The following is a 46,531-nucleotide window of genomic DNA, read 5'->3' as shown; positions in this document are numbered from 1 at the left end:
GCAGCATCTTAAGTAATGCGGCTCTGCGTTCAGGTGAATAGTACGGCACGACCAGTCTCTTTCCGCCCCCGATATGCTTTTTTTGGAAAAACCGGAGAGGCGACAACTATCCTGACACCGGGGGCTACTGCCATATTCAGCCTCAAACGCCCTGACGCGAAACGTCAGGCACAAAAAATAGATCTTCGGCAACTGCAGTCACCGTCCAGATATTCGGGGGTCGTCATCCAAGGCGTGTTACGGAACACTCCAGCTGTCCCGGAAATGCAAAATGCGATGCTGTTGATGCATCAAAGAGAAACCCGACGCGAGCATCGGCAGACAAACCAACACGTCGCAAACAGGGTGCCTGCACGCAAGGTTGATCGATTCAGCAAAGGTATCTGGAAGGGATGCTATAAACTTTAGGAAAACTTGTACAACTTTTTATTTTTGTATAATCATTGAACTTTTAGAAGCGCGTGATGACGCATTGCCATCACGCAATATGGCACATCGCTACTGGCGCAAAACGATGCTGAAAATGTCGACTACCGCTCCCATGACAGCACCAACAGCGGTAACCAGAACGCCGACGACCTGATCCCAAGCATCGACGAACTGTGCTGGCGTCACTAAGGCCGCACCGCCGGCGTGACCTAAGCAGTACTCGAAGCCAACCCCGAGCAGCCAAGACGTTTTTCACCCGCAAGGTAGAGCGGACATGAATTACCAACATCATCAGGCCAAGCCATGAACAACCCCGACCGACTGTTGATTTTCATCGACAATGGCAAGGTTCGTTACATCGCCGCGCAGACGCTCTCTTTCGAATACAGTTTCGATCTGCAAGTCATCTTCATCGACTTCGCCGGTCATCCCGACAGCGTCATGTTGCACTTGTTTGGTTGGTTGAGCGTCCACCAATCCGAGTTGCTGGAGAACCTCAGCAAAGCCGCGGATGGCATTCAGTTCAAGGCAGACATTCTCGAGCCTGACTTTGCCCCTGATCGAGCGCGTAGTGTTGGGCAAAGACGATTGGGGCAACACCACTATCCGTTATTCAGGGGAACTCCAACGAACTGCCAAATTCCTCATCCGAACTGAATACCTGGCGCTCAGGGCACCGGTAGCGAATGGGGGCTACCGAAATGACCAACCAACGCTGGAGGATTGGGCAGCAGGATTGCTTGGACAGCTTGAACCGGCATCACGCAACAAACTGGCCCGCAATCTCGGTCAAACGTTGCGACGCAGCCAGCGGCAACGAATCATTCAAATACGCGCGGCGGAAAAAGCATAAGCTGCGCGGAAAGGATTGCGCCGAGCGCATGACGACAGAGGTGCGTTATGAACAGCGTGAGGTGCTGGGCTTTACAGATGCCAACCTTGATTTAATCAAAAATGGATTGCTCAGACACCTCATGCAGACTTCCTTTACAAACGTGTAATTACTGGTTCTTTCCGAGCAAGAAAGTATTTAACCTGCAGCCCGGCATCAACATCAATATTTACCCCTAGCGCATAGTCCCCGCTAGAAGTTGTAAAATAATCCGTCACACTACCTGTATAAACCGCGCCCTCATATTCAACTTTGACACGTTGCCCCGTTGATAAACGCTCATCTTCAATCGATAACGATCGCAGAGAACCCTTAGTCTCTTCTCTTGAGATTAAATAGTTGAATTCATTTACGCTAATTATTTTTTCCATAAACTTTTACCTCCAAGATAATTAACATGATCAAGCCGCTAAATAATCACTGAAAGCATGGAGAGTGGCACCTGTCAAACCTGACAGTAGGCAATACTTATTCGGCATCAAAATGCTGCTATGAATAACCAAATTTTTATTGTGTAACGGTTGGTTCTACAAACCGACAAGACTGAAATTCCCCACACATGGCGCCACCATTGGCGCGGATAGTAAGCAGGCTAATCGGCTTTTAGCCGCCGCCACCGGATCAGTCGATTGGCCTCTCTAGGCCGTTTTTAATCTGTGAACGATTCGCCCTCTCGCCATTCTCGGGGCAGTCACCAAGCGGCACCAAGCGGCACCAAGGCACAACAATGAGAGGCCAAAAATAGGCGTCCAGTCCCATATCGTTCCCATATCGCCCTTTTCCAGACGCCAAAAACCACAAACCCCCGACTTTCTCTAGGAAAATCAGGGGTTTGTGTTTACTGAATGTGGCGGTGAAGGAGAGATTCGAACTCTCGATACAGTTTCCTGTATACACACTTTCCAGGCGTGCTCCTTAAGCCACTCGGACACTTCACCGTATCTCTTCAAACATGTTCTGTCTGTCGAGGCGCGCTAATGTAGTCGAAAGCTTTTCCGATGGCAAACTTTTTTTCAGAATTTTCATGCGGTTAAGAGAAGAAGTCGTTTCCACGCTCCGACAGGCCATGGCAAACCGGCCAATCTTCGGTGGGCGCGGCCTTTCTATATAGAAGGCGAAGCGCCAGCCATGTGGCGCGCTACGCTGGGCAAGCCGGGAAACGGTGACTGGCGGGTCAGTCACGGCGCTTTACCTGGCTTGCGTCGGTGAGTAACGTCTGCCCATCTTTCTTACAAGGAATAGCGTCATGAGTGAGTTGATTTCCTACCACCTCGAAGACGGTATCGCGACCCTGACCTTGAGCAACGGCAAGGTCAATGCCATTTCCCCGGACGTGATTGCGGCGTTCAATGCGGCGCTGGATCAGGCTGTGACTGATCGTGCCATCGTGATCATTACCGGTCAGCCGGGCATTCTGTCGGGTGGTTATGACCTGAAGGTGATGACCGCTGGCCCTAAAGAAGCCGTGTCGCTGGTGACCGCAGGTTCGACGTTGGCTCGCCGTCTGCTCTCTCACCCGTTCCCGGTGATCGTCGCTTGCCCGGGTCATGCCGTGGCCAAGGGTGCCTTCATTCTGTTGTCCGCCGACTACCGCATCGGCGTCGATGGCCCATTCAGCATTGGTCTGAACGAAGTGCAGATCGGCATGACCATGCACCACGCCGGTATCGAACTGGCGCGTGATCGACTGCGTCGTTCGGCATTCCACCGTTCGGTGATCAACGGTGAGATGTTTGATCCGAAAAGCGCTGTGGATGCCGGTTTCCTCGACAAGGTGGTTTGCGCCGAGGAGTTGCAAGGTGCCGCACTCGCTGCCGCGCGTCAGTTGAAGAAGATCAACATGACTGCGCACAAAAACACCAAGCTGAAGGTGCGTAAGGCTCTGCTGGAAACCCTGGATAACGCCATCATCCAGGATCAGGAGCATCTGGGTTAATCACCCGGTTCCAGCATTGAAGAAAAGCCCGGCCGTCGTGTCGGGCTTTTTCCTGCAAGCTCCGTTGAAAGCGCCACGGCTGCTCTAGGACGCGTCTGACAAACAAATCCGAAACATGCGCTTAAACATCGCCTATCTCCTGCCTCTATAGCGGCAATTGCCGAAAACAGTGCACATCCGTACACTGCGCCACCTTTTGTGCCGGTGGGGCCTTAAAATGCTGTTCATGTTTCGTATGTTATTGATGAGCCTGCACTTTATTTTAGCCGGCGTGCTGGGGGTGATCCTCGGGTTGTGCCGCCCATTCAATCCGGACAACAGCCGTTTATGCGCCCGCCTCTACGCCTTGCCGGCGATGTGCATTTTGCGTCTGCGAGTGAAGTCCGACGTCAGCGGCTTGATGAGCAAGCCTGACAGTTGCGTGATCATCGCCAATCATCAATCCAACTATGATTTGTTCGTGTTCGGCAATGTCGTGCCGCGCCGCACCGTCTGCATCGGCAAGAAGAGCCTGAAGTGGGTGCCGCTGTTCGGGCAATTGTTCTGGCTGGCCGGCAACGTTTTGATTGACCGTGGCAATGCGCACAAAGCGCGCCAGTCAATGCTCACCACCACGCATACCTTGCAGAACGAAGACACGTCGATCTGGGTGTTCCCGGAGGGCACGCGTAACCTCGGTGAAGAACTGTTGCCGTTCAAGAAAGGCGCGTTCCAGATGGCGATTGCCGCGGGCGTACCGATCGTTCCAGTGTGTGTCAGCAGCTACATCAGGCACATGCGTTTGAATCGCTGGCGCAGCGGGAAAGTTCTCATACGCTCGTTGCCGGCAATTCCTACCGCTGGACTGACCATGGACGACATGCCCATGCTCATCAGCCAGTGCCGCGAGCAAATGCGCGAATGCATCGAATCGATGGATCGGCAACTGCAAGCCGCCTGACCAAATAAACCCGCCCCGTGCGGGTTTTCTTTTATGCGGTGAACTGTGCTGATTTCACTGACTCTCAAGCAGCGACACGGCTAAGCTGAAGCCGTGCAATCCCTGTCATCTGCCAAGAAGAAGTGAACCACCACCATGGGTCGAGTTGTTGCTGCTGCGGTGTACAGCGCGGGTAAGAAAGTCACCAGTATTTCCCTTGATGAAGGCGCCGCCTGGGCCGCCAAAACCGGCCACTTTGTCTGGATCGGCCTCGAAGAGCCGAACGCAAAGGAATTGTCCAACCTGCAACGCCAGTTCAACCTGCACGAACTGGCCATCGAAGATGCCCTGGAAAAACACAGCCGGCCAAAACTGGAAACCTTTGGCGACGCATTGTTTATCGTTACGTACTCGCCAATCCGCGAACACGGGATTTTGCAATTCATCGAAACCCACATCTTCGCCGGCAAGGGCTACATCATTACCGCGCGCAACGGCCACTCGGCGTCGTACGCCCATGTCCGTCAACGGTGTGAAGCACGCCCACTGTTGCTGGAGCATGGAGAAGACTTCGTCCTCTATGCGCTACTCGACTTTGTGATCGAGAACTACCAGCCCGTAGGCGAGGCGATCCATGCCGAAATTGATGAACTTGAGCGCAATGTGCTGTGCAGTGCGCTGAACGAACACGACATTCAAAGGCTTCATGGATTGCGCCGCGACGTAGTGCGCCTGCGCCGGTACGCGGCGCCGATGGTGGAAATCGGCGAAGAACTGCAACGACTGAGCTTTCCGTTTATCGACAAGAACATGCGCCCGTACTTCCGCGATGTGCAAATCCATGTCACAAGACAGATGGAAGACCTGACTACACTGGCGGAAATCGCCAGCCAGACCATCGAAGTCGGTGTATTGCTTGAAGCGTCAAGACAAAGCGTGGTGCAGCGCAAATTTGCGGCGTGGGCCGCGATTCTGGCGTTCCCGACGGCAGTGGCGGGGATCTACGGGATGAATTTTCAGAACATGCCCGAGTTGAGCTGGCACTACGGTTACTTCGGTGTTCTGGGGTTTATTACGGTGGGATGTGTGAGTTTGTGGGCAAGTTTCAAGAAATCAGGCTGGTTGTAGTGCTGTGGTAAGGGAATGCTCCCTTACCACAGATGCCGCGTCAGATTTTAAACAGCTTTAGCTTCTGGCTTGTGCGCCACAAAGCGCATCATCCACTCCGCGACCGTAGCGCCATGATGCTCCTGCTCAAGGCTGGCCACGCCTTTGCTGTAAATCTGCGTACCCAACGCGTCCTGACGCAGTTCGAGCAGCGCACGCGAATAATCGTGAATGAATTCCGGATGGCCCTGGAAGCACAGCACCTGATCATTGATGTGGTACGCCGCAAACGGGCAGAAGTCGCTGGAAGCGATGACCGTGGCGTTTTCCGGTAGCGCCGTCACCTGATCCTGGTGGCTGATCAGCAGTGTGAGTTCCTCACGCACCGGGTTCATCCACGGCGCCCTGGCCGCGAGTTTGTAGTTGTGGGTACCAACGCCCCACCCCTGAGCCGCGCGTTCGCTCTTGCCACCCAGCAGCAGTGCCAGCAGTTGGTGGCCAAAGCACACACCGAGCAGTTTGTCGCCACGTTCGTAGCGGCTCAGCAGGTATTGCTTGAGGGTTTGAATCCACGGGTCGGTACCGAAGGAATCAGCCTTGCTGCCGGTGACCAGGTACGCATCGAACGTCAGGTCGTCGCTCGGGTATTCGCCCTGCATCACGTTGTAGACGGCGAACTCGGCGGCGATCGGTTGCTGCGAGAACAGGCGCTGAAACATCTGCCCGTAACCCTGATATTGATCGACCAGTTCCGGACGCAGGATGTCGGTTTCCAGAATGCAGATGCGTAGCGACATAAAAAATACCTGACACATGATGGGAATAATGAACACCCAGAGCCTGCCCTGAATCACCCAGACAAGGCAAGCCCCGCAGCCTTCTCCCCATCACTTAAAACAGCTCGCCTTTCGCAGCCTTCTCCAACAACAACGCCGGTGGTGCAAAACGCTCGCCATATTGCTCCGCCAGATACTGCGCACGGGCAACGAAGTCTTTCACCCCGTATTGATTGATGAATTGCAACGCACCACCGGTCCACGCCGCAAAACCAATGCCAAAGATCGAACCAATATTGGCGTCCGCCGTCGAGGTCAGCACACCCTCCTCCACACAGCGCACGGTTTCGATGGCCTGCACGAACAACAGACGGTCACGTACATCCTTCGGCGAGATCTGCCCATCAGCCTTCTCGAAACGGGTCTTGAGTTGCGGCCACAAATGCTTCTGTCCACCGGCCGGATAATCATAAAAACCGCCGCCAGCCGCTTTGCCGGGGCGCTTGTATTCGTTGAGCAGCAAATCAATCACGGCGAAGGCCGGGTGCTCAATCAGCGGTTTCCCTTCAGCTTGCAGGTCTTGGGCCGTTTGTTGGCGGATATGGCTCATCAGGCTGAGGGAAACTTCGTCAGATATCGCCAGAGGCCCGACCGGCATACCGGCCTTGCGCGCTTCAGTCTCGATCATCGCTGCGCTTACGCCTTCACCGAGCATGGCGATGCCTTCATTGGTGAAGGTGCCGAACACGCGCGACGTGAAGAAGCCGCGACTGTCGTTGACCACAATCGGCGTTTTCTTGATTTGCAGTACGAAATCAAAACCACGGGCGAGGGTTTCGTCGCTGGTCTGCGCGCCTCTGATGATTTCCACCAGCGGCATTTTCTCCACAGGGCTGAAGAAGTGCAGGCCGATGAATTTGCTCTGATCGGGGACGGCACTCGCCAGACCGGTGATCGGCAAGGTTGAAGTATTGGAAGCGATCACGGCATCAGCGCCAACAACCTTCTGAGCTGCCGAAGACACCTGCGCTTTGAGTTCGCGATCCTCGAATACCGCTTCGATGATCAGATCACAACCCGCCAGGTCGACATCGGTTTCAGTGGCATGAATCCGCGTCAGCACCGCTTCGCGCTGTTCAGCACTCATTTGCCCGCGGGCGACTTTTTTGTCCAGCAGCGCCGCCGAATGCGCTTTGCCCTTCTCGGCCGCGGTCAGGTTGATGTCCTTGAGCACCACGTCAATGCCCGCCGAGGCGCTGACAAAAGCGATCCCGGCGCCCATCATCCCCGCACCGAGTACGCCGACTTTCTGCGTTTTATACGGCGCAAGCCCCTGCGGCCGCGACCCACCGGCATTGATCTCATTGAGCTGAAACCAGAACGTGCCGATCAGGTTTTTCGAAATCTGCCCCGTGGTCAGCTCGGTGAAATAGCGGGTTTCGATCAGATGCGCGGTATCGAAATCCACCTGAGCGCCTTCAACCGCCGCACACAGAATCTTTTCCGGCGCTGGCAGCGTGCCTTGGGTTTTCGTCCGCAGTATTGACGGCGCAATTGCCAGCATCTGCGCCACTTTCGGGTTCGACGGCGTACCGCCGGGAATCTGGTACCCCTTGACGTCCCAGCGCTGTACCACCTCCGGATTGGCGACAATCCAGGCGCGTGCCTTGGCCAGCAGTTCATCGCGATTCGCCGCCAGCTCATCAATCAAACCGGCTTGCAACGCTTGCTGCGGACGCACTTTTTTACCCTCCAGCAGATAAGGCAGCGCCTTCTCGATACCAAGCATTCGCACCATGCGCACGACCCCGCCGCCACCCGGCAGCAGGCCGAGGGTGACTTCCGGCAAACCGAGTTGCACCGACGCGTCATCCAAAGCGACGCGATGATGACAAGCCAGGCAGATTTCCCAGCCGCCACCGAGCGCCGCACCGTTGATCGCCGCAACCACCGGTTTGCCCAAAGTTTCCAGAGTGCGCAATTGCCCCTTGAGGGTCAGCACCATGTCGTAGAACGCTTTGGCTTCTGGCTTACCGACCTTGATCAGCTCATTGAGGTCGCCACCTGCAAAGAAGGTTTTCTTCGCCGAGGTGATGATGACGCCGGCAATGCGGTCTTTTTCAGTGACAAGCCGGGCGACGCAAGCGGCCATAGCCTCGCGATAGAGGGCGTTCATGGTGTTGGCGCTCTGGCCCGGCATGTCGATGGTCAGCACGACGATCCCGTCCTGGCCTTTTTCGTAACGAATGGCTTCGCTCATAACAAGTTCCTTGAATTCGGGGCTCAGAGTCGTTCGATGATGGTGGCAATGCCCATGCCGCCGCCGACGCACAGCGTCGCCAGGCCATAGCGCAGGCGTCGGGCTTCCAGTTCATCGAGCAAGGTGCCGAGGATCGCGCAACCGGTGGCGCCCAGTGGGTGGCCCATGGCGATGGAGCCGCCGTTGACGTTGACCTTGTCCGGATCGACGGCCATGTCCTTGATGAATTTCAGAACCACCGACGCAAACGCTTCGTTGACCTCGAACAGATCGATTTCCTCTACACGCAATCGCGCTTTGGCCAACGCCTTGCGGGTGGCCGGCGCGGGGCCGGTGAGCATGATGGTCGGATCAGTGCTGGTAACCGCCGTGGCGACAATTCGCGCCCGAGGCTGCAGGCCCAGCGCCCGGCCCTTGGCTTCGGAGCCGATCAGCATCAGCGCCGCGCCGTCGACAATGCCGGAACTGTTGCCGGGTGTGTGTACATGGTTGATCCGCTCGACATGGCTGTAGACCCGCAGCGCCGTGGCGTCGAAGCCCATCAGGCCCATCATTTCGAAACTCGGCTTGAGTTTGCCCAGCCCTTCGAGAGTCGATTCGGCACGAATGAACTCATCGTGATCAAGCAGGATGATGCCGTTCTGATCCTGAACGGGCACCAGCGACTTATTGAACGAACCATCAGCTCTGGCCCGCGCCGCTTTCTGTTGCGAGTGCAACGCGTAGGCATCGACGTCCTGGCGACTGAAGCCTTCGAGGGTGGCGATCAGATCGGCACCAACGCCCTGCGGCGTGAAGTGGCTGTGCAGGTTGGTCTGCGGATCCAGCGCCCAGGCACCGCCATCGCTGCCCATCGGCACACGCGACATCGATTCAACGCCCCCGACCACCACCAGGTCTTCAAAACCCGAGCGCACTTTCATGGCGCCGAGATTCACCGCTTCCAGCCCCGAAGCGCAGAAGCGGTTGATCTGCACGCCCGCCACGCTCACGTCCCAATCGGCCACCTGCACGGCCGTTTTAGCAATGTCAGCGCCTTGATCACCCATCGGCGTGACGCAGCCGAGTACGACATCATCGACCTGGCGGGTGTCCAGCGAGGTTCGCTCTTGCAAAGCACTCAGCAGGCCGGCCACCAGATTCACCGGTTTGACGCTGTGCAGTGCGCCATCGGCCTTGCCTTTGCCGCGGGGCGTGCGTAACGCATCGAAAATCAAAGCTTGGGTCATGACGTCCTCGAACCTGTGCGGTGAGTGATTTCTTGTGCCTTCACTCTTGACCCGAGCGCCTACGGATTCAATGACCCCAGCGCTCAATACGCTTGACGCACACGCTCAGACGGACGGTCATCAGCCGCCGGGTGAACCGGTTCAGGTCGGCGAGTTGTCTAGCAAGCGGGCGGCAAAGAAGCTGGCAATAAGCCTCATGCCTTTTTAATCGCTACCGACATGAACTACATATGAAATGGGTCTAAGCCAAGCGTGACGCGAGCCCTAATGTAAGACAAGTACGTCATGGTCGTCGGGTTTTGCCGGGGCAGGCGTGCTTCAACAGGATGTGCAGCGCTTGCCGTCATGGATATGCAGGCAAGCATCAGGAAATAACAATAAAGGCGGTCAAGCCATGTTCAAACAACCGAAAGTTCGTCAAGCAGGACTCATTCTTTTCGCCACGACGCTGTTGTTGATTTTGCCGAACCTGACCAGGGTCATCGGCTGAACTCAAGCGTCAGGCGCGGCTTGTCGCCACTAAACATGTGACTGGCCCGCTACCCGGGCCGGCGTGTTTGTGCCAACCTTTGCGCACTCCCACAACAATGATGACGATCATTTGAAAGCGCTTATTGTGTTCTTGGCATTGCTGTTGAGCATGCCTTTGGCTGCGGCACAACTGGATCTGCGGCTTGGCCAAATCAGCCGCACCTGGCAGACCGAGGAGTTGCTCAAACATCCTCAAGTACAAACCCTCACGATCAAAAATGATGTGTCCTACAAGAAGGACATGACCTATCGCGCCGTGCCCATGGCTAGTTTGCTCACGGGGATCAAACCCGACGATCACTTGCAAGCAGTGGCACTCGATGGGTTTGCCGCCGAACTGGCTGCTGCGCCCTTGCTCGGCACCAAAGGCGCGCGCGCATGGCTGGCGATCGAAGATCCGGCCCAACCATGGCCACCTCTGTCCGAGGGCAAGCACAGCGCCGGGCCGTTCTATCTGGTGTGGACCGATCCACAAGCGGGAAATATCAGCCCGGAGCAATGGCCGTTCGAAGTGGCAAGCATCAAGCGCATGGCGCCGGTGGCCGAACGCTTCCCTGCCCTGCTGCCTGACCCTGCGCTGAAAGCCGATGATCCGGTGAATCAGGGTTTTGCGCTGTTTCAGAAAAATTGTCTGGCGTGCCACCGATTGAATGGTGCGGGAGATGCGCAGTTCGGGCCGGATCTGAATATTCCGTTTAACCCGACCGAGTATTTCGGCGCGGACTTCCTCAAACGCTACATTCGTGACCCGCAAAGTTTGCGTCAGTGGCCGCAGGCGAAGATGCCGGGGTTTTCAGTTGAGGTGTTGCCCGACCAGGATTTGCAAATGCTGATCGGGTATCTGCAGCACATGGCTGGGCGCAAGGTTAAGCCCTGAGCCTTGTGTTGTCGGTACTGATCTCTTCGCGAGCAAGCCTGCTCCCGCAGGATCAATGCTGATTCAAAATCAGCGCAGCTGGGTTGCCAGCATTTGCGGCATCCCCAATCCTATTGCTGTTGCACGGAGATGACCGGCACCGGCGTCGGCGATACAAACACCTTCGCGTGCATCTGCTCACACCCACCACCACGGCGCATCCCGCGCACCGGGCAGGCATCCAGATAATCCAGACCCACCGCCAGTTTCAGGTGTCGCTCAGGTCGAGCCAGTTGATTGGTCACGTCAAAGCTGTACCAGGCGTCATCCAGCCACGCCTCAGCCCAGGCATGGCTGGCCAGGTGCTCACAATCCTCGCTATACAGATAACCCGACACATACCGCGACGGGATTCCCAGGCTACGCGCGCAGGCCAGGAACGCGTGGGCGTGATCCTGACAAACGCCTGAGCGGCCAGCGAACGCCTCGGCGGCGCTGGTATCCACTTCAGTGGAACCCGGCGTGTACGTCATGTGCTGGTTCAAGCCATGCATCAAATCGATCAACGCCGTGCGGTCGCGACGTTGCTTGCAGTTTTTTTCGGCGAACGCACGCAGCGCCTCGTCGGCCTCGGTCAGTCGAGTAAAACGCAGAAACGGTAACGCGGACTGGCTCTCGTGCTCTGCCTCGCGCAACTCATCGATATCCACCTGACCACGGGCGCCGATGATGATCGCTTCGTGCGGCTCGTCCATGGTCAGTACATGCAGGATGTTGCCGAACGGATCGAGTTGCGCACGCACCGGGCGCGGCAGGTCGAGTTGCCAGCTCAATACGTGCTGACGCTCGCTGTCATGGGGTGTCAGCCGCAGGTACTGGATGCTCGCCCGCACCTGATCTTCGTAGTGATAGGTGGTCTCGTGGCTAATGGAAAGTCTCATGCAGCCTCCAGGTAGGAACTGTGAATGGCGTTACCCAACTGGCGCACCAGCGGGATGAATTCGGTCAGCCAGGCGTGCAGGCCTTCCTCGAGGATTTCGTTGATGCCGGTGTAACGCAGGCGTGCGTCCATTTCTGCGGCCAGGCGTTGTGCCGGCCGACCGTTGGCCCCGGGCAACTGCGCGAGAATCTGATCGATCTCTTCGGTGCAGGCACGCAGTGAACGCGGCACATCTGCGCGCAACAGCAGCAACTCGGCAACATGTCGCGCCCCCGGCGCATCGCGATAGATTTCGGTGTAGGCCTCAAACGACGACAAAGCCCTGAGCAAAGCACTCCACTGATAGTAGGCGTGAGCAGTGCCGTCACTGACCGCTTCGGCCTGATCACCCGCCATTTCGTAGCGGGCATCGAGCAGGCGCAAGGTGTTGTCCGCGCGCTCGATAAAGGTCCCCAAGCGAATGAAGCGAAACGCATCGTTGCGCATGATCGTGCCGTAGGACGCCCCACGGAACAGGTGTGAACGCTCCTTGATCCATTCGCAGAAACGGCTCATGCCATAGCGGCTCAGCCCCTGTTCGGCGATCCCGCGAATCTCCAGCCAAGTGGCGTTGATGTTTTCCCACATGTCAGCCGTTATTCGTCCACGTACCGCGTGAGCGCTGGCCCGCGCCGCGCCCAGACAGCTGTAGATGCTCGCCGGATTGGCGGCATCGAGGGCGAAAAAGTGCAGCAATCGTTCGGCATGCAGCGCGCCGTGACGCTCCAGATAATCGTCGAGTGTGCCGGTGATCAACAGCGGCATGGCCAGTTCGTGCAGACCATCGCCGCGGCCGTCTTGCGGCATCAGCGACAGCGAATAACTGATATCGAGCATCCGTGCGAGGTTTTCCGCTCGCTCCAGGTAACGCGACATCCAATACAGATCCGAGGCAGTTCTACTTAACATGGCAAACTTCCTTCAATCCTCGACCACCCAGGTGTCCTTGGTTCCGCCGCCCTGGGAGGAATTCACCACCAGAGAGCCTTCGCGCAGGGCGACACGGGTCAAACCGCCTGGCACAACCCGCGTTTCGCGACCGGACAGGACAAACGGGCGCAGGTCGATGTGGCGTGGCGCAATACCGTTTTCGACAAAGGTCGGACAGGTCGACAGCGACAATGTCGGTTGCGCGATGTACGCGTGGGGCTTGGCTTTGATCCGCTCGCGGAATGCATCGATTTCCGCCGTCGTCGCTGCCGGCCCCACCAGCATCCCGTAACCGCCCGAACCTTGGGTTTCCTTGACCACCAGATCCGCAAGATTGGCCAGCACATGGGAAAGTTCAGACGGATTGCGGCATTGCCAGGTCGGCACGTTCTTCAGGATCGGTTCTTCATCGAGGTAGAAACGAATCATGTCGGTCACGAACGGATACACCGACTTGTCGTCGGCCACACCGGTGCCAATGGCGTTGGCCAGCACTACGTTGCCGGAACGATAGGACGACAGCAGCCCCGGCACACCCAGCATCGAATCCGGATTGAACGCCAGCGGATCAAGGAACGCGTCGTCGAGACGGCGGTAGATCACGTCGACCGCTTTTGGCCCATCGGTGGTGCGCATGAAGACTTTGTCGTCGCGCACGAACAGATCGGCGCCCTCCACCAGCTCCACGCCCATTTCCCGGGCCAGAAAAGCATGCTCGAAGAATGCACTGTTGAAGCGCCCCGGCGTCAACACCACCACACTCGGGTCATCAATCGGGCTTGAGCTTTTCAGGGTGTCGAGCAACAGGTTCGGGTAGTGGTCGATCGGCGCGATGCGCTGCGCGGCGAACAGCTCCGGGAACAATCGCATCATCATCTTTCGGTCTTCGAGCATGTAGCTCACGCCGCTCGGTGTGCGCAGGTTGTCTTCGAGCACGTAATAGGTGCCGTCGCCGTCGCGCACCAGATCGACACCAGAGATGTGCGAATAAATATCGCGGTGCAGATCCAGCCCTTGCATCGCCAACTGATATTGCTCGTTGGCCAGCACCTGCTCGGCGGGAATGATCCCGGCCTTGATGATGCGCTGCTCGTGGTAAAGGTCGGCGAGGAACATGTTCAACGCCTTGACCCGCTGGATGCAGCCGCGCTCGACGATCCGCCATTCGCTGGCGGGGATGCTGCGCGGAATGGTATCGAAAGGAATCAGGCGCTCTGTGCCTTGCTCGTCCCCGTAGAGCGTGAAGGTAATCCCGGCACGATGGAACAGCAGATCGGCCTCGCGTCGCCGTTGGGCCAGCAGCTCGTCAGGCGTGTCGGCCAACCACCGGGCAAACTCCCGGTAATGCGGACGAATCTGGCCGCCGGCATCGTACATTTCATCAAAATAAGTGCGGATCATGCCGTACTCCTTGTCACCCGGACATACAGGCCTTCGCAAGGCCCGTGCCATCGGCATAAACGCTTTGATTTCAATCAGTTGGATATTCACGCCGCAGGTGCCGCACCATTCCTGTGCAACAAATGCCCCAACCTGATTGCCCCCGCCTCATTGCGACGCAGTGTTGTCGTCTATCACCAGCATAGTCAGAGTTGATTTCACTGCTCGGCATGAGCGGCGGATAATCCGCGCATCCGCTGAAAGAGCTGCCACGCGCAGGTCTTCAGCTCAATTGATCCGGCCTGCCAGTGCAGCCCTTAAAGCCTTGGCCCTGAACGGTTTCATCGATTTATCGGTCTTCCCTTTTCGCCACCCTCTCCGGTGGCTTTTTTTTGCGTGCGTGAAACGTTTTGAAAGCAAAAGAGATCCATAAATGAAAACGGCCAACCCGAAGGTCAGCCGTTGCTCAACAAAAAACACCAGAGATCAGTTCAAACGGTAGCGGTTGCGTACCTCCTGCTTGACGCCCCAGCCCTCGATGATGCCACCCAACGGTTCGACCACGGCGGAGAAGCCCTGCTCGAAATCGCCAATATCGTCATAAGTCGCGTACATCACTTTGCTTAATTCCAGAGACCAGGCGCCGTCGTCGCGCGCACTGACCTGGGCATTGATGGATTCACCGCGAAACTTGCCTGCCGCCCTGCGCGCCCGCTCCTCGTCCGGGAAAATGGCGTAGAACTCGATGGGATGGAATCGGGAAAAATCGAAACCGCCTTCTTTCATGCGGCGCAGCACGTTGCTGCTGATGTCTTCTTGATAGGCTGTGCTCATGAATCGTCCCCCTCGGATGATGGATAGACTTTCCGTATTCCCGCCCCGGGCCTTGGGCCTAAGTACTTCGGCAAACTGGTTGCACGCGGGAAACAAGCATGTAGCTGACAAGACCAGACCTTAGCGATCCGTTCGCTGATCTCGCTTGCAGAGTAGCCCCAAGATAGAGCTGCTGCCAAGGCCTGGCGTGATAATGATGGAAGAATTTCAGATGGGGGTGATGCTGCGGATTTCGATGCTGTTCTGGGTTTTCAGACTTTTGACACCCGCATCGGCGGTGCGGCCTTCCAGATCGTTCAAATCCAGTGCGGCGGCAACAGGCAGGAGCCGTTGCTTGATCAGTCGAGCGGCCTCATCGTCGCTGGGACATTCGGCGCGCTCGAAGACCTCAACAACAGTTTCACCATGATCGTCCACGAAAGTGATTTTCCACTTTTGCATCGGTGCCTCCTCGATCAAACCCGCAAATGGGCTTACCTCTATCTCGACTTTTGGCCGGATTGATCGTTCAAAAGGATTGCATCGGGCGAACATGAAAAAAAAGACACCCAATGCGCAAGCAGGCTTTTGTGGCAAGGGGATTTATTCCCGATCGACTTAGAAGCAGTCGTAGATCACGGGTTTTCTGTCAGACCGCACCCACCGGTTCAAGGGACGCTTCGCGCGCCCATCGGCTTAACACAACCTCACAGGTTTTGCGTTGTTCGCGAGAATGGCTCAGATCCGCACATTCCCCCGTGGCCCGGCAATCGCCCAGATGATCAGGCCCAGCACCGGCAGAAGGACGATCAGCAGCACCCAGAGGACTTTCATCCCGGTCTCGGCGCCGCTTTTCAGTACGTTGATGATGGCCCAGATATCGAGGGCAAGAATGATCAGACCGATCAGACCGTTAAACGTCGAACCCATGGTGTCGCTCCAGAATAGTGGCATGCACTTTTAGGATAGACGGTCGCGCGAAGGGTTCCCTTTTATTGCCCTCAGACGTGAACAGCGACCTTCAAGGCCTCCAGCGATGGCGCAGCGGCGATGCCAACTTCGGCGCACAACGCCAGCACCCGTGGCACGTCGTTGCCGTAGACCAGTACGACTTGCAGCTCGTCGTCGAGCAACTGACTGAAGTTCATCAGCGTGTAACCGCCGTTTTCCTTGTTCAGGCTGCTCATCTGCACCTGAATGCGATTGAGCGCAGTCAATGCTTCGGTTTTGGCCAATTGCTTGGGCTTGAGGTTGAAATCGACCCCTGGACCGAACGAGGCAACGATCTGCGCGAACAGATCGACGTAGGTGTCGGCCTGAAACAGTACGGTTTCCGGCAGGCTGCCGACCACCACCCACTCGCCCAACGTGATCGGAAAAGTGTCGTCGTAGTTGATGTCCGGGTTGGCCGTCAGAAAAGCGCCGGCATCGGCGTAGGCCTGTGCGGCTTCGTCGGCCACTTTCAGGATCTCGTCCTCGCCCATGCAGCCGGAGCTGATTTTGCTGATGAGTTCGACGAGTGCGGCTTTCATGAGGGCAGATCCTGTGGCGAAGGTGAATTTCGAGGGCGCGAAGGATAGCGCATTCTCTCCCTCACCACAGTTCAACAGAGCTGATTTCAGCTCAACAGTTTTTCCAGCTGCGCGGTGGTGTCGACCGCACCCATGGTGCGAGCCGCGTCCAGTGCTGTCACGCCGTTGGCGTCCTTGGCATGCGGATCGGCACCTTTGCTGATCAGGTAATCGACGATTTCAACGCGGTTGAACATTGCCGCCATCATCAACGCGGTACGACCGTCGAACGACGAACCTTCGATCTCGGCGCCCGCTTCCACCAGTGTCTTGACCACGGCCAGATCACCTTTGAACGCTGCGCCGGCAATCGGGCTCTGGCCGTTGCCATTGCGCATCTCCGGGTCAGCCTTGTGTTTAAGCAGCACCTGTACCGCCTCCACATGGCCGTAGTAACTGGCCAACATCAGCAACGTGTCGCCTTTGGCGTTTTTCAGGTTCACCGGCAGGCCGGCGCTGATCAGTCGATCCAGCATCACTGCATCACCGTCGCGCGCCTTGTTGAAAACCTGCTCGGTGAATTCGGCAGCCTCTTCAGGGGTCATCTGGCGGCTTTGGTCGGACATGGGGCAACTCCACTTTCGGTTAATCGCAAAGCCGACAGTTTCCCGAGCGCGGCGATAGCTGTCACCCCCTTTTTCTCAAGAAAGGCTATAGCCAGAATCAATAGCGGTATTTGCCCTGGTGAATGTCGGCCAGCACTTGATCGGTCACCTGCACATACGTCTGCGTGCCAGGCAGCCAGGCGAAGATCGGGTCATCTCCCGTCAGGCCCGGGTCGAAGCCTTCGTTTTTCAACCGCGTTTTCTGGTATTTGAAGGTGCCGGTGGTTTCCATTTTCACTTTCACCCGCAGGAACAGAGGGACGGCGTAGGCCGGCATGCGTTGCCGGGCGAACGTCAGCAGTTCGGCGAAGTCCAGGGTGGCGAGGGATTCGGCAGGTGTGATCGCTGCCATCCCGGCGCGTCCGTTGGTGTTGCGGATTTCCACGCCGTAGGCCACGGCCTCGGAGATGTGCGGATGTTGCAGCAACAGGTTTTCAACTTCGGTGGTGGAGACGTTTTCACCTTTCCAGCGATAGGTGTCGCCGAGGCGATCAACAAACTGGGCATGACCAAAACCGATGTTGCGCAACAGATCACCGGTGTTGAAGAAGCGGTCGCCCTTGGTGAACACATCGTGTACCACGACTTTGGCGGTCTTCTGCGGATCGGTGTAGCCGTCCAGCGGCGCCTTCTCGTCGATTCGCGCCAGCAGCAAACCTTGCTCGCCCTTACCGACCTTGCGCATGAAACCGTCGTCGCTGCGAATCGGCTCGCCGCTGTCATGATCGTAGGCCACCAATTCCCAGGCCATCAGCGAAAACCCGATGGTGTTGTCGAAGTTGAGGATGTTGGTAAAACCGATATTGCCGTCGCTCGCGGCATACAGTTCACAGATATGATCGACCGCGAACCGCGTCTTGAACTCGGCCCACGCGCCTGGACGCAAGCCGTTGCCGATCATCTTGCGCACATCGTGGCGATTGTCATCGACGCTGGCCGGTTGATCGACCAGATAACGGCATAACTCGCCGACGTAACCGATAGTGGTGGCGCGATAGCGGCGCACGTCATTCCAGAACTGACTGGCGCTGAATTTGCGGCGGATGGCGAAACCCGATGCGCCGTTGATCGCCGAGCCCCAGCACACGCAGAGGCCGGTCGCGTGATAGAGCGGCAAGGTGCAATAGAGGACATCGTCGGGGCCCATGTCGAGGGCGATCATGCCGAAGCTGGCCGAACTGCGCATCCAGCGACCGTGCTTGAACACACCAGCCTTGGGCAGGCCAGTCGTGCCAGAGGTGTAGATGTAGAAACACGGATCGTCGAAAAACACCTGCTGGCTGCTCGGGGGATTATCGCTGCGAGCGTCGACACTGGCGCTGATCAGGTTGACGTAACCCTGGGGGGCAATGCCCGGATGGCTGTAAGTGTCGTGGTCCGCCACGAACCAGGTGCGCTCTGGCGTAATCGTCACTTGATCACGTACCGCGGCAAACGCCGACACCAACTCTTCACCGACCACAATCGCCACCGGCGCCACCAGATTCACACTGTGGATCAGCGTATCGCGGGTCTGCGAGGTATTGAGCAGTGCGCTGACGGCGCCGACCTTGGCCAATGCCAGAATCGTCACCAGTAGTTCCGGACGGTTTTCAATGAACACCGCCACCACATCACCCTTGCCGATCCCCTGCCCGTTCAGATAGTGGGCGATGCGATTGGCCCACTGGTTGACCTGCGAATAGGTCAGCAAGACATCGCCCTGCAATAACGCCAGGCCATCGGGATTACGCAGAGCCGCTTGTTCGAACGTCCAGCCAAGGCCACAGCTTTGGGTCGGATCCTTGACGTTGGCCACCTTCATGCCTTTGACCACTCGCGGAATGGCTTTGGCAATCATCGGCAGTTTGCGGAGCATCATGCCCCAGGTAATCGTGTCGCTTGGCGCGTGACTCATGGAAGCTCCCGTTCGGCCCTGGTTTGCTGGCCGGCATTCTTATTTTTCGGGCAATCGATGGCTGCGACCGACACTTTCAGGCGAAGGTCGAGAGCGAAAGTACGCCAGCGCTTCTCAAGCTGTACACGCGGTTTTTGCAATGTTTTGTATCCGCAGGACCTTGGCCGGCAGCCGCGATCCTGTGGGGGCGATTTGGTTCCGTTTATTCGCAAGCGATCCCGCAAAATGCAGGATGCACGATGGCCGTTCATGCAGATTGCACGACGCGTTTAAATTCACGATTTTATAAACTATTGATTTATAAGTATTTTTAAAAAAAACCATGCTGGCACAATCACTGCAACCTCCTCTGCATGCTTGCCATTCAAGTGCATACGGAGCTGAAAAACATGAGCCTGATCCAAGAAAAATTTACCTCCCTGTTCTCCAACTTCGAAGTCACCACTACGCCACGTCCCGATGGCGGGATCCTGCTGACTCTGCGCAGCAGCGACGGCAAAGTGTTCAAGCGTGCGCTGACGTATCAGCAACTGCATGCCGGCGACCAATTGTCGTGGGCGATCAGTGCAATTCGTCGTGATCTGGCTGAACAGGCCAGCGAACTGCCACAAATCGCAATGCTGCAGAGCCAGCAGCGTTTTGCCCTGCCGACGTATCACTCGCTGTAATTGATTCGACCCTGTAAATCAAAGCAGGCCGTGAAGGATGCGCTTCACGGCCTGTTTTTTTATGGATGACGTTTATCGTCTTCGGCTCAGTCCTCAAGACGCGGGAAGCGGCCGGCGATGTCTTCGCCAGTGAAGGTGGCGACCCAGCCTTCGGGGTTGTTGAACAGACGGATCGCCACGAAGTGCGGATGTTCACCCATGTCGAACCAGTGTTTAGTGCCGGCCGGCACCGAGATCAGGTCGTTTTTTTCGCAGAGTACGGCGTAGACGTAATCGTCGATGTGCAGGGTAAACAGTCCACGACCGGCGACGAAAAAACGGACTTCGTCTTCGCCATGGCAGTGTTCTTCAAGGCACTTGGCGCGCAGTTCGGCTTTCTGCGGGTGATCGCTATTGAGGCTGATCACATCGACCGTGATGTAACCGCGCTCGGTCATCAGTTTGTCGATCTGCTCTTGGTACGCGCTGATGACTTCTTCCTGGCTTGCACCGGGCTGGATCTTCGTGGCGGCTTGCCAGCGGTCGAAACGCACGCCCTGCTCGGCCAGAGTCGCGGCGATGTCTTCAAGATGGGTCAGCACCTTGTTCGGGATGTCGGGGCTTGAGACGTGATAAACGGACAGGCTGCTCATTGGGACAATTCCTCGGTATCGGCCTTGCCGTCCGGTTTTTTTCAGACCGGTCGGGCACAGCAATTCATCAGGTAAATGGGCGACTTCTGGCGAAGTCAGCCTTGGTGGTTCATGACGCTGCGGGTCTCCAACTCGCATTCAAACAAAATTCAGATACCGCTGAGACCAGCCTCGACCATAAAGAAAACACCCGGCGTCGACGATTGGCCGGGCGAGTTGTTCACGCGCAAGGCTCACAGGCTGTCCTCTTGCATGCGTGTGGCAATGATAACGGCAGCCGCGAGCGCCGCGAGACTGGCAATACTAAAGGTCAATGTCGGGCCGAGGGTATTCCAGCTGTACCCGGCATACAGTGCGCCGAGCGCGCCTCCGGTGCCGGCCAGCGCGGCGTACAACGCTTGGCCCTGTCCTTGCTGGCGCGCGCCGAAGCTACGTTGCACGAACGCGATGGCAGCGGCGTGAAAACTGCCGAAGGTCGCCGCGTGCAGCACCTGCGCCAACAACAGCACCCAGAGAAACTCGGCGAACGAACCCAGCAGCACCCAGCGCAGCGCCGCCAGCAGAAAACTTGCCATCAAGACTCGGCGCAGGGAGAAGCGTGAAAGAATCCGGCTCATGGCCATGAACATCAGCACTTCAGCGACCACACCGACGGCCCAGAGCATGCCGATCACGCCGCGACTGTAGCCGAGTCGTTCAAGGTGCAACGTCAAAAATGTGTAATACGGGCCGTGACTCATCTGCATCAGTGCCACGCTGGCGTAAAACGCCAGCACGCCAGGACGGCGCAGTTGCTTGAGAAAACCTTCCCCGGTCGGCCGGTTGCCCTGCGCCGGTTGCGCGTTCGGTACCCACAAACTGCTGAGCACGATCCCCGCCATGATCAGCACCAGCGCTGCCGGGTAGATGTCCAGACTAAGCCACTCGAACAGGCGCCCCAACACAACCACGGTGATGATGAAGCCGATTGAGCCCCACAGGCGAATCTGGCTGTAACGGGAGGTCTGCCCCTGCAAATGCGCCAGCGTGATGACTTCGAACTGCGGCAACACCGCGTGCCAGAAGAACGCATGCAACGCCATGACCATCGCCAGCCAGGCGTAGGTTTTGCTGACGAATATCAACGAGAAGGTCAGCAGCGTACACACCGCGCCGAAGCGCACGATGGCCAGGCGTCTGCCGGTGTAATCGCCAAGCCAGCCCCAGATGTTAGGCGCCACGCAGCGCATCAACATCGGGATGGCGACCAGTTCGCCAATGCGCGCGGCGCTGAATCCGAGGTGATCGAAGTACAGCGCCAGAAACGGCGCCGTCGAGCCGAGCAAGGCGAAATAGAACAGATAGAAACTGGACAGCCGCCAGTAAGGGAGCGCCGCCACGGTCAGGCCGCGACGGCTTTGTGGTCTGCCATTAAAGCTGACCCAGCACCGGGGTGCTCACGCGCACATCGGCGTTCTGCCCACGGTGACGCAGCAGGTGGTCCATCAGCACGATGGCCATCATCGCTTCGGCAATCGGTGTGGCGCGGATGCCCACGCAGGGGTCGTGTCGACCTTTGGTGATCACGTCGACCGCGTTGCCTTCGACGTCAATCGAACGGCCCGGGGTGGTGATGCTCGACGTTGGTTTGAGCGCCAGATGGGCAACGATCGGCTGACCGGACGAGATGCCGCCGAGAATGCCACCGGCGTTATTGCTGAGGAAACCTTGCGCAGTCATTTCATCGCGATGCTCGGTGCCACGCTGGGCAACGCAGGCGAAACCGGCGCCGATTTCCACGCCCTTCACCGCGTTGATGCTCATCAGCGCGTGCGCCAGTTCGGCGTCGAGACGGTCGAAAATCGGCTCGCCCAGACCCGGCATGACGCCTTCGGCGACCACGGTGATCTTCGCCCCCACCGAATCCTGATCACGGCGTAATTGATCCATATAGGCTTCCAGCTCCGGGACTTTGTCCGGATCCGGGCAGAAGAACGCGTTTTCTTCAACCGAATCCCAGGTCTTGAACGGGATTTCGATCGGGCCGAGCTGGCTCATATAGCCGCGAATGACAATGCCCTGGGTGGCCAGAAACTTCTTGGCAATTGCACCTGCCGCCACGCGCATGGCGGTTTCGCGGGCCGAGCTACGGCCGCCGCCACGATAATCGCGCTCGCCGTATTTGTGGTGGTAGGTGTAGTCGGCGTGGGCCGGGCGGAACAGGTCCTTGATTGCCGAGTAGTCCTTGGACTTCTGGTCAGTGTTGCGGATCAGCAGACCGATGGAGCAGCCGGTCGTGCGGCCTTCGAACACGCCGGAGAGGATTTCGACTTCATCGGCTTCCTGGCGCTGGGTGGTATGTCGACTGGTGCCGGGCTTGCGGCGGTCGAGGTCGCGCTGCAAGTCTTCGAGGGAAATTTCCAGGCCCGGCGGGCAGCCGTCGACAATGGCGACCAACGCCGGACCATGGCTTTCGCCAGCGGTGGTGACAGTGAACAACTTGCCGTAGGTATTGCCGGACATGCAGGACGCTCCGTGAAATCAAACCCAAATTCGTAATGCGCGCCAGTATACGCAGGCTAACCGACTAGTTCATCCTCGAACCTTAGCGGTGTTGGTGAGTCCAACCGGCACCTTGGCGAATGATGGCGTGATGATGCTGCGAGTTTTGATTTTGAGTCTTACCCTGTTTACGGGCTTTGCCCAAGCGACGGTCCTACAACGCCCGGTAACTTTGGATACGGGGAGCGGCGAGCTTTTCGGTTCGCTGTTGCTGCCAAAATCCGACAACCCTGTACCGGTTGTCCTGATCATTTCCGGCTCGGGGCCTACGGATCGTGACGGAAACAACCCCGACGGCGGGCGCAATGACAGCCTTAAACGGCTGGCCTGGGTGCTGGCTAAACACCACATTGCCAGTGTGCGCTACGACAAGCGCGGCGTGGCCGCCAGCCTTGCGGCCACGCCGGACGAGCGCAACCTGTCGGTGGAGGCCTACGCGGCAGACGCCGTGGCGTGGGGGCAGAAGCTCAAGGCCGACCCGCGTTTTGGCAAGCTCATCCTGCTTGGCCACAGTGAAGGCGCACTGATTGCCAGCCTTGCCGCGCCGAAGCTGGATGCCGCGGCGGTGATTTCCCTGTCTGGCAGCGCGCGGCCGGTCGATCAGGTGATCCGCCAGCAACTGGCGCGCAGCCTGCCACCACCGCTGATGTTGCGCAGCAACGAGTTGCTCGACAACCTCAAGGCCGGCCGCACCGACGACAATGTACCGGGGCCGTTGCAGGTGATTTTCCGGCCAAGCGTGCAGCCGTATCTGATCTCGCTATTCCGACAGGATCCGGCCGCAGCGTTCGCGCAACTGAAGATGCCGGCACTGATCGTTCAGGGCAGCAACGACATTCAGGTCGGTGTCCATGATGCAAAGTTGCTCAAAGCCGCCAAACCGGACGCCGAACTGGCGGTGATCGAAGGCATGAACCACGTCATGCGCATCGTGCCTAACGACGTGAAGCGGCAATTGGCCTCCTACAAAGACCCGAATTTGCCTCTGGCAGCGGAACTCGGCTCGAAAATCATCGAATTTATTGACGGACTTCGCACCCGATAAGCGCTGTTTGCCCTCCAGTCTTGCAAGAAACGGCCGATAAGCCTTTGTCGCCAGCGTACTGGCTGGCGGCAAGCAGGGCTTGGACAGGATCTCGCCGTTATGACTGATACCCAGACTTCACCCGACACCACCGCTGAAAAAGACGCACCGCCAGCGGTCGAGCTGCCGTGGGCGGATGTCCACGTCGAGCACCACAAGATGCTCCGCCTGGCCCCGTTGAAGACCGACCGCCACACCGGTGGCCGGCCATTGCGTTTTGTCGAATTCGGCTATGCCGAGCGCAATAGCAAAGAACACAGCCTGATGCGCATGGCGATCAAGCTGCCGAGCCAGCGTGTTCGCAAAGAGCAAAATCATCTCGACGTGTGGGTCAATCACACCACCAAACGTGTGAGTTTCGGCCCGGACAGCGGCTTGCAGATTGAACCGTTAAACCGTGGCATCGGCCGCTTCATGGCCGCGCATGGCATTACCTGGGCGAAAAAACACTGGCCCGCCTACACCGTCGACGGCATGGACTTGAACAACAAGGACGCGCTGAACGAAGACACTCGACTGCGCCGCGATCATTTTCTGCGGGTGCACGGATTTGATGTGGTCTACGCCGACGCCCAGCATTTGAAGGGCAGCATCAAGGATGCTCAGGTCGGTGATCTGATTGGCGACTGGAACAGCGAAAAGCTGCAGATCGTCGAGATTCTTGAAGCCGCGCAAATGCTTCAGCAGGCCGAACAGAATCTGGCCGAGCAGGAAGTGAAGCTCCAGAAGCAGGAAGAAAAGGTCAGCAAGTTCAAGCGCGAAGACGCCGGGTTGCGCTTCACTATTACCTGTCTGGTGGCGTTTGCGGTGTTTCAGGCGGGGTTGTTGATCTGGATTGCTACGCACCGCTGATAACTTCAAACTGCGGCGCTGCCATTGGCGAACAGGCTCGCTCTCACAGGAACATGCATTCCAAAGGTGGCGAGCCTGCTCGCGAAGCGTTCAGGGGTCAGACGCGAGAAGCGAATAGCGCTTGATGATCGCGGCACTGCTGCGCCGTCAACATGAACACGCCATGCCCACCGCGCTCGAACTCGAGCCAGGCGAAGTCGACTTCCGGGTACAACGCTTCGACGTGAACCTGGCTGTTACCCACTTCGACAATCAGCAACCCCTTCTCGGTCAGGTGATCCGCCGCTTCGGCGAGCATCCGCCGAACCAGGTTCAGACCATCATCACCGCACGCCAGGGCCAGCTCCGGCTCGTGCTGGTATTCGTCCGGCATGTCGGCGAAATCTTGCGCATCGACGTAAGGCGGATTCGACACGATCAGGTCGAAACGCTGACCCGGCAGCCCCTCGAAACCATCGCCCTGCACAGTGTAGACACGCTCATCGACGCCATGGCGCTCGATGTTCTGATTGGCCACTTCCAGCGCTTCGAACGACAGATCCGCCAGCACCACTTCGGCGTTCTGGAACTCATAGGCGCAGGCAATGCCGATGCAACCGGAACCGGTGCACAGATCAAGAATTCGCGCAGGGTCATTGCCAATCCACGGCGCAAAATGGTTTTCGATCAGCTCACCAATCGGCGAACGCGGGATCAATACACGTTCGTCGACGATAAACGACATGCCGCAGAACCACGCCTCACCCAACAGGTAAGCGGTCGGGATACGCTCTTCGATGCGACGCTTGAGCAGGCGTTGCAGATTGACCAGTTCGTCATCTTCCAGTGCGCAATCGAGATAGCTGTCGGCGATTTCCCACGGCAGATGCAATGCCCCCAGCACCAGTTGCCGGGCTTCGTCCCAGGCATTGTCGGTGCCATGGCCGAAAAACAGATCCTCCCCATGGAAGCGGCTGACGGCCCAACGGATGTGGTCGCGCAGGGTACGAAGTCGGGAAGTGATCACGGGGCAGAACTCCAGAAAAAACGACTGGCGATTCTAACAGCCAAAACGCGCCACGACGACGCAGGAAAAATCCCGCCACAGCGGTAGGGGTTTTCTGTTTTTTGCATCAGCTATTGAACAGAACGTGTAACTTGACAAGGCTGCAAGCCAGCAACGACGGTGCCTACGATGGTAGCGATTCACAGAACCGCTCAGCCAGAGGACAATGTCGCAAAAGCCCCACCCCAAGGAGCCCCAGAATGTCCGTTCCAAAAACGATGTTTCAACTCAGCGGTCGCGGTTACGCAGCGGCCACACTGAGCCATGCCACCGTGGTCATCATCGATGCCCAGAAAGAATATCTCAGTGGCCCACTGGCCCTGAGCGGCATGGATGCGGCCGTCGCGAACATCAAACAAGTGATCGCTGCGGCCCGTGCAGCCGGTCGGCCGATCGTGCATGTGCGTCATCTCGGCACCGTCGGTGGCCTGTTCGACCCACAGGGCGAACGCGGCGAATTCATCCCCGGCCTAGAACCGCAGGGCGATGAAACCATCATCGGCAAACTGCTGCCGAGCGCCTTCCATGGCACCGAACTGCTCGACCGCTTGCAAAACCTTGGCTCGCTGGACCTGATCGTCTGCGGTTTCATGAGCCACTCCAGCGTCAGCACCACCGTGCGTGCGGCGAAAAACCTGGGTTTTCGCTGCACCCTCGTTGAAGATGCTTGCGCCACCCGTGACCTGCCGTTCAAAGGCCGGGTACTCAGCGCCGAAGTGGTACAAGAAGCGGAAATGGCGATCATGGCCGACAACTTTGCCACCCTCGCCAAAACACAAGATCTCATCTGATCGCGCCCTGATGAGCGGCCCACACTGCCGCTCATCCACAAAAGCCTCTCATTTGACGCAAATGCCATAGCCTCAGGAACAACCCGGTCAACTCCCGGTCGAAGGGCCGATACCCATTGAGGAAGGTCGGAATGAAGTTATCCGATGGATTTGACGCACGCCGCTTGCGGCCCAAAGGCCAAAGCAACTGGCGTTTTCGATTCGGCGCGGCGATTGCAGCCATTCTGGCGACATTCGGCGTGCTGCTGGCAATGGCCGGGGCCGCCAGCCTGCTGGGGCGCCCGCCAGCGCTCGGCGACTTGAACGCCACGCCAATGGGCTCCGCGATCATTCTGGCAGTCGGTTTGCTGTTTCTGTATTTCGGTGTCGCCCTGTGGCGTCGCTGCCGCCGTCGTGCACGGCAATCGCGGGAATTGAACATGTCCCCGCACCTGATGAAAAAACACGACTGACTCGATGGCCTGGCTTTTTGCCGGGCCGTTTTGTTTCGACTTGGGTAAACTGGCCGCCCTTCGCGGAGGCTGACATGCAAGACGACGATTTTTCCCTGTTCAAAAGTGCGATCCAAGGCGTCAAGCCGATCAAGCACGACCGCGCCGACACCGGCAAACCCAAAGCTGACCGCGCGCAGATCGCCAAATTGCGCCAGTCCGCTACCGTGCGCACCGACACCACCACCGTTGATGGCCTGTCCGATCAGTTCGTGATTGACGTCGGCCCGGAAGACGAGTTGATGTGGGCCCGCGACGGGGTACAGGAAAGTCAGATGCGCAAGCTCAAGGTCGGGCAGATTCCGTTCGAGGGCAGCCTCGACCTGCACGGCATGAACGTGGAAAAGGCCCGGGAAACCCTCTGGGCGTTTCTTGCCGAAGCGACCAAATTCGAAATCCGCTGCGTTCGCGTCACCCACGGCAAGGCCGTGCGCCTGGACGGCAAGCGGCCGATGATCAAAAGCCACGTCAACACCTGGCTGCGCCAGCACGCACAAGTGCTTGGTTTCTGCTCGTGCCAGGCCAGACACGGCGGGGCCGGCGCGGTTTATGTGATGCTTAAACGCACCATGATGGAAGGTCGCGACGAATAAAACCGTTACACCGGCTCATCGAAAGGGACATCGCTCCAGCCAGATCAGTAAACCATCTGATCATTCGCTCCCTCGCTGACGCCAATCAAACACCCTGTTTCGCTTGGCATTTTTTAAGTCGTCACCTAGCCAGGCAAGGATAAGAACAACGCCTGGCATGACCGCCCTGAAAACCCCTTGAGCTACCCTTCATTCGATCGACATCACTGGAAATGACGACGATCAGGCTCCAAGTGAGCACTTGATCATTCTGGAGCAACGTTAGTGATCAGCAATGCCGGCCTTATTCTTGTTTCAATCCTGGTCGCCTGTGTTTTCTTCCACCCTCGCGTACTCAGAATGCGACTGTGGCGTGCCACGGTCACTCCTCTGGCCTCGATTATTGGATCTGGGTTTCTGGTCGTAGGTCCAATTCTGGCAAACACGTTTGGTAGCGCGGCCTGGCTCGCCATGGCGGCGCTTTGCTCCTTGGGTTACCTCTACGGGGCGGTGATGCGCCATAACATTCGTTATGTGCAACCCGGTTTGAAGTCGTTGCCTCCAACGTCTGTTTTCATTGAGCGAGCTTCTGATTTCGCATTGTCACTCGCCTATTTCGTATCTGTCGCTTACTACCTGAATCTGTTCGCTGCCTTCGGCATGCGAATCGTGGAGGTAGAAAGCCGACTGGCGGTGCAAATTGTCGCTTCAATCGCGATTGCCACTGTTGGCGTGATTGGACTATCTGGCGGGCTCAGGGCGCTTGAGCGTATCGAGGTCTACGCCGTCGGCCTCAAGCTCTGCGTCATTCTCGGAATTTTCGCTGCGCTGATTTTGTTCGCAACCACCGGCCATACAATCTCTTCGCCTGTTGAGCCACAGGAAGGACTCGGAAAACTCCAGGTTCTATTGGGACTGATCGTACTGGTCCAAGGCTTTGAAACATCCCGTTATTTGGGCGCCGAATACGACACACAAACCCGGCTGCGGACAATGCGCTATGCCCAGTGGATATCAACATTTATCTACGTCGGGTTCGTTTTTCTCCTGACGCATTTATTTCACGGCAGCCCCTCCGCCGAAGGCGGGGAAACGGCGATTATCGACATGCTTGCCCCTGTCGGTGCCGCCGTCACCCCACTATTGATCGCGGCCGCCCTTGCGTCCCAATCATCGGCAGCCGTTGCCGATATGAATGGCGCTAGCGGACTGCTGGCTGAAGCGACGCACAAGCGCCTGTCTGTGAATGTGGGCAGCCTCGTGACTGCGCTTGTGGCAATCGGCATCACTTGGAGTGCTGGTATTTACGAAATCATCACGTATGCATCAAAGGCGTTTGTGATTTTCTACGCGTTGCAATCGCTACAGGCGCTGCTGTCGTCACTGGACCGTAAAGAACCTGGCAAAGCGGCGCTATTTGCCGTGGGGTTGCTGATCGCCATCGGTATAGTCCTGTTTGGAAAACCGGTCGCAAGCTAGGAAAACCGTTTGACGGCGATTCGTCGAACTACCGGCCCCGTTGTGCGATTTGATGCCGATCGGTTCCGTCTCTTTGAATTTGCCTGACAGTCCCGGGGGCTCGGCAAAGGCTTCAGGTTCACACCGGCCGATTTGAGGATTCGCGCCCGCCGGCAATACAACTGCCGACACACTTACGCTACCATGTGCCTCATGGCGGGTATGAACCCTGCGTTTATTGCCACTCAGCTCGGTCATAGCGTTCAGTAGTTGCTATCGACCTGCGCCCGATGGATCAACTCCAGCACCGACTGGGGTTAACTCGGACAGCTCGAAATCAGCTTGATTGGTACAAAATTGGTACAGACAGAAACAGTACCCCTCTGAAACCCTTATGGAATCAGCCTCTGTGACACTGGAACAGAACTACACCGCGATTCTCGGCCAACTGGGCGAGGACGTCTCCCGCGAGGGCCTGCTCGACACGCCAAAGCGTGCCGCCAAAGCCATGCAGTACCTCTGCCGCGGTTATGAACAGACGCTCGAAGAGGTCACCAACGGTGCCCTGTTCAGCTCCGATAACAGCGAAATGGTGCTGGTCAAGGACATCGAGTTGTACTCGTTGTGCGAACACCACCTGCTGCCGTTCATCGGCAAGGCGCATGTTGCTTATATCCCGAGCGGCAAAGTGCTGGGCTTGTCGAAGGTCGCACGGATCGTCGACATGTACGCCCGCCGCCTGCAGATTCAGGAAAACCTCAGCCGCCAGATCGCCGATGCGGTGCAGCAAGTCACCGGCGCGCTGGGCGTTGCCGTGGTGATCGAGGCCAAGCACATGTGCATGATGATGCGCGGTGTCGAGAAGCAGAATTCGTCAATGATCACTTCGGTGATGCTCGGCGAGTTCCGTGAAAACGCAGCCACCCGCAGCGAATTCCTCAGCTTGATCAAGTAATTGGCAACAGTAAAAAACCGGCGTTGATCGCCGGTTTTTTTTCACCCGTGAAAAATCGGGTAAGCTGCGCGCCTTCTTCAATATCTCTGTGAGGCTTGTAACGTGTTCGTTAAAGCACTTCGTGTTGGCCTCGGCCAACTGATCATTTTCATCGATTTCATCACCCGCCCGGGCAAGAAAAACCGCCCCGCCGCCGCTCAGGCACAGGTGGAAGCGGCTGCGAAGGACCTGACGTTGTATCAGTTCCACGCCTGCCCGTTTTGCGTGAAGACCCGTCGCACTTTGCGTCGCCTCAATGTGCCGGTGGCGCTCAAGGATGCGAAAAACAACGAGCAGGATCGCCAGACACTGCTGGAACAGGGTGGCCGAATCAAGGTGCCGTGCCTGCGGATTGAAGAGAATGGCCAGACGACCTGGATGTATGAGTCCAAGGTGATCATTGATTATCTGGATAAGCGGTTTGCTGCGGCCTGAAGTTTTTGTGCCGTTCTGACTGACGCCTTCGCGAGCAAGCCCGCACATCGTTCAATGTATTTCCCCTTTGGGGTCGGGGTTGCTCGCGAAAAAGACCGCCCAGTCAGCACAAAAATCCAGACAAAAATGTTCAGGCCGCCCTGTCTCGTTGCGCCTGACGCACCACCGCCGCCAATCGCTTGAGCCCTTCATCCAGCCGTGCCGCGTCAATGTGGCTGAAGTTAAGACGCAAATGTCCGAGATTTTTATCGGGATCGGGAAAGAACGGCTCCCCTGGCATGAACGCTACATCATTGGCCAACGCCTTGTTAAGCAACGTGCGCGTGTCCAGCGGCTGTTTCAGCGTCAACCAGAAAAACAGCCCACCCTGCGGCGTGTTCCAGTCCGCCAGATCCGAAAAGTGCGTTTCCAGCGCTGACTGAAAGGCATCGCGCCGTTCTCGGTAAAAACCGCGCAACTCACTCAAGTGCTGCTGGTATTGCTCAGTGCCGATCCATTGCAGTGCTTGCCACTGACCGATGCGATTGGTGTGCAGATCCGCCGATTGCTTGAGCTTGAGCAGAGGCGCAAACAGATCCGGGCTGGCGATCAGGTAGCCGACACGCAAACCGGGTAGCAAGGTTTTCGAGACCGTGCCGGTGTAAATCCAACTGGAATTGCGCAGCCGTGCGGCAATCGGCTTGGCGCTGGCGCCGTCGAACGTCAGTTCGCGGTAGGGTTCGTCTTCGATCAATGTCACACCGAATTCATCGAGCAATGCGGCGACGGCTGCACGCTTGGCCTCGCTGTAGCGCACGGCGGATGGGTTCTGGAACGTCGGGATCAAGTAGATGAACGCCGGACGGTGTTGCTCCAGACGACTGCGCAATTGCGCCAGGTTCGGGCCATCGGACTCCTGCGGCACGGTCAGGCATTCGGCGCCAAACAATTGGAATATCTGCAAAGCGGCCAGATAAGTCGGTGCTTCCAGAAGAATCTCGGTGCCCTTGTCGATGTACAGCTTGGCCGCCAAATCAAGAGTCTGCTGGGAGCCACTGACCACCAGCACCTGACTCGCCTCACACGCCAAGCCTAGCGCCCTCGCCTCTGCGGCCAGGGCTTCGCGCAGCGCCGGCTCACCCTCGCTCATACCGTATTGGCCGAGGGACAGCGGCATGTCACCCCATTCGACTTTCGGCAACATGGCCTCGGCAGGCAGGCCGCCGGCGAATGACATCACTTCCGGACGCTGAGCGGCGGCGAGGATTTCACGGATCAAAGAACTTTTAAGGCGCGAGACACGTTCGGAAAAAGCCATGGAAGTCACCGGTAGCGAGGCATGTGAAAAATGAGTCAAACTTATTGACTGAAATTACGATAACCCGAGCGAGTACGTCAACATGATTGACCTTAAAAACCCAACCAGTCAGCAACAGGCCATGGAAGCGTTCTTCTTCGGTTATCAGGCCTTCACCGCCAAGGCTGATGAAATGCTTGAGCGCCGCGGGTTGTCTCGGGTGCATCAACGGATTGTGTTTTTCATCGCTCGTTATCCAAATTTGAGCGTCAAGGAGTTGCTGGCCTTGCTTGGGGTGAGCAAGCAGGCGCTGAACATGCCGCTGCGCCAGTTGCAGGAAATGCATCTGGTCGACAGCGTGGCATCGCAGGCTGACAAGCGTAAGCGCCTGCTGGAATTGACGGCCGAAGGGAGGAAGTTCGAACAGTCGTTGCGCCGTGAGCAGGTGAAGTTGCTGGAGCGGGTGTTCGCCGAGGCTGGGGAGACAGCGGTGAATGGGTGGTTGGCGGTGAATCTGGCCTTGGGTGAGAGTCAGGCACATCTCCATTGAATCGTCTGGCTTGCTCGCGAAGGGCACGCAGTGGCGATATATCGCTATCGTCGGACCGTTCGTAAACAAAATCAAAAACAATATTTGCTTTATTTGTACACAAAAGCATAATCCACAGCGTGCGAGTTCCTGACCTTATGGTCAACAAATTCGCGTATGCCTCAAAGGGCCGCTGCCACCCCTCATGGGTCCGGCCCTGGAAATAACAATAAAACTCTTGAGGAGTACTCGCTGTGGAAAGCCGCAAATCCGAAGCATCGACGCTGGATCTCTCGCCGCCGTTACGCAATGGCCTGCTGGAGCGCCTGTTTAAACTCAGCTTGCATGGCACCACGGTGAAGACCGAGTTGATTGCCGGTCTGACAACCTTCATCACGATGGCTTACATCATCTTCGTCAACCCGAACATCATGGCCGATGCCGGGATTGACCATGGTGCGGCATTCGTCGCCACCTGTATCGCCGCTGCGCTGGGCTGCCTGTTGATGGGCCTTTACGCCAACTGGCCGGTGGGTCTGGCGCCGGGCATGGGCCTGAACGCTTTCTTCACCTACACCGTGGTCGGCACCATGGGCTACAACTGGGAAACGGCGCTGGGCGCAGTGTTCGTCTCAGGCGTGCTGTTCATGATCCTGACCTTCTCGCGGATTCGCGAATGGCTGCTCAACAGTATTCCTGTGAGCCTGCGCTTTGCGATGGGCGCAGGGGTCGGTCTTTTCCTTGGCCTGATCGGCCTGAAAACCGCAGGCATCGTCGTCGACAGCCCGGCCACGCTGATCAAACTCGGTTCCCTGCGTGAACCGGGCCCGCTGCTCGCCGCCATCTGCTTCCTGATGATCGCCATCCTCAGCTACCACAAAGTTTTTGGCGCGATCCTCATCAGCATCATCACCGTGACGCTGGCCGGTTGGGGCCTGGGCATCGTGCATTACGAGGGCATCATGTCGACGCCGCCGAGCCTGGCGCCGACCTTTATGGCGATGAACGTTGCTGGCGTGTTTAACGTCAGCATGATCAGTGTGGTGCTGGCCTTCCTCTTTGTGCACATGTTCGACACCGCCGGTACCCTGATGGGCGTTGCCCAGCGTGCCAATCTGGTCGGCGCTGACGGTCGCATCGAAAACCTCTCCCGCGCCATGAAAGCCGACAGTGCTTCCAGCGTTTTCGGTGCCGTGGTCGGTGTACCGCCTGTCACCAGCTATGTAGAAAGTGCTGCCGGCGTGGCCGCTGGCGGTCGGACTGGTCTTACCGCCGTCACCGTAGGTGTGCTATTTATAGCGGCAATGTTTTTCGCACCACTGGCTGGCATGATTCCCGCTTACGCCACCGCCGGTGCACTGATCTACGTTGCGATGCTGATGATGGGCGGCATGGCCCACATCGAATGGGACGAAGCCACTGACGCGATTCCTGCCATCGTCACCGCGATCATGATGCCGCTGACCTTCTCGGTCGCCGATGGTATCGCGCTGGGCTTCATCACTTATGTGGCGCTGAAGACCGGTACCGGCAAGTACAAGGAAATTTCCGTCAGCCTGTGGGTGCTCTGCGCGATCTTCATCGCCAAGTTCATCTTCTTGTAAGCGTTAAGCGGTTCTGGCTTCAAAACAGCCTCACCCTGGCGGGTGGGGCTTTTGCACATTCTTGAGTACAACAAAAAAGGAGGAAAGTGATGAGTCTGGAAACCTGGCTGCTGTTCAGCGGCGCTGCACTGGTGGTGATCCTGATTCCGGGGCCACTGTCGTTGCTGATGATCAGCAACAGCCTGAATTACGGTTTGCGGCGCTCTTACCCGGCGTTTCTCGGCGGCGTGATTGCTTCGATCTGTTTGCTCAGCGCATCCGCGCTTGGCTTGGGGGCCCTGCTACTGGCTTCGGAACAGTTATTCAGCGCGCTGAAAATCATCGGCGCATTTTACCTGTTCTATCTTGCCTGGCAGAGCTGGCAGCAGTCGCGCCAGCCTTCGACAGGCGCCGAAGTGCCACAAGCGACGGCTGTCCCACGTTTTCGTGCACTGTTCGGGCGCGCGTTCGTGCTGGGCGCGAGCAATCCGAAAGACATTCTGTTCTTCGCCGCGTTTCTGCCACAGTTCCTCAGCGCCGAACAGCCTTTCCTGCCGCAGTTACTGGTGATGATTGCAACCTGGACCTTGCTGGACCTGCTGTGCAAACTGGCCTACGGACTGGGCGCCCATGGTGCTGCGCGCTATCTGCGCAGCGGCAAGGGACAAAGTTGGTTCAACCGGATCAGCGCCGGTTTGTTCGGTAGTGCAGGAGCCGTATCGTTACTCAGCAGCCACTGAGATATTTAAAGGGCATTTCAACTTGCCGCGTCGGGCGAAATACAACGCAACAACCCATGGATGTACAACTCTAAAAAACAAAACCTAATATAACCGCGCTATTCGACAAATAATTGGGCAGAACAAGGATGTTCAAATGGCCACTTTTACACCGGATTCGTTCCAGCAAACTGACTCCGTAGTAATCACCGATATAGGCTTCCATGCCAATGAGCGCACAGCTTCGACCATCGATTTTGATGGCGAAATCGCCACCGCGAACAAACGCCAAACACAACAGCTGAAAATCGTCGACGATCTGTTCGGTCCACTTCATATCGGCTCTATTTCAATTACACGAGTTTCCCTGGACGTTTTGGGCGCAACGACGGGCGGACAACACCTGAATGGTCAGAACACTTTCTTTCGAACGCCCAAGCGCTCCTTCATCAACTCGTTACAGTTCAGCTCGCCCGATATAGAAACCCGAATGAAATCAACTACGGTCACGGAGGGCTACCTGTTGTCGTCGCTGCTGTTCGAAATTGCCAGCCGACGTCCATTAGACGCCCCGCCGATGCTTGGAAACAATCCCACGAGCGATGTTGATCAGGGTACATACCACAGCACACTTGCGAAACTTCTAGGCTCCGCGCAAAAACTCGATTTGCGTCATGCCTACCTGTCCAAGAGCAGCCCTCGCTGGGTGTCAATGATCAAGAGCGACTGCCTGCTCGGCTCAAGTGTCGGGATTCAAGCCTTTGGAATATTCATGGGTTTGCGCGGGGTGGTCGATGCGGTCAGAAACAGTGACACCGCGCAAGCCGTAATCAATAGCGCGGGCATCACCTCTGAAGTGGGCTCCATAACTGTAGACATGGCCGTGACTAAAATGGCCACGCAAATGATCAAGGTTGGCCAATTTGCCTACAAGGACTTCGCCAAAACCCGATTCGCCGTGAGATTGGGTCGTTCCGGTGGGTTGATCGGGGGAGCGCTGACGCTGCCTTTCGATTTACATGCCGCGGTCACATCCTTGACCGCTGCAGACAATGCAACCGGGAAAGAAGCGCTGGATCATTACATCAGTGCCGGTTTGAGCCTAACGAGTGCCGCCATGACCCTGATACTCGGCAGCGCAGCGATGGCAGGCTTTTCTTTTGCAGGTCCGGTCGGACTCGCGGCGGGAGCGATTCTGGCCATTGGCGCTCAGGCTTACGCTGCCGTAAGACTGGTGGACGATATTGACGATTACATCGAACTCACCACCAATGAGCGCTGGCGCACAGGCTGGTTCTCGTTCTGTTTCATGGATCCTGACGCCGATGTGCAGGATCGCTACAGCATTGCCAAAACCAGGGTCGAGCACTCCAGGAAAATGAAGGACGCGGCAAAGAAACTGCTGGATGGCGAGCTGAAGGACACCACCGAAGCCATCGTTCATGGTGCTTTTGAGGTCAACCTCAAGCCGACTCGGATATGGGCACGTAACTGGTGGACTAAACAAGACCGGTGGCAAACCGTCAATCTTCCACAAATAACAGGAGTCGATGACACCATTGACGCCCGCGAAGGTGTTAGCGGTGCCACTCCGGGCGCGCAACTGGGCTCCGCGGCAGAGCACAAAGCGGTCCTGTGGTTCATCAGTGACGGTAAAGACTCAATCCGAGGGGTTGAAAAAAAACCAAACGCCTTTTTTTACAAGACCGGAAGAAAAGAGCTGACAGGGGGGGACAAAGACGATCGATTCGTCTTCGAAGGCGCTGCCGATCGACTCAAGAATGTTTCCAGGGATGACCATTATTCGACATTGAAGGGCGGAGCAGGCAACGACACTTTGTCCCTTGGCGGCCTTTATAACCTTAGTGCTGCGGAGCAACCCGGGTATGACATCGACCTGGTGGCGGGGAGGCTCCAGGTAATCACCCCTGATCCATCGGCCGAAGGCGGAAAAAAACGTACGCTCCACAGCGTTCTGGAAAGTATCGAGAATGTTGAAACCGTCGCGCATGCCACAAGCACCGTCACCGGTACAGCACAACGCAACATCATCAAGTCCCGTGGCATCGACACCATCAGAGCTGGTGCAGGAAACGACCAGATTCATTTGATTCACAAAGGTGCAACGGCATCGGGTGAATCCGGAGCAGACGAGTATTTCATTGCCCATGAAGCGGGCTGCATTTGCATCATCGAAGACGGTAAGCAAGAAAGCGTCATTGTCTTGAATTGGCGAATGGATCTGATTGAAAGCTGGATCATCGAGAAGAGCGCGCTGGTCATCACTTCGAAATTCGATTTCCACGACAGGCCCAGAAGCAAGGTCATCATCCGTGACATCTACAAACGGCTCGGTGACGATTATCAATTAAAGAACAACAAACTCACCTTCATTACCGAGGACGGCTTTTATCTGGTACCTGAGCTTCCTGAATCAATCAAAAGCGAAAGACCCATCGACGTCGAGGTGGTCATCACCCGCAAAGGACGACCGCAAAGTCCGGTCATTCTTTACACATCCGATTGCATAATCCGGCACAACAACGATGCCAGCTATTACATTCCAAGAACTCAACAACACACCCGGTTTTACGCAGTAAAGCGTACCAACGCTGTCACCAGAATTTTTCTGGACTTCGCGAGTGATGAACTGACTAAATCAGAAGCACACTTCCTGGCGAGAATATCGGCAAAAAAACATGATCTGTTAATGGGTTGCGATCTGGTCTATTACTTTGGGAAAAAGACATTAACAATCAAGTTGTTCGCGCAGGCAAGGGGTGGAAACGATCCAATGAATAGCGTGAAAACGCTAAGAACCATGGCGCTCTACCCCGATCATCAATATGTTTTTGCATTCAGTGACGGCGTCGCTTTCAATGCTCATCTCACACTGAAAACTGACGTGCCTCCCGTGGCTGCAAACTATAAGGTGTACGCATTCACGAAGTGGAAAACCCGGATCCCTCTTCCAGAGCAATACCGCGCAGGTCTGTACCTGTTTGAACTTCCCGTGAACGAAGCCTATCAACTGAGCGCCAGATCCGCCTGCGCCACGCTGACGTCTTATCCTGAACAAACCGCGATCGAAAGTCTGCTAGGTGACGGGGCGACATATCTGATCCATCTCGCGGCAGACCTAATAATCAGAATCGCTACGCCAGGCGCACTGGCAAAGGCCAACAACAGATTGCGCTTTTCGTCCACGTGGGAGTTCGATGCCAGCGCACTGGGCAATGTCGAAATAAAACTGGAGAAAAATCAACTGCAGATTGGAACGTGTACGGTCTATCTACCAGACTACGACAGTGAAGATCTTGTCGATCAAGTGCGTGTCGTCACTGCGAAAGGCATTGTCAAAACTGTCGACCTCTCCTTCGACACAATTTATTTCGATGGCCTCGATGCCAGATTTTTCGAAGCCCCCGACGACTGGGCCACAGCGTTGCCCGAAGAATTCATCGCCATTGCCGACAAGGACATCAGGGTCAGACATATCAGTGTGATCGACAATCGAGCCGGAATACTCAGCTATAGCTTTGCCAGACGCCGTTGGCTGCTGGACAGCGAAGTTGTTGATTACGCGAAACTGCAGGTCTTGAATCGCTGCACCCATCAGACACCGGGTCTATCAACGCCAGGTTTCGCCATAAATTAGCCTGCCCCACCAACACACAAAAATCGATTTAAAACCGACAACTTATTGCGCACTCGGCGGTTGAAGCGCTCAGGCATTACCGCGCGTTGATCGGCTGCGCCTGAACGCCACGAAAAGGCAGTTTCTCCCGCTTTCAAAAAATCCAATGGATGGAATAAACCTATATGATCAAGCCAACAAAAAAAGCGCCTGTTACTACAACTGGATCCGGTACTACGAGTACAACAAGTACAACAAGTACAACGACCCGATCTGTGGACTATCTCTCAGATAACCGCGGTACAACACACCTTCCGGACGTATACCTGCCTGGCATCGATTCAACGTCCGCACAGCACTTTCCGAATATCTCTCAAGACGCCACCTCTCGTGTAGCCAACGTCACAGTGAGCAGGATGCCCGGTGCCGAACTTGATAGCTACATCACCGCTCGCAGCCAGATTGCCTGGCCTCAAAGCCGATTCAACGAGTTGGTGCCGCTTGCAGACAACACAGGATTGTTCACTGGGCCGGATCTGCGAACCTACGCCCAGATCGGAACAGAGGGCCAGTTCGTTGTAGAACAGAATCGGCAAGGACAATATTACGTTCCACTCTCCTTTGCACCGGGCGTTCCAGGCCCGATTCTGACGAAAAATCAAGGCCAGGCCAGTTGGCGCATCGAACAACCGGGCTGGCAACTTACTCGGACTTCGGGCGCTGAAGCCGTAAAACCGCAAACACCGTCCTACCTTTCACCAGAAAACGCAGCAAAGCTGAGCAAAGCTGAACTCTCAGCGAACGGAATCCGCTACAACAAGCTCAAACAGACCTATGTCGATACGGCAGAAGGAACCGTCATGGTGCGTCAAAACGCCGATGGCGAATATCAGCAAGCCTTTGCCACGACAAGTGACTCACCCGCCATTTTTTTTGAACACATTCCCGGGACAAAACTCTGGCGCCGAAAAGCGCAGAGCACGACAACAGACGAAAGCTTCGCACCAGACCCTCTTCGCGCCGTCGCCGAATTTGACGAACCCTCGCCCGGCCCGAGCAAGCGACCGCGACTCAATGAGCCCGAGGACTCTACACCGCCGGCGAACGACAACAGTGCCTCATCGGTCCAGACACCCTACTTCTGGTTACCATGGGGCGATCTGAACCCACCATCATCCGCAGATTCCATCCAGCTCGGCTGGCTCCATTATCCCATCGTGCCCATCGGCTCTGCCCCCAACAGCCTGCCCAAAGTGTACTTTCTACAGCACCCCGAATTTGTTCCGACACATTTCGATGCTTTTGAGCAGATGCTGCAAACAAATCCCGAACGCCAACCGGTGGCAACGTTTCGTATCGGTACCGAGCCGGGGGAAATCCGTCCCGGTAAACGTTTTTTTGAAAAGCCCCTGTCGCAATCCGTAGCCGATACATTTCCGGACTTCTCTGATTTCACTTCGCGGGCCGTCGCCAGGAAACTGTTTGAACTCTCCGATAACTCGCCCACCATCACAGGCACCGGACTGATCAACATTCAGGCTGTCTTGCACCAGTGGAACCAAAAACCGTTTCCCACCGCACCCGCTTACGCAGATCCGATGAACATGCTGCCCGTGGTGACATCCGTTGATATCGGAAACAAAAGGATCCTTCCGCTGCGCCCCCAGGGTGATGGAGATTTACAACGGCTGACCTTCGATCCAACACACTTTCCGGTCGAATGGCGTCACTACCTGACCTATCCAAGCGACCTCAATCTCAGACGCCTCGTCGGCGCATTGCTGGTTCGCAGCGGCTACGACATCTTTCCCCTGACATATGAACACCGCAGTCCTACGTTGGTATTCAGACGCACAAATCATCAAGAGGTCTTTTATCTCAAACTGGGAACGGTCGGAGATCCAGGTCTATCGCATACCCCGGGCAACGAACTCGCTGATCCGAATTTGCCACAAAGAATCGGCAGTGCCGCCTTGCTCGCTCTTCAGACCGCCGAGGCCCAAAACAAAGTGGTCTGGCTGGTAGGCGGGGTGGCGAAGGTTGCGTCGAATCCGGTAGCGGTGGTCATTATTAGAGAGCGCTGACTGTCGTTCTCCCCTCGCCCGCCAACGGCGAGGGGAGCGTCATATCGGCCCTCTACAAACCGGTAATGCCTTGCATCATTGTTTTTGGATCAAGACATATATACCGCACGCGCTGACGCCATTTTACCGAACATCGCTCCCTTGAAGACTCGCCGCAGGCAACCTCGCAGTTGCGCTTCTATTGCCCGGCGCGTCCTTTCGGATAAATGAATCCACAATTCATCGGAGCAACGCAATGTTAAAGCCATCCAAGAAAACGCCAGGCTCGCCTTCGCCGCAGACGTCTACGACAACACCAAGAAGCCCGTCGCCGCTTGCAGGTACCCACAGCGACCCCACCTTATCCGTCTCAGGCGCTGTAGGTGGGGATCCGATATCGACTGCCCACTCATCCATCGCCTCGCCAGGGACATCCATCCCGCGCGCCAGTGTCATCATCAATCGCCTGCCAGATCCACAGCCCTCGCGGCACACTGCAACCGTGGCGCGAACCCAGGACACACCACCCCCCCATCAGGTTCCGGTTGTCGATACGCCGCTTGGCGACAGGCCAAAGCATCCGGTATTCATCGATGACAAATCGGCCGCCCACCTGAAAAGAAATCCAGCCACATCGGAAGGCATCCGCTACGACAAGTTCAAAAAGGCATATGTCGAAATGGAAGGAGGAATCGTCATGGTGCGCAAAGACAAGGGCGGTTACCGCCAGACCCACGCAGGGGAATCGAGCCCGTCCGGTGAATGGGTTGAACAAATTCCCGATACAACCCTCTGGCGCCAAATTGAACCTGTCAACACCCCCTCGAAACGCCCTCTCCCTGAGATTGATCAAGCCCTTGCCGACACGCCCGAAGTAACGGCGGGCCCAAGTAAACGCTTCCGTGTGTCGGATGAAACCCATGTCGCGACCGATGCCGGTGCACTGGTGCAGAATCTTTTTCATCAACAAACGAGCGCACTGGACTTGTCCTTGGGCCAATGGAAAAACTGGGGAAAATCCATAGGACCGGAGACAGGCGAGTCTGTCGAAATAGACGGTCAGCACTATGTGATCGTAAGCCAAGGTTTACGCCCAGAGACCGGACTGGTCTATTTGCAACATCCAGCATTCGTACCTGATCACTTCGACGCATTCGAAAACATGTTGCGCGATGAGCCTTCGCGCCAACCAAAATGGGCGCTGAAACGGGATGGCCAATGGAAAGTTCTGGATAACCATCCGCCGTTTACCAAACCCTTGACGCAATACGTCTGCGACGCTTTCAACTATCTGTCGGAACATTCGGCCAGCGCTGTCGCCCGAGCCGTATTTACGCGAGCCAGCCGACCTGAAGGGATCAACGCCCATGGAATCTCGGTGATGGCCCTGACACTCCGTCACTGGACAGACCGGGTCACTAACGAGAAAGTCTTGCACAGTCTTTCCGATCCGTTGGTGATGTTGCCAAAGCTGCAAACACAGCCCTCCCCTCTCGTGCCGGGCGGATTGCTAACTCTGCCTGCCCGAGGCTCCGATCTTCTGCAGCGCTTGGACTTTGATCCACAGCGCTTTCCCCAGGAATGGGGCACCTACACGGCCGCACCGACCAGCGCCGGTTTGCATAACTTGTTCAGCTTCGTCCTGCAACAGAGCGGCTATAGCATCAACCCTTCCACGCGGCAGCACAGCGAAGACGCTTTGATATTTCACCGGCAAGGTGTTGCCGCGGTGTTCGTATTAAAACTTCCAGGCTTCACCGGCGATACTGTTCCTCGTAGCACGACTGCTGGTTCAGAACTCACTAATCCAGTGTTTCGAAACAAACTAAAGTCGCCGGAGAAAGAAAAACTGGACAGTTATCTTGCACAAAACGAAATCGTCTATTTAATCGGCGGCGTACAAGAATCAACCCCTTACACACCAACGCTCTTTGTCGTGAGGGAGGGATGAAACTCGCTATTTAGCGCGAATGCTTTACTGCAATCGGCCAAACGTCTTGATTATTTTTTAGTGGCCGCTTTATGGCGCTAGCCCTCAGCGCCGCATCGAACAATACGCACCTTATATTTAAATAGAGAGAATATATTAATGGCCAAACCACCGAAGCCTGTGCACGGTATAGCTGCGCCCCATACACCTCCAACGCCCAGAAGTCCTTCGCCGGGCACTCTGGAAAGTAATCGGCTGAACTTCGATAGCGCGTTCTGGAGAGTGCCGGGGGACAATCAAACGCCCACAATTCCCTCTCATGGTTATACCGGGAGCTCTTCGCCGCCGCCTTCTGTAAGGGTCAGCGAAATGCCTGATACCCGCCCGAAAACCGTTAGTACCGTTCTACGCTCGATTACGTGGCCTGCCGATCGGTTGCACATGTTGAATCCTCTCGGATCTGACAGCGGTCTTTTCACCAGTCCGGATGGCAAGCTCTATGCTCACGTCGAAAATGAGGGGCATATCCTTGTCCAGCGCCAGGGCGACGGCCGATATCAAGTGCCTTTCGACTTCATGCCGACGCTGCCTGGCCCTTTCCTGAACAAATCCGAGCGCCAGCCGACCTGGACCTTCGAACGCCCGGACTGGCTGACCAACGATTCCGAGGCGGACAGACCACATACCACCGCTGATGCCCCCCGGCCGCCAGAAGCACCGGTATTCCTGAACCCTTGGGACGCGGCCCAACTCTCTCCCGCAGAGAACACGCCGGACGGAATCAGACATGACAAACATCGCAAAACCTACGTTGACACGGTAGACGGAACGGTCATGGTGCGTAAAAACGCCGCCGATGAGTATCAGCAAGCATTCGCGACGACAACCTACTCGCCGGATATCTATTTTGAACAGATCCCCGGAACGAAAATCTGGCGTCGCAAAGCCCCTGAAACCGATCCCGTACCAGAGCGTTCGCAGCAAGACAGGCGTCGCCTTCCAACCGACACTGAAGAACCGATACCGGGCCCAAGTAAGCCACCGCATCTGGATGATGCCCCTCACCAGACACAAACGTTGACCGAGCGCCTGCTGTCAGCCAACCCGCAAGCCATTAATCTGTCTTATGGGCTGTGGCGCAACTGGGGAAAAAGAATTCAACCGCAACTGGGCCAACACATCGAGATAGACGAGCTTTATTATCGCATTGTCCAGCAGACGCTCAATTCCGACTCGCGGCTCGCCTATTTGCAACATCCTTTGTTTGCGCCCGCGTTGTATGACGCCTTCGAATACATGCTCCGCGACAATCCGTCTTTGCAACCAAAGTGGGCGATCAAAAGAAATGATCGGTGGATTGTCCTGGACCGGCGTTTCCCTTTTGAAATGCCCATCACTCAATATATTTCCCGGACGTTCAGATACTTGTCGGATCAGTCTGTAAGTTTTCTTGCCCGGGCCATATTCAATCAGGCAAATCGATCCGAAATCATCACCGCTCATGGGTTGGCCGTCTTGAACCAGACATTTAGCTACTGGACGGACAGGAGCTTCCTGCAACCCCCGCGACGCGAACTCGCTGACCCCTTGTTGATGTTGCGCGACCTCTTCAGCGAACAAGGCAGAGGCCACGGTACATCATTGGCAATTCCTTCGGTATTGGGAGAGGGCCTGCAGCGTCTGGATCTCGATCCAGGACGATTCCCCCACCACTGGAACGCGTATGCAAAGGCGCCTGCAATATCCAGCTTGCGATTGCTGTTCAGCCATGTGCTGGAGGATGACGGTTATGTCATCAGTTCCACATTTGAGCCGCACAGCGAGGATGTTTTGCTGTTTCACCGGGAAACAATAGACGCGGTATTCGTATTGAACCTTCCCGACATTATCGGTGGGAGGCTAAAGCGCCCCATCGCCCCGGGGTTGACACTGACCTCTGCCATGTTGCAGACCCGGATCGGTCAGCAACAGCACCCTCTGGCCAGTTACATGGATGCAAACAAAATTGTCTATCTGCTCGGAGGTGTTCAAACTGATGCTCTGGGGCAAACAACGCTGTTCATCATAAGAGAGCGCTGATCAGAACGATTAAGCGACCCGCCCGGCAGAAAACACATAACACTAACTCTGCGTCATATCCTTCCAGACCACGCTTGCGAAAAACAGCGCACGATCGTCAGCTGCTGCGAAAAAAACAAAAAACAAAAAACAAAAAAACTTATTGCATCAAATACCAGCTTTACCGCAGCAGCGCCCAGCGATACTTTTCAAGTTAAACATCACCAACAAGGAAGTTTAGATGTCAACGCCCATCCCGGTTGAAAAAATCTACCCACAAGATGACGCTATCGCCGTTTTCGATATGGGAATTCATGCCAACGAACGAACCGCCTCGACGATGGACTTCGAAGCTGACATCGACAACGATGGTAATAATACGACGCCCGAGAACAGTCGACGTAAACCCGGTCAACTCAAGATGCTCGACGATCTGTTCGGCCCTTTTAAAATAGGCCCCTACACAATAACTCGACGCGGCCTGGATGCTTTGGGTGCGACTATTGATGGTCAACCGCTGACTGGCCATAACACTCAGTTTCGTACACCCCCTCGATCATTCGTAAACTCCCTGCAACTGAGCTACCCCGAAATCGAGAAACGCATGAAAATTTCTACTTTCGGCGGTGACTATCTACTCCCCTCACTGCTGTTCGAGATGGCCAACTTGCGCCCGCCCACTGCTCCTCCAGTAATAAGAGAAGAAGCCGGTGTGAAAGTCGAGGAAGGTGGCTACCACAAAAAAATGTCTCGGCTTCTGAACTCCGCCCAAAATCTTGATCTGCGAGTGGCTTACTCAAAAAAGAAAAGCAGTCCAAGCTGGATCATCATCAAAAATCATTCCACCGTCGGCGCAAGCGTAGGTATTCAGGCCTTCGGCATTTTCATGGGCATTCGGGGTATTTACGATGCCGTCCAGAAGAATGAGAAGGATGAAATCATTTTCAACAGTGTCGGTGTCGGGGTGGAAGTCGGGTCGATTGTCACGGACATTGCCCTCACCAAAGCCGGGCAGCGCATGCTTGAGGCTGGCAATGGTGCGATGAAGGACTTCATCAAAACCAGATCCGGAATCAGATTGAGCCGCTCAGGCGGGCTTGCTGGGGGAGCGCTGACGTTACCGTTCGATATCTATAGCGCAGTCAAAGAGTTCAATGCCGCCAGCAATAAAACCGGCAAAGAAGCCATGGATCATTACGTCAGCGGAGGTTTGAATGTTGCCAGTGCTGCCATGACCGTCATTCTGGGGGCCGCCGCCATGGCCGGCTTCTCTGCCGCAGGCCCCGTCGGCCTTGCATGTGGTCTATTCATGGCCATCGGCTCACAAATCTACGGGGCAGTTCGTGTGGTTGACGAAATCGACGACTACATTGAGCTGACCGCTGAGGAGCGCTTGCGTACCGGATGGTTCTCGTTTGTGCCGTTGATGGAAATCGATCAAGACATCAAGAATCGCTACGAACTTGCCAAAGCAAAAATCGAAACTGCCAAGCGGTTGCATACGGCAGCCAGAAACATGCTTGACCAGACACATAAGGACACCACTGAGGCCATCGTACATGGCAACTACGAAGACAGACTGAAGAAAAGAAGAGTGCAAGCAAGAAAATGGGGGCTGGATATCATGCCGATCGTCTACGTACCTGAAGTAGTGGGTCTGGCCGATACGATTGATGCACGAAACGGCGTCACCGCGCAAACGCCCGGCGCAGTACTCGGCTCCCCAGGGGAAAATAAAGGTGTTATCTGGCTGATGGGTGAGGGAGACGACACGATTATCGGGGTCGAAAAAAAACCCAATAACTTTTGTTACGGATCGGGGACAAAGAATCTGACAGGGGGTGATAAAGATGACAAATTCGTCGCCGAGAATGCGGCTCAAGTGCTCGAAAGCAATATCGAAAGTGCTGAGTTTTCCACACTTAAGGGTGGTGCATGTTGCCGCTGACCGAAAACTGACCCAGTAGAGGCTGTTCTGCCGACTGAAAACTGACCCAGGTGTTCAACTGCTTCTGCTCACTTTTTGAGCAGGAGAACACAGGGTGATCAGCATGGAAATGTTG

Annotated in this window: 41 protein-coding genes, 1 tRNA gene and 3 pseudogenes; 24 read left to right on the top strand and 21 right to left on the bottom strand. The window is 56.4% G+C overall.

Annotation, left to right across the window (positions count from 1 at the left end; genetic code table 11):
* Window positions 1-732 precede the first annotated feature (732 nt).
* A pseudogene (locus tag AACY02_RS22795) lies at window positions 733-1,134 on the top strand (phage tail protein).
* Window positions 1,131-1,430, top strand: a complete 300-nt coding sequence (locus AACY02_RS22790) for a hypothetical protein (protein ID WP_445261962.1) — start codon at window positions 1,131-1,133, stop codon at window positions 1,428-1,430. Before AACY02_RS22795 ends, AACY02_RS22790 begins: the two are co-directional and overlap by 4 nt.
* Here AACY02_RS22790 and AACY02_RS22785 read toward each other — a convergent pair.
* The 3 genes from AACY02_RS22785 to AACY02_RS22775 form a co-directional block, all read right to left on the bottom strand.
* The gene (locus tag AACY02_RS22785; RefSeq protein WP_339433881.1) at window positions 1,417-1,692 is read right to left on the bottom strand and encodes a hypothetical protein; all 276 of its coding nucleotides are present in this window, start codon (window positions 1,690-1,692) and stop codon (window positions 1,417-1,419) included. The two genes, AACY02_RS22790 and AACY02_RS22785, sit on opposite strands and share 14 nt — an antisense overlap.
* A gap of 477 nt (window positions 1,693-2,169) precedes the next feature.
* Window positions 2,170-2,259, bottom strand: a tRNA-Ser gene (locus tag AACY02_RS22780).
* Complete coding sequence (locus AACY02_RS22775) at window positions 2,255-2,503, bottom strand: hypothetical protein (RefSeq protein ID WP_339433880.1); 249 nt, start codon at window positions 2,501-2,503, stop codon at window positions 2,255-2,257. The genes AACY02_RS22780 and AACY02_RS22775 overlap by 5 nt, the downstream gene beginning before the upstream one ends.
* 64 nt (window positions 2,504-2,567) lie before the next feature.
* Here AACY02_RS22775 and AACY02_RS22770 point away from each other — a divergent pair, with 64 nt between their 5' ends.
* From AACY02_RS22770 to AACY02_RS22760, 3 genes are all read left to right on the top strand, one after another.
* On the top strand, window positions 2,568-3,257 hold the full coding sequence (locus tag AACY02_RS22770) for a crotonase/enoyl-CoA hydratase family protein (RefSeq protein ID WP_221733898.1): 690 nt from the start codon (window positions 2,568-2,570) through the stop codon (window positions 3,255-3,257).
* A gap of 217 nt (window positions 3,258-3,474) precedes the next feature.
* The gene (locus AACY02_RS22765) at window positions 3,475-4,197 is read left to right on the top strand and encodes a 1-acylglycerol-3-phosphate O-acyltransferase (protein WP_339433879.1); all 723 of its coding nucleotides are present in this window, start codon (window positions 3,475-3,477) and stop codon (window positions 4,195-4,197) included.
* A 135-nt stretch (window positions 4,198-4,332) separates the two neighbouring features.
* Window positions 4,333-5,304, top strand: a complete 972-nt coding sequence (locus AACY02_RS22760; protein ID WP_339433878.1) for a magnesium and cobalt transport protein CorA — start codon at window positions 4,333-4,335, stop codon at window positions 5,302-5,304.
* A 47-nt stretch (window positions 5,305-5,351) separates the two neighbouring features.
* Here AACY02_RS22760 and AACY02_RS22755 read toward each other — a convergent pair whose 3' ends face one another.
* From AACY02_RS22755 to AACY02_RS22745, 3 genes are all read right to left on the bottom strand, one after another.
* On the bottom strand, window positions 5,352-6,080 hold the full coding sequence (locus AACY02_RS22755) for an amidotransferase (protein WP_339433877.1): 729 nt from the start codon (window positions 6,078-6,080) through the stop codon (window positions 5,352-5,354).
* Between the two features lie 94 nt (window positions 6,081-6,174).
* Window positions 6,175-8,319: a 3-hydroxyacyl-CoA dehydrogenase NAD-binding domain-containing protein gene (locus tag AACY02_RS22750; RefSeq protein ID WP_339433876.1), complete on the bottom strand. Its 2,145-nt coding sequence runs from the start codon at window positions 8,317-8,319 to the stop codon at window positions 6,175-6,177.
* 23 nt (window positions 8,320-8,342) lie between these two features.
* Window positions 8,343-9,548, bottom strand: a complete 1,206-nt coding sequence (locus tag AACY02_RS22745) for an acetyl-CoA C-acetyltransferase (protein WP_339433875.1) — start codon at window positions 9,546-9,548, stop codon at window positions 8,343-8,345.
* 640 nt (window positions 9,549-10,188) lie between these two features.
* On the opposite strand from AACY02_RS22745, the gene AACY02_RS22740 reads away from it, so the two are divergent.
* Complete coding sequence (locus AACY02_RS22740; protein ID WP_339433882.1) at window positions 10,189-10,956, top strand: c-type cytochrome; 768 nt, start codon at window positions 10,189-10,191, stop codon at window positions 10,954-10,956.
* Between the two features lie 110 nt (window positions 10,957-11,066).
* On the opposite strand, the gene AACY02_RS22735 is transcribed toward AACY02_RS22740, so the two are convergent.
* The 9 genes from AACY02_RS22735 to AACY02_RS22695 all read right to left on the bottom strand — a co-directional run bounded on the left by AACY02_RS22735 (window position 11,067) and on the right by AACY02_RS22695 (window position 19,110).
* Window positions 11,067-11,876: a transglutaminase family protein gene (locus AACY02_RS22735; protein ID WP_221733904.1), complete on the bottom strand. Its 810-nt coding sequence runs from the start codon at window positions 11,874-11,876 to the stop codon at window positions 11,067-11,069.
* Window positions 11,873-12,823 (bottom strand): alpha-E domain-containing protein, encoded by a 951-nt coding sequence (locus AACY02_RS22730; protein WP_007914063.1) that lies wholly within the window; start codon window positions 12,821-12,823, stop codon window positions 11,873-11,875. Before AACY02_RS22730 ends, AACY02_RS22735 begins: the two co-directional genes overlap by 4 nt.
* 12 nt (window positions 12,824-12,835) lie before the next feature.
* Window positions 12,836-14,245, bottom strand: a complete 1,410-nt coding sequence (locus AACY02_RS22725) for a circularly permuted type 2 ATP-grasp protein (protein ID WP_339433874.1) — start codon at window positions 14,243-14,245, stop codon at window positions 12,836-12,838.
* Between the two features lie 465 nt (window positions 14,246-14,710).
* Window positions 14,711-15,058: a ribonuclease E inhibitor RraB gene (locus AACY02_RS22720; protein WP_003223226.1), complete on the bottom strand. Its 348-nt coding sequence runs from the start codon at window positions 15,056-15,058 to the stop codon at window positions 14,711-14,713.
* Between the two features lie 207 nt (window positions 15,059-15,265).
* Window positions 15,266-15,499: a hypothetical protein gene (locus AACY02_RS22715; protein WP_221733906.1), complete on the bottom strand. Its 234-nt coding sequence runs from the start codon at window positions 15,497-15,499 to the stop codon at window positions 15,266-15,268.
* 276 nt (window positions 15,500-15,775) lie between these two features.
* A complete protein-coding gene (locus AACY02_RS22710; protein ID WP_221733907.1) occupies window positions 15,776-15,967 on the bottom strand; it encodes a PLDc N-terminal domain-containing protein in 192 nt (63 codons plus the stop codon).
* 71 nt (window positions 15,968-16,038) lie between these two features.
* The gene (locus AACY02_RS22705; protein ID WP_221733908.1) at window positions 16,039-16,569 is read right to left on the bottom strand and encodes a hypothetical protein; all 531 of its coding nucleotides are present in this window, start codon (window positions 16,567-16,569) and stop codon (window positions 16,039-16,041) included.
* Window positions 16,570-16,655: 86 nt separating this feature from the next.
* Window positions 16,656-17,174 (bottom strand): ankyrin repeat domain-containing protein, encoded by a 519-nt coding sequence (locus AACY02_RS22700; RefSeq protein WP_339433873.1) that lies wholly within the window; start codon window positions 17,172-17,174, stop codon window positions 16,656-16,658.
* A 97-nt stretch (window positions 17,175-17,271) separates the two neighbouring features.
* Window positions 17,272-19,110 (bottom strand): long-chain-acyl-CoA synthetase, encoded by a 1,839-nt coding sequence (locus AACY02_RS22695; RefSeq protein ID WP_339433872.1) that lies wholly within the window; start codon window positions 19,108-19,110, stop codon window positions 17,272-17,274.
* 389 nt (window positions 19,111-19,499) lie between these two features.
* Here AACY02_RS22695 and AACY02_RS22690 point away from each other — a divergent pair, with 389 nt between their 5' ends.
* Entirely contained in the window at window positions 19,500-19,778 is a 279-nt protein-coding gene (locus AACY02_RS22690) for a DUF3509 domain-containing protein (protein WP_339433871.1), read from the top strand.
* A gap of 86 nt (window positions 19,779-19,864) precedes the next feature.
* Here AACY02_RS22690 and AACY02_RS22685 read toward each other — a convergent pair whose 3' ends face one another.
* From AACY02_RS22685 to aroC, 4 genes and pseudogenes are all read right to left on the bottom strand, one after another.
* Window positions 19,865-20,410, bottom strand: coding sequence for a 1,2-dihydroxy-3-keto-5-methylthiopentene dioxygenase (locus tag AACY02_RS22685; protein WP_339433870.1), 546 nt, complete (start codon window positions 20,408-20,410; stop codon window positions 19,865-19,867).
* Window positions 20,411-20,572: 162 nt separating this feature from the next.
* Window positions 20,573-20,647, bottom strand: a pseudogene (locus tag AACY02_RS22680) (methylthioribulose 1-phosphate dehydratase); the annotation flags it as partial.
* Window positions 20,644-21,789, bottom strand: coding sequence for an MFS transporter (locus AACY02_RS22675; RefSeq protein WP_339433869.1), 1,146 nt, complete (start codon window positions 21,787-21,789; stop codon window positions 20,644-20,646). The gene AACY02_RS22675 and the pseudogene AACY02_RS22680, both read right to left, overlap by 4 nt.
* A 31-nt stretch (window positions 21,790-21,820) precedes the next feature.
* Window positions 21,821-22,912, bottom strand: coding sequence for a chorismate synthase (gene aroC, locus AACY02_RS22670; RefSeq protein WP_339433868.1), 1,092 nt, complete (start codon window positions 22,910-22,912; stop codon window positions 21,821-21,823).
* Between the two features lie 130 nt (window positions 22,913-23,042).
* On the opposite strand from aroC, the gene AACY02_RS22665 reads away from it, so the two are divergent.
* Both AACY02_RS22665 and AACY02_RS22660 read left to right on the top strand, forming a co-directional pair.
* Window positions 23,043-23,996: an alpha/beta hydrolase gene (locus AACY02_RS22665; protein WP_339433867.1), complete on the top strand. Its 954-nt coding sequence runs from the start codon at window positions 23,043-23,045 to the stop codon at window positions 23,994-23,996.
* 99 nt (window positions 23,997-24,095) lie between these two features.
* Window positions 24,096-24,887, top strand: a complete 792-nt coding sequence (locus AACY02_RS22660) for a hypothetical protein (RefSeq protein ID WP_339433866.1) — start codon at window positions 24,096-24,098, stop codon at window positions 24,885-24,887.
* Window positions 24,888-24,984: 97 nt separating this feature from the next.
* Here AACY02_RS22660 and prmB read toward each other — a convergent pair whose 3' ends face one another.
* The gene (gene prmB / locus AACY02_RS22655) at window positions 24,985-25,893 is read right to left on the bottom strand and encodes a 50S ribosomal protein L3 N(5)-glutamine methyltransferase (protein ID WP_339433865.1); all 909 of its coding nucleotides are present in this window, start codon (window positions 25,891-25,893) and stop codon (window positions 24,985-24,987) included.
* 239 nt (window positions 25,894-26,132) lie between these two features.
* Here prmB and AACY02_RS22650 point away from each other — a divergent pair, with 239 nt between their 5' ends.
* The 7 genes and pseudogenes from AACY02_RS22650 (at window position 26,133) to AACY02_RS22620 (ending at window position 30,673) form a co-directional block, all read left to right on the top strand.
* Window positions 26,133-26,723: a cysteine hydrolase family protein gene (locus AACY02_RS22650; RefSeq protein WP_339433864.1), complete on the top strand. Its 591-nt coding sequence runs from the start codon at window positions 26,133-26,135 to the stop codon at window positions 26,721-26,723.
* Window positions 26,724-26,854: 131 nt separating this feature from the next.
* Entirely contained in the window at window positions 26,855-27,175 is a 321-nt protein-coding gene (locus AACY02_RS22645; RefSeq protein ID WP_007914024.1) for a hypothetical protein, read from the top strand.
* A 74-nt stretch (window positions 27,176-27,249) separates the two neighbouring features.
* The gene (locus tag AACY02_RS22640) at window positions 27,250-27,807 is read left to right on the top strand and encodes a Smr/MutS family protein (protein ID WP_221733919.1); all 558 of its coding nucleotides are present in this window, start codon (window positions 27,250-27,252) and stop codon (window positions 27,805-27,807) included.
* A gap of 264 nt (window positions 27,808-28,071) precedes the next feature.
* Complete coding sequence (locus AACY02_RS22635) at window positions 28,072-29,265, top strand: hypothetical protein (RefSeq protein ID WP_339433863.1); 1,194 nt, start codon at window positions 28,072-28,074, stop codon at window positions 29,263-29,265.
* 132 nt (window positions 29,266-29,397) lie between these two features.
* Window positions 29,398-29,565: pseudogene (locus AACY02_RS22630) on the top strand (site-specific integrase); the annotation flags it as partial.
* 88 nt (window positions 29,566-29,653) lie between these two features.
* On the top strand, window positions 29,654-30,199 hold the full coding sequence (folE, locus tag AACY02_RS22625) for a GTP cyclohydrolase I FolE (protein WP_010456659.1): 546 nt from the start codon (window positions 29,654-29,656) through the stop codon (window positions 30,197-30,199).
* 102 nt (window positions 30,200-30,301) lie between these two features.
* Window positions 30,302-30,673: a glutathione S-transferase N-terminal domain-containing protein gene (locus AACY02_RS22620; protein WP_339433862.1), complete on the top strand. Its 372-nt coding sequence runs from the start codon at window positions 30,302-30,304 to the stop codon at window positions 30,671-30,673.
* A gap of 130 nt (window positions 30,674-30,803) precedes the next feature.
* Here the strand turns inward: AACY02_RS22620 and AACY02_RS22615 are convergent, their stop codons facing one another.
* Window positions 30,804-31,970, bottom strand: coding sequence for an aminotransferase-like domain-containing protein (locus AACY02_RS22615; RefSeq protein ID WP_339433861.1), 1,167 nt, complete (start codon window positions 31,968-31,970; stop codon window positions 30,804-30,806).
* Window positions 31,971-32,052: 82 nt separating this feature from the next.
* Here AACY02_RS22615 and AACY02_RS22610 point away from each other — a divergent pair, with 82 nt between their 5' ends.
* From AACY02_RS22610 to AACY02_RS22575, 8 genes are all read left to right on the top strand, one after another.
* Window positions 32,053-32,499, top strand: a complete 447-nt coding sequence (locus AACY02_RS22610; RefSeq protein WP_339433860.1) for a MarR family winged helix-turn-helix transcriptional regulator — start codon at window positions 32,053-32,055, stop codon at window positions 32,497-32,499.
* A 233-nt stretch (window positions 32,500-32,732) separates the two neighbouring features.
* Window positions 32,733-34,082: an NCS2 family permease gene (locus AACY02_RS22605; protein ID WP_339433859.1), complete on the top strand. Its 1,350-nt coding sequence runs from the start codon at window positions 32,733-32,735 to the stop codon at window positions 34,080-34,082.
* 89 nt (window positions 34,083-34,171) lie between these two features.
* Window positions 34,172-34,801 (top strand): LysE family translocator, encoded by a 630-nt coding sequence (locus AACY02_RS22600; RefSeq protein WP_339433858.1) that lies wholly within the window; start codon window positions 34,172-34,174, stop codon window positions 34,799-34,801.
* Between the two features lie 136 nt (window positions 34,802-34,937).
* Complete coding sequence (locus tag AACY02_RS22595; RefSeq protein ID WP_339433857.1) at window positions 34,938-38,438, top strand: calcium-binding protein; 3,501 nt, start codon at window positions 34,938-34,940, stop codon at window positions 38,436-38,438.
* A 395-nt stretch (window positions 38,439-38,833) separates the two neighbouring features.
* Window positions 38,834-40,501 carry a hypothetical protein gene (locus tag AACY02_RS22590; RefSeq protein WP_339433856.1) on the top strand — a complete coding sequence of 556 codons (1,668 nt, stop codon included), beginning with the start codon at window positions 38,834-38,836 and terminating at the stop codon, window positions 40,499-40,501.
* Window positions 40,502-40,736: 235 nt separating this feature from the next.
* Complete coding sequence (locus AACY02_RS22585) at window positions 40,737-42,431, top strand: hypothetical protein (RefSeq protein ID WP_339433855.1); 1,695 nt, start codon at window positions 40,737-40,739, stop codon at window positions 42,429-42,431.
* A 348-nt stretch (window positions 42,432-42,779) separates the two neighbouring features.
* Window positions 42,780-44,489 carry a hypothetical protein gene (locus tag AACY02_RS22580; protein ID WP_339433854.1) on the top strand — a complete coding sequence of 570 codons (1,710 nt, stop codon included), beginning with the start codon at window positions 42,780-42,782 and terminating at the stop codon, window positions 44,487-44,489.
* 220 nt (window positions 44,490-44,709) lie between these two features.
* On the top strand, window positions 44,710-46,416 hold the full coding sequence (locus AACY02_RS22575) for a hypothetical protein (RefSeq protein WP_339433853.1): 1,707 nt from the start codon (window positions 44,710-44,712) through the stop codon (window positions 46,414-46,416).
* The last annotated feature ends 115 nt before the right edge of the window (window positions 46,417-46,531 follow it).

The sequence above is a fragment of the Pseudomonas sp. EA_65y_Pfl2_P78 genome (genome assembly GCF_963970495.1).
In the GTDB taxonomy this organism is placed as follows: Bacteria; Pseudomonadota; Gammaproteobacteria; order Pseudomonadales; family Pseudomonadaceae; genus Aquipseudomonas; species Aquipseudomonas baetica_A.
This window is presented reverse-complemented; position numbering and strand designations above follow the sequence as displayed.

What these genes read in the sequence shown, in the direction of transcription:
- AACY02_RS22790 (WP_445261962.1), top strand. Translation starts at nt 1,131, where the DNA reads ATGACCAACCAACGCTGGAGGATTGGGCAGCAGGATTGCTTGGACAGC.
- AACY02_RS22785 (WP_339433881.1), bottom strand. Translation starts at nt 1,692, where the DNA reads ATGGAAAAAATAATTAGCGTAAATGAATTCAACTATTTAATCTCAAGA.
- AACY02_RS22770 (WP_221733898.1), top strand. Translation starts at nt 2,568, where the DNA reads ATGAGTGAGTTGATTTCCTACCACCTCGAAGACGGTATCGCGACCCTG.
- AACY02_RS22765 (WP_339433879.1), top strand. Translation starts at nt 3,475, where the DNA reads ATGCTGTTCATGTTTCGTATGTTATTGATGAGCCTGCACTTTATTTTA.
- AACY02_RS22760 (WP_339433878.1), top strand. Translation starts at nt 4,333, where the DNA reads ATGGGTCGAGTTGTTGCTGCTGCGGTGTACAGCGCGGGTAAGAAAGTC.
- AACY02_RS22755 (WP_339433877.1), bottom strand. Translation starts at nt 6,080, where the DNA reads ATGTCGCTACGCATCTGCATTCTGGAAACCGACATCCTGCGTCCGGAA.
- AACY02_RS22750 (WP_339433876.1), bottom strand. Translation starts at nt 8,319, where the DNA reads ATGAGCGAAGCCATTCGTTACGAAAAAGGCCAGGACGGGATCGTCGTG.
- AACY02_RS22745 (WP_339433875.1), bottom strand. Translation starts at nt 9,548, where the DNA reads ATGACCCAAGCTTTGATTTTCGATGCGTTACGCACGCCCCGCGGCAAA.
- AACY02_RS22740 (WP_339433882.1), top strand. Translation starts at nt 10,189, where the DNA reads ATGCCTTTGGCTGCGGCACAACTGGATCTGCGGCTTGGCCAAATCAGC.
- AACY02_RS22735 (WP_221733904.1), bottom strand. Translation starts at nt 11,876, where the DNA reads ATGAGACTTTCCATTAGCCACGAGACCACCTATCACTACGAAGATCAG.
- AACY02_RS22730 (WP_007914063.1), bottom strand. Translation starts at nt 12,823, where the DNA reads ATGTTAAGTAGAACTGCCTCGGATCTGTATTGGATGTCGCGTTACCTG.
- AACY02_RS22725 (WP_339433874.1), bottom strand. Translation starts at nt 14,245, where the DNA reads ATGATCCGCACTTATTTTGATGAAATGTACGATGCCGGCGGCCAGATT.
- AACY02_RS22720 (WP_003223226.1), bottom strand. Translation starts at nt 15,058, where the DNA reads ATGAGCACAGCCTATCAAGAAGACATCAGCAGCAACGTGCTGCGCCGC.
- AACY02_RS22715 (WP_221733906.1), bottom strand. Translation starts at nt 15,499, where the DNA reads ATGCAAAAGTGGAAAATCACTTTCGTGGACGATCATGGTGAAACTGTT.
- AACY02_RS22710 (WP_221733907.1), bottom strand. Translation starts at nt 15,967, where the DNA reads ATGGGTTCGACGTTTAACGGTCTGATCGGTCTGATCATTCTTGCCCTC.
- AACY02_RS22705 (WP_221733908.1), bottom strand. Translation starts at nt 16,569, where the DNA reads ATGAAAGCCGCACTCGTCGAACTCATCAGCAAAATCAGCTCCGGCTGC.
- AACY02_RS22700 (WP_339433873.1), bottom strand. Translation starts at nt 17,174, where the DNA reads ATGTCCGACCAAAGCCGCCAGATGACCCCTGAAGAGGCTGCCGAATTC.
- AACY02_RS22695 (WP_339433872.1), bottom strand. Translation starts at nt 19,110, where the DNA reads ATGAGTCACGCGCCAAGCGACACGATTACCTGGGGCATGATGCTCCGC.
- AACY02_RS22690 (WP_339433871.1), top strand. Translation starts at nt 19,500, where the DNA reads ATGAGCCTGATCCAAGAAAAATTTACCTCCCTGTTCTCCAACTTCGAA.
- AACY02_RS22685 (WP_339433870.1), bottom strand. Translation starts at nt 20,410, where the DNA reads ATGAGCAGCCTGTCCGTTTATCACGTCTCAAGCCCCGACATCCCGAAC.
- aroC (WP_339433868.1), bottom strand. Translation starts at nt 22,912, where the DNA reads ATGTCCGGCAATACCTACGGCAAGTTGTTCACTGTCACCACCGCTGGC.
- AACY02_RS22665 (WP_339433867.1), top strand. Translation starts at nt 23,043, where the DNA reads ATGATGCTGCGAGTTTTGATTTTGAGTCTTACCCTGTTTACGGGCTTT.
- AACY02_RS22660 (WP_339433866.1), top strand. Translation starts at nt 24,096, where the DNA reads ATGACTGATACCCAGACTTCACCCGACACCACCGCTGAAAAAGACGCA.
- AACY02_RS22650 (WP_339433864.1), top strand. Translation starts at nt 26,133, where the DNA reads ATGTCCGTTCCAAAAACGATGTTTCAACTCAGCGGTCGCGGTTACGCA.
- AACY02_RS22645 (WP_007914024.1), top strand. Translation starts at nt 26,855, where the DNA reads ATGAAGTTATCCGATGGATTTGACGCACGCCGCTTGCGGCCCAAAGGC.
- AACY02_RS22640 (WP_221733919.1), top strand. Translation starts at nt 27,250, where the DNA reads ATGCAAGACGACGATTTTTCCCTGTTCAAAAGTGCGATCCAAGGCGTC.
- AACY02_RS22615 (WP_339433861.1), bottom strand. Translation starts at nt 31,970, where the DNA reads ATGGCTTTTTCCGAACGTGTCTCGCGCCTTAAAAGTTCTTTGATCCGT.
- AACY02_RS22610 (WP_339433860.1), top strand. Translation starts at nt 32,053, where the DNA reads ATGATTGACCTTAAAAACCCAACCAGTCAGCAACAGGCCATGGAAGCG.
- AACY02_RS22600 (WP_339433858.1), top strand. Translation starts at nt 34,172, where the DNA reads ATGAGTCTGGAAACCTGGCTGCTGTTCAGCGGCGCTGCACTGGTGGTG.
- AACY02_RS22595 (WP_339433857.1), top strand. Translation starts at nt 34,938, where the DNA reads ATGGCCACTTTTACACCGGATTCGTTCCAGCAAACTGACTCCGTAGTA.
- AACY02_RS22590 (WP_339433856.1), top strand. Translation starts at nt 38,834, where the DNA reads ATGCCCGGTGCCGAACTTGATAGCTACATCACCGCTCGCAGCCAGATT.
- AACY02_RS22585 (WP_339433855.1), top strand. Translation starts at nt 40,737, where the DNA reads ATGTTAAAGCCATCCAAGAAAACGCCAGGCTCGCCTTCGCCGCAGACG.
- AACY02_RS22580 (WP_339433854.1), top strand. Translation starts at nt 42,780, where the DNA reads ATGCCTGATACCCGCCCGAAAACCGTTAGTACCGTTCTACGCTCGATT.
- AACY02_RS22575 (WP_339433853.1), top strand. Translation starts at nt 44,710, where the DNA reads ATGTCAACGCCCATCCCGGTTGAAAAAATCTACCCACAAGATGACGCT.